This is a genomic window from uncultured Methanobrevibacter sp. (genome assembly GCF_937881195.1).
Lineage (GTDB): Archaea > Methanobacteriota > Methanobacteria > Methanobacteriales > Methanobacteriaceae > Methanobinarius.
The window spans coordinates 1-57671 of record NZ_CALGFC010000056.1; the positions used below are offsets into that span (position 1 = coordinate 1).

The 57671-nt window shown below is 25.3% G+C and carries 46 protein-coding genes, 10 tRNA genes and 1 other RNA gene (1 of these 57 running past the window's edge); 33 read left to right on the forward strand and 24 right to left on the reverse strand.

Features of this window, described 5'->3' with window-relative positions:
* Positions 1-104: 104 nt before the first annotated feature.
* Positions 105-890, reverse strand: coding sequence for a winged helix-turn-helix domain-containing protein (locus Q0087_RS07410; RefSeq protein WP_297899056.1), 786 nt, complete (start codon positions 888-890; stop codon positions 105-107).
* A gap of 410 nt (positions 891-1300) precedes the next feature.
* On the opposite strand from Q0087_RS07410, the gene Q0087_RS07415 reads away from it, so the two are divergent.
* From Q0087_RS07415 to Q0087_RS07425, 3 genes are all read left to right on the forward strand, one after another.
* A complete protein-coding gene (locus Q0087_RS07415; RefSeq protein ID WP_297899058.1) occupies positions 1301-1540 on the forward strand; it encodes an MTH865 family protein in 240 nt (79 codons plus the stop codon).
* Positions 1541-2871: 1331 nt separating this feature from the next.
* The gene (locus tag Q0087_RS07420) at positions 2872-5682 is read left to right on the forward strand and encodes an FmdE family protein (RefSeq protein ID WP_297899060.1); all 2811 of its coding nucleotides are present in this window, start codon (positions 2872-2874) and stop codon (positions 5680-5682) included.
* A gap of 276 nt (positions 5683-5958) precedes the next feature.
* On the forward strand, positions 5959-6429 hold the full coding sequence (locus tag Q0087_RS07425; RefSeq protein ID WP_297899070.1) for a hypothetical protein: 471 nt from the start codon (positions 5959-5961) through the stop codon (positions 6427-6429).
* Positions 6430-6636: 207 nt separating this feature from the next.
* Here the strand turns inward: Q0087_RS07425 and Q0087_RS07430 are convergent, their stop codons facing one another.
* Together Q0087_RS07430 and Q0087_RS07435 are read right to left on the reverse strand one after the other, a co-directional pair.
* Positions 6637-7200 (reverse strand): CDP-alcohol phosphatidyltransferase family protein, encoded by a 564-nt coding sequence (locus Q0087_RS07430; protein WP_297899072.1) that lies wholly within the window; start codon positions 7198-7200, stop codon positions 6637-6639.
* Positions 7201-7376: 176 nt separating this feature from the next.
* Positions 7377-8159 carry a DUF4013 domain-containing protein gene (locus tag Q0087_RS07435; RefSeq protein ID WP_297899074.1) on the reverse strand — a complete coding sequence of 261 codons (783 nt, stop codon included), beginning with the start codon at positions 8157-8159 and terminating at the stop codon, positions 7377-7379.
* 594 nt (positions 8160-8753) lie between these two features.
* Between Q0087_RS07435 and Q0087_RS07440 the strand changes: the two genes are divergently transcribed.
* A complete protein-coding gene (locus tag Q0087_RS07440; RefSeq protein ID WP_297899076.1) occupies positions 8754-9368 on the forward strand; it encodes a succinylglutamate desuccinylase/aspartoacylase family protein in 615 nt (204 codons plus the stop codon).
* Between the two features lie 281 nt (positions 9369-9649).
* Here Q0087_RS07440 and Q0087_RS07445 read toward each other — a convergent pair whose 3' ends face one another.
* Complete coding sequence (locus Q0087_RS07445) at positions 9650-12337, reverse strand: hypothetical protein (RefSeq protein ID WP_297899077.1); 2688 nt, start codon at positions 12335-12337, stop codon at positions 9650-9652.
* Positions 12338-12647: 310 nt separating this feature from the next.
* On the opposite strand from Q0087_RS07445, the gene Q0087_RS07450 reads away from it, so the two are divergent.
* The 3 genes from Q0087_RS07450 (at position 12648) to Q0087_RS07460 (ending at position 14600) form a co-directional block, all read left to right on the forward strand.
* Positions 12648-13265 carry a TetR/AcrR family transcriptional regulator gene (locus tag Q0087_RS07450; protein ID WP_297899079.1) on the forward strand — a complete coding sequence of 206 codons (618 nt, stop codon included), beginning with the start codon at positions 12648-12650 and terminating at the stop codon, positions 13263-13265.
* Between the two features lie 392 nt (positions 13266-13657).
* Positions 13658-13906, forward strand: a complete 249-nt coding sequence (locus Q0087_RS07455; RefSeq protein WP_297899081.1) for a hypothetical protein — start codon at positions 13658-13660, stop codon at positions 13904-13906.
* Between the two features lie 40 nt (positions 13907-13946).
* Complete coding sequence (locus tag Q0087_RS07460; RefSeq protein WP_297899082.1) at positions 13947-14600, forward strand: flavodoxin family protein; 654 nt, start codon at positions 13947-13949, stop codon at positions 14598-14600.
* 173 nt (positions 14601-14773) lie between these two features.
* Here the strand turns inward: Q0087_RS07460 and Q0087_RS07465 are convergent, their stop codons facing one another.
* Both Q0087_RS07465 and Q0087_RS07470 read right to left on the reverse strand, forming a co-directional pair.
* Positions 14774-15214, reverse strand: coding sequence for a small multi-drug export protein (locus tag Q0087_RS07465; RefSeq protein WP_297899084.1), 441 nt, complete (start codon positions 15212-15214; stop codon positions 14774-14776).
* A 133-nt stretch (positions 15215-15347) separates the two neighbouring features.
* Positions 15348-15944 carry a TMEM175 family protein gene (locus Q0087_RS07470; RefSeq protein ID WP_297899086.1) on the reverse strand — a complete coding sequence of 199 codons (597 nt, stop codon included), beginning with the start codon at positions 15942-15944 and terminating at the stop codon, positions 15348-15350.
* 506 nt (positions 15945-16450) lie between these two features.
* Here Q0087_RS07470 and Q0087_RS07475 point away from each other — a divergent pair.
* Positions 16451-16882, forward strand: coding sequence for a hypothetical protein (locus Q0087_RS07475; protein WP_297899088.1), 432 nt, complete (start codon positions 16451-16453; stop codon positions 16880-16882).
* A gap of 124 nt (positions 16883-17006) precedes the next feature.
* Here Q0087_RS07475 and Q0087_RS07480 read toward each other — a convergent pair whose 3' ends face one another.
* On the reverse strand, positions 17007-17507 hold the full coding sequence (locus Q0087_RS07480; RefSeq protein ID WP_297899090.1) for a hypothetical protein: 501 nt from the start codon (positions 17505-17507) through the stop codon (positions 17007-17009).
* A gap of 260 nt (positions 17508-17767) precedes the next feature.
* On the opposite strand from Q0087_RS07480, the gene Q0087_RS07485 reads away from it, so the two are divergent.
* Together Q0087_RS07485 and Q0087_RS07490 are read left to right on the forward strand one after the other, a co-directional pair.
* A complete protein-coding gene (locus Q0087_RS07485) occupies positions 17768-18499 on the forward strand; it encodes a hypothetical protein (protein WP_297899092.1) in 732 nt (243 codons plus the stop codon).
* Positions 18500-18586: 87 nt separating this feature from the next.
* A complete protein-coding gene (locus tag Q0087_RS07490; protein WP_297899094.1) occupies positions 18587-19702 on the forward strand; it encodes a hypothetical protein in 1116 nt (371 codons plus the stop codon).
* A gap of 103 nt (positions 19703-19805) precedes the next feature.
* Here Q0087_RS07490 and Q0087_RS07495 read toward each other — a convergent pair.
* The 5 genes from Q0087_RS07495 to Q0087_RS07515 form a co-directional block, all read right to left on the reverse strand.
* A tRNA-Arg gene (locus tag Q0087_RS07495) sits at positions 19806-19879 on the reverse strand.
* A gap of 526 nt (positions 19880-20405) precedes the next feature.
* A tRNA-Arg gene (locus tag Q0087_RS07500) sits at positions 20406-20480 on the reverse strand.
* A gap of 330 nt (positions 20481-20810) precedes the next feature.
* A complete protein-coding gene (locus Q0087_RS07505) occupies positions 20811-21524 on the reverse strand; it encodes a proteasome assembly chaperone family protein (protein ID WP_297899096.1) in 714 nt (237 codons plus the stop codon).
* 27 nt (positions 21525-21551) lie between these two features.
* Positions 21552-21752 (reverse strand): hypothetical protein, encoded by a 201-nt coding sequence (locus tag Q0087_RS07510; protein WP_297899098.1) that lies wholly within the window; start codon positions 21750-21752, stop codon positions 21552-21554.
* Between the two features lie 29 nt (positions 21753-21781).
* Positions 21782-22234 (reverse strand): endoglucanase, encoded by a 453-nt coding sequence (locus Q0087_RS07515; RefSeq protein WP_297899100.1) that lies wholly within the window; start codon positions 22232-22234, stop codon positions 21782-21784.
* Positions 22235-23119: 885 nt separating this feature from the next.
* On the opposite strand from Q0087_RS07515, the gene frhA reads away from it, so the two are divergent.
* The 4 genes from frhA (at position 23120) to frhB (ending at position 26597) form a co-directional block, all read left to right on the forward strand.
* The gene (frhA, locus tag Q0087_RS07520) at positions 23120-24337 is read left to right on the forward strand and encodes a coenzyme F420 hydrogenase subunit alpha (RefSeq protein ID WP_297899101.1); all 1218 of its coding nucleotides are present in this window, start codon (positions 23120-23122) and stop codon (positions 24335-24337) included.
* Between the two features lie 77 nt (positions 24338-24414).
* Positions 24415-24885: a coenzyme F420-reducing hydrogenase, FrhD protein gene (gene frhD, locus Q0087_RS07525; protein ID WP_297899104.1), complete on the forward strand. Its 471-nt coding sequence runs from the start codon at positions 24415-24417 to the stop codon at positions 24883-24885.
* 3 nt (positions 24886-24888) lie between these two features.
* Positions 24889-25740, forward strand: coding sequence for a coenzyme F420 hydrogenase subunit gamma (gene frhG, locus Q0087_RS07530; protein WP_297899105.1), 852 nt, complete (start codon positions 24889-24891; stop codon positions 25738-25740).
* Between the two features lie 11 nt (positions 25741-25751).
* On the forward strand, positions 25752-26597 hold the full coding sequence (gene frhB, locus Q0087_RS07535; RefSeq protein WP_297899107.1) for a coenzyme F420 hydrogenase subunit beta: 846 nt from the start codon (positions 25752-25754) through the stop codon (positions 26595-26597).
* A gap of 694 nt (positions 26598-27291) precedes the next feature.
* Here frhB and map read toward each other — a convergent pair.
* On the reverse strand, positions 27292-28212 hold the full coding sequence (gene map / locus Q0087_RS07540) for a type II methionyl aminopeptidase (protein ID WP_297899109.1): 921 nt from the start codon (positions 28210-28212) through the stop codon (positions 27292-27294).
* Positions 28213-28499: 287 nt separating this feature from the next.
* On the opposite strand from map, the gene Q0087_RS07545 reads away from it, so the two are divergent.
* From Q0087_RS07545 to rnpB, 4 genes are all read left to right on the forward strand, one after another.
* Positions 28500-28931, forward strand: coding sequence for a hypothetical protein (locus Q0087_RS07545; RefSeq protein ID WP_297899111.1), 432 nt, complete (start codon positions 28500-28502; stop codon positions 28929-28931).
* A gap of 12 nt (positions 28932-28943) precedes the next feature.
* On the forward strand, positions 28944-29438 hold the full coding sequence (locus Q0087_RS07550) for a hypothetical protein (protein ID WP_297899113.1): 495 nt from the start codon (positions 28944-28946) through the stop codon (positions 29436-29438).
* Between the two features lie 304 nt (positions 29439-29742).
* Positions 29743-29817: transfer RNA gene (locus Q0087_RS07555), tRNA-Met, on the forward strand.
* Positions 29818-30153: 336 nt separating this feature from the next.
* Positions 30154-30440: RNase P RNA component (gene rnpB, locus Q0087_RS07560), an RNA gene on the forward strand.
* Positions 30441-30823: 383 nt separating this feature from the next.
* Here rnpB and Q0087_RS07565 read toward each other — a convergent pair.
* Positions 30824-33652 (reverse strand): right-handed parallel beta-helix repeat-containing protein, encoded by a 2829-nt coding sequence (locus Q0087_RS07565; protein WP_297899115.1) that lies wholly within the window; start codon positions 33650-33652, stop codon positions 30824-30826.
* A gap of 494 nt (positions 33653-34146) precedes the next feature.
* On the opposite strand from Q0087_RS07565, the gene Q0087_RS07570 reads away from it, so the two are divergent.
* Complete coding sequence (locus Q0087_RS07570) at positions 34147-35796, forward strand: AarF/ABC1/UbiB kinase family protein (protein ID WP_297899117.1); 1650 nt, start codon at positions 34147-34149, stop codon at positions 35794-35796.
* Positions 35797-36109: 313 nt separating this feature from the next.
* On the opposite strand, the gene dnaJ is transcribed toward Q0087_RS07570, so the two are convergent.
* The 3 genes from dnaJ to Q0087_RS07585 form a co-directional block, all read right to left on the reverse strand.
* A complete protein-coding gene (dnaJ, locus tag Q0087_RS07575; RefSeq protein WP_297899118.1) occupies positions 36110-37255 on the reverse strand; it encodes a molecular chaperone DnaJ in 1146 nt (381 codons plus the stop codon).
* A gap of 398 nt (positions 37256-37653) precedes the next feature.
* Complete coding sequence (gene dnaK, locus Q0087_RS07580; protein WP_297899120.1) at positions 37654-39531, reverse strand: molecular chaperone DnaK; 1878 nt, start codon at positions 39529-39531, stop codon at positions 37654-37656.
* Positions 39532-39673: 142 nt separating this feature from the next.
* Positions 39674-40252 carry a nucleotide exchange factor GrpE gene (locus tag Q0087_RS07585; RefSeq protein ID WP_297899123.1) on the reverse strand — a complete coding sequence of 193 codons (579 nt, stop codon included), beginning with the start codon at positions 40250-40252 and terminating at the stop codon, positions 39674-39676.
* Positions 40253-40732: 480 nt separating this feature from the next.
* Between Q0087_RS07585 and Q0087_RS07590 the strand changes: the two genes are divergently transcribed.
* On the forward strand, positions 40733-41191 hold the full coding sequence (locus Q0087_RS07590; protein ID WP_297899173.1) for an ArsR family transcriptional regulator: 459 nt from the start codon (positions 40733-40735) through the stop codon (positions 41189-41191).
* 267 nt (positions 41192-41458) lie between these two features.
* On the opposite strand, the gene hypF is transcribed toward Q0087_RS07590, so the two are convergent.
* A complete protein-coding gene (gene hypF, locus Q0087_RS07595) occupies positions 41459-43807 on the reverse strand; it encodes a carbamoyltransferase HypF (RefSeq protein WP_297899125.1) in 2349 nt (782 codons plus the stop codon).
* Between the two features lie 453 nt (positions 43808-44260).
* Between hypF and larB the strand changes: the two genes are divergently transcribed.
* Both larB and Q0087_RS07605 read left to right on the forward strand, forming a co-directional pair.
* Positions 44261-45172, forward strand: coding sequence for a nickel pincer cofactor biosynthesis protein LarB (gene larB, locus Q0087_RS07600; protein WP_297899127.1), 912 nt, complete (start codon positions 44261-44263; stop codon positions 45170-45172).
* A 109-nt stretch (positions 45173-45281) separates the two neighbouring features.
* On the forward strand, positions 45282-45977 hold the full coding sequence (locus tag Q0087_RS07605; protein ID WP_297899129.1) for an N-acetyltransferase: 696 nt from the start codon (positions 45282-45284) through the stop codon (positions 45975-45977).
* A 102-nt stretch (positions 45978-46079) separates the two neighbouring features.
* Here the strand turns inward: Q0087_RS07605 and hisE are convergent, their stop codons facing one another.
* The 4 genes from hisE to Q0087_RS07625 form a co-directional block, all read right to left on the reverse strand.
* A complete protein-coding gene (gene hisE / locus Q0087_RS07610; protein WP_297899131.1) occupies positions 46080-46370 on the reverse strand; it encodes a phosphoribosyl-ATP diphosphatase in 291 nt (96 codons plus the stop codon).
* A gap of 87 nt (positions 46371-46457) precedes the next feature.
* Positions 46458-47306 carry a CBS domain-containing protein gene (locus Q0087_RS07615; RefSeq protein ID WP_297899133.1) on the reverse strand — a complete coding sequence of 283 codons (849 nt, stop codon included), beginning with the start codon at positions 47304-47306 and terminating at the stop codon, positions 46458-46460.
* A 74-nt stretch (positions 47307-47380) separates the two neighbouring features.
* Positions 47381-48733, reverse strand: coding sequence for an Asp-tRNA(Asn)/Glu-tRNA(Gln) amidotransferase subunit GatB (gatB, locus tag Q0087_RS07620; protein WP_297899175.1), 1353 nt, complete (start codon positions 48731-48733; stop codon positions 47381-47383).
* 386 nt (positions 48734-49119) lie between these two features.
* The gene (locus Q0087_RS07625; RefSeq protein WP_297899135.1) at positions 49120-50121 is read right to left on the reverse strand and encodes a radical SAM protein; all 1002 of its coding nucleotides are present in this window, start codon (positions 50119-50121) and stop codon (positions 49120-49122) included.
* A gap of 508 nt (positions 50122-50629) precedes the next feature.
* Between Q0087_RS07625 and Q0087_RS07630 the strand changes: the two genes are divergently transcribed.
* From Q0087_RS07630 to Q0087_RS07680, 11 genes are all read left to right on the forward strand, one after another.
* Positions 50630-51415: a zinc ribbon domain-containing protein gene (locus Q0087_RS07630; RefSeq protein ID WP_297899136.1), complete on the forward strand. Its 786-nt coding sequence runs from the start codon at positions 50630-50632 to the stop codon at positions 51413-51415.
* Positions 51416-51621: 206 nt separating this feature from the next.
* A tRNA-Asn gene (locus Q0087_RS07635) sits at positions 51622-51694 on the forward strand.
* A gap of 5 nt (positions 51695-51699) precedes the next feature.
* Positions 51700-51773 (forward strand) — tRNA-Ile (locus tag Q0087_RS07640).
* 249 nt (positions 51774-52022) lie between these two features.
* Positions 52023-52097: transfer RNA gene (locus Q0087_RS07645), tRNA-Glu, on the forward strand.
* Positions 52098-52229: 132 nt separating this feature from the next.
* Positions 52230-52312 (forward strand) — tRNA-Leu (locus Q0087_RS07650).
* A gap of 169 nt (positions 52313-52481) precedes the next feature.
* A tRNA-His gene (locus Q0087_RS07655) sits at positions 52482-52557 on the forward strand.
* Between the two features lie 345 nt (positions 52558-52902).
* A complete protein-coding gene (locus Q0087_RS07660; protein WP_297899138.1) occupies positions 52903-53442 on the forward strand; it encodes a hypothetical protein in 540 nt (179 codons plus the stop codon).
* 266 nt (positions 53443-53708) lie between these two features.
* Positions 53709-54116, forward strand: a complete 408-nt coding sequence (hjc, locus tag Q0087_RS07665) for a Holliday junction resolvase Hjc (RefSeq protein ID WP_297899142.1) — start codon at positions 53709-53711, stop codon at positions 54114-54116.
* Positions 54117-54443: 327 nt separating this feature from the next.
* Positions 54444-54515 (forward strand) — tRNA-Cys (locus tag Q0087_RS07670).
* 50 nt (positions 54516-54565) lie between these two features.
* A tRNA-Trp gene (locus Q0087_RS07675) sits at positions 54566-54726 on the forward strand.
* Between the two features lie 314 nt (positions 54727-55040).
* Positions 55041-55661, forward strand: coding sequence for an MBL fold metallo-hydrolase (locus Q0087_RS07680; protein ID WP_297899144.1), 621 nt, complete (start codon positions 55041-55043; stop codon positions 55659-55661).
* 265 nt (positions 55662-55926) lie between these two features.
* Here Q0087_RS07680 and Q0087_RS07685 read toward each other — a convergent pair whose 3' ends face one another.
* Complete coding sequence (locus tag Q0087_RS07685; RefSeq protein WP_297899147.1) at positions 55927-56577, reverse strand: TrkA family potassium uptake protein; 651 nt, start codon at positions 56575-56577, stop codon at positions 55927-55929.
* A gap of 335 nt (positions 56578-56912) precedes the next feature.
* Positions 56913-57671, reverse strand: the 3' portion of a protein-coding gene (locus Q0087_RS07690) for a TrkH family potassium uptake protein (protein ID WP_297899149.1). It continues 693 nt past the right edge of the window; 759 of the gene's 1452 nt are visible here — the last part of the coding sequence; its start codon lies off the right edge, out of view; it ends in the stop codon at positions 56913-56915.

The window sequence follows — 57671 nt, forward strand, 5'->3', positions numbered from 1 at the left end:
AATAATACAAGAAATAATACAAGAAATAATACAAGAAATAATACAAGAAATAATACAAGAAATAATATAAAAAACAATATGTTATAGAGTTTAATGATTTAATATTAGTTGTTCATATGTAAAACGATTTGCATTGTATTAAATCCTTTTGTTGTTAATATATATTCGCCATGGTCTTGTTTTTGGAATATTAAGTCATTTTCTATTAGTTTATTTATATGAAAAATGAGGTTACCTCCTTTTAAATTTGTTATATTAGATAATGATGAAAAACTTTGAGGTTCAAGTGCTATTGACTTTAAAATTTTTAGTCTTTTTTCATGAGATATAGGATCTAAAATACCTTTAACTATTTCTTTCTCATTAATTTCAGATATTTTCTTCTGATCTTCTTCTTTTTGATTATCATAAATTTTGAAGGACTTAATCAGATTTATTTGATTTTCAAACATAGTAGAAACTTCATTAAAGCATATACTACATTTTTCCTTTTTACTAGCATTTCTCATAGTTTCTAATTCTTTTTTACTTTTACCTATTTTTTCTTTTGTTATATTATCTGGGTTTAATTCAGTAGTATGTTTTTTTAAATATTCTTTAAAAACATTTTTGCACTGCTTTTTCATATCACAATGTTTCACCATCTTTTCATCTAATTCTGGATCTATTTTATCTAACATGTATCCATTCATGGATCCAATAAATTCATTTTTAAGGTTAGAATACATTAAATTTAAATATTCTTCATTAGATTTTTCAATCATATTTTTAAGATCTTTTTGAATATCTTTTATCATGTTTTTCATTTCAATTATTGCATTATAATCTTTTTGATTATTTATTTGATCCTGTTTTTCAATATTTTTTTCTTTTAATACATCATTTTTCATTTTACCAACTAATTTTTATCATTTTTAATATATTGATTATTATAATGTTAGAATTGAATTCATTGACATTTTTATAATATCTTTTTTATAATTGTTATTTTTATATAAATATAGTTACTTTATTATATTCAAGTACATTTTTCTGACGATTAAGTATATATATATATTTATATATAAATTATTCTGTAGAACATTTAAAATTTTTATGTAAAATTGAAGAATATTTAGTAAATTAGGTTATAAATTTTTTATCTAATATTATATGTTGTTATTTTATTTTATTTTTTTATTTTATTGAATTTTTAATTGAATTCTGACTATAAATTAAATTACATATTGTATTGGTTTAGAATCAATCATTATAAAAATTAAAATGTTTTACTAATTTTTTAAATCTAAAAGGTGAAAAAATGTCTGTAAAAGAAGATATATATGAACAAATTGTTGGAGCATTAGAAGGAGCTGATTTCCCAATTAAATCTCCTGATGAATTATTTAATGCATTACCTGATGGACCTAATACCACTTGTAAATCAGGGGATGTTTCTTTAAAAGCATCTGATGCTGGAGAAGTATTATCTGAAGAGGATTTTCCATTTGAATCTGCTGAAAATGTTGCTTCAACTATTGTAAATAAAGCAGGACTTTAAATATTTTTATAAGATACTTATTGATATATTAAGAAAATAATTTAAAAGCTTTTAATGCCTAAAAACCATATTATTAGTTTTTAATTATTTAAAATTAGTTAAATTTTGATATAATGGCAATATTTTGCTATAATATTCAACTAAATATAATAATCTAATTTTTACTCTTTTTAATTATTTCAAAGTATTTAAAATTCTTTTTTAAAATTTAATCTATTATATTATTTTTTTAAATTTCAATTTTTTGTTTTTAGCTAAATTCTTTCTATTTTTATTAGATATATTTTAATATATACTTTTTAAGGGGGTTCAATGGGCATATTTTCAATTTCTGAATTGTTCCTTGTTAAATTAATCAATACTAAATTTTTATATCAATTATTATAATTTCATCTAATTTAATATATTATTAATATTTGAACTATTTAATCAATATATTACTTAATTTCCAATTACTTAAACTATTTTGTAATAATATAGAATAATGAAATCAAGTAATAACCATTTTATTTTTTTTCTTATAGAAAATTAACTAAAAATACTTTAATTTTTAAACATAGATGTTATATTCTATTTTATATTTTATTAATAATTTTTTAATTATTTTATTTTTATTTTTTTAATATTTGCTGATAATATATTTATATTAAATAATATGTTTATTATATATGGATATTAGCTTTATTCAATCTTTATTAATCTATTTAATCTAAAAACAATTGTTATGTATATTATTACTATAGTTATATAAGTTATTACTTTTTGTAAAAAGTAATACTTCTTTCATTTGTTAAATAATCGTGTTTAATTCCTAATCTATTTCTTTTCATAAACAAGAATATTCTTTTATGAGTAATATTTACTCGATTAAAAATAATTATTTTCTTTAAAAATAATAAAAATCAATATAATTTAAGTTAAAAAGTATTACAATTACTTTTAGTTAATAATTTTATATAGAAAAATGCTGATTTTGTAATAACACAAATCTTATATATGTTATTACTATTTAGTAAATTTTAGGCATATTTTCTTTGATTAACTTTAATTGGTTAATCAATAACTGATTTTATTTGGGTTATTTAATTTTAATAAAAAATTATCTAATTTAGCTAATTTCAGGCCTAAATTTAATTAGAATTAAATAATCGATTTATAATTATTCAATAGGTCATTATAATTATTTGACAATTGTTTTATAAGTATATTGGAGTTATTAAAAATTGATTATAAAATTTAATATTTATATTGTAAATATTTATTTGATTTCTATAAATAAATTTAGGGTTGCCTTAAATATTTTTTTAAATCGTTTTAAAAAGGAGGTAAAAATGGTAAAAATTTTAGAAAATACTCGAACTAATAAAAAGTTTATAAAGTCTTTTTTTCTACTATCAATTTTTATATTCAGTCTTTTCATGATTGCTGGAGCTTCAGCAGTTGAAGATAATCAAAGTTCAATTGACAACGTTAGTGAAAATAAAACTGTTAAAATTGATATTAAAGTTAATTATGAGTATGCTGATGATGAAAAAATCAATCCAGGGATTTCAGTTAAATACAATAACCATTCTATAAATTATACAAAAAGTTATAATACTGCAACTAAGAAATATACTTTAATCTTTAATCATTCAGAAGCTGCAAAAGATGCTATATATACTATATCATTATCTGCACCAGGATATAATTCTAAATCTCAAAATTTAACTCTTAATGAAAATTTAACGGGTAATTCTACTTTCACAATGGATGCAACTGCTAGTTACAAAATTGGCCGTGAAGTTACTAAAAGAGCAAATGCTTTAAGGCCATTTGCAAATAGTGACAAAATTTTAGTTATAACTACTGCTGGAATGGTCTATGTAAATGGTAAAACATCTGAAGATGGATTAGAAGGTATTATAAATGGAGCTAATGGATATGTTGGTTTTGGATTAGGTAATTTATTGACACTATCTTCTACAAGAACAGATCCTTTAAATATAGCTTTTATCATTAAAGATAAAAATGGTAAACTTTATATGATTTTCTTCAGCAATGGTTCATCAAAAGAGATATATAATGGACTTATAGGAACTAGTTTAAATTCAACTGGATGGAAAAATCTTCAAAATTTACTTGGAAATGAAGACGCTTATTCTTATGTTAGTATTGCTAATGCATGGGATGCAGGATTGCCTGCAGATGTTTTAACTACTGCTGCATATCATGGTCATGTATGTACTGGCCTTATCAGTGGTCAAGCTATGATTCAAGCTTTATTAAAATATTATCCTCCAACAGGAGAATCTGGATTGCCACTTGAGAATACTGCATATTATGTCTTAGGTGTTCCAGGAGGTTCTGATGATGATGCATTCACATGGAATTTAGATATTACTCCGGGTAAAAGAGCTTACATTGGAATTGACACTATGGTTAATAAAACCTGTACTGGTTTTATTAGATGGAATTCAGAAACTAAAACTGGATTACTAATTATAATGTCTTATAATGAAGAAAGGATAATGGAGATCTTTAAAAATCTTACAGGATTAAATCCTAAAGCCAATGTTTCTAATGATTTAATATATCAAAAATGGCTAATTGAAACTTTAATGAATAATCCTACATCTTTAGTAGATATAATCTATGAATTTGAAGGATTAAATGAAACTCATTTGTTTTATTTAATGGGTGAAGAACCGGGTAAAGGTACTACAACTCAAACTGCTCATGGTTTAGATATGGAATATATTCTTAATCTATATGATCAAGGAGTATTAAGTAATGCTACTCGTGAAATACAAAATGAAACAGTTTCAACTCCATTAACTGATTATGAACTAGAAAAAATTGGTGAAGATGCAGCCTTAAAAGCTAAAGAATATTTCCTTAGTTTAGGTATTGATATAGAAAAAGATAATTCTTGTTTCTATGTTTTAACTTCAGCTGGATATGTAAGAATTAATGAAACATCTACTAATAAAGTATATGATGGTATATATAACATATTTGGTTCCCAACTAAGTAGAAAAACATTGTTGCCTGTTCATACTGCATTATGGAAAGATTTAGTATTTGATTTCTTTTGGGTTGATCCTAATAATAATTCTAATACATTATCTTACAGTTTAAGGTATGATCCAGGAACCGGTGAATTAATAGTTACTGGTAATAGTAGTGATAGTTCTTCTAATGCAAATTATATTATTCAACAAGTATTAATATATGATCCGCCTTATGATGCTTTAATTGCTTGGTTATTCCACAATCATGTTTGTGGGGGTAGTAGTCCAGGTTATTTAATAGCTGATTATATCTATGAGGAATATCCTCTTGGTGAAAATGAAAGTTATATATATATAACCACAAGTGATAACTGTAAAGATGATGTAATTTCAATACTTTTAGGAGTATCTCCAGGTATGGGTGATTATCTCAATTTAAGGCTTAATGATAGTATAACTAATAAATCTAATGTGGGTATTATCATAAAATGGGATAGTGTAACTAAAACTGGTACAGTTTCTATAGTTAATTGGGTTGGACCTAAGTTTGCTGCAGGAAGTAATTCCTATGAAGAATATATAAAGTTATATAAAGGTGATTATTCTTCAGTCAATCTTGTTCAGGCACCTACAGTATCTCTTCTCTATACAAAACTAATTACTGAATCTGATCTTGAAAAAATAACTTCTGGTGGAGCAAATACTCTAGAAGGAGATCCATTATCTTTCATAATTGGTTTACCTTATAGAACATTAGATGAAATCATACCGCCTGCTAATAATGATAATAGTGGCTCTGATAATAATGGTGGATCTACTAATAGTGCAACTAAAACTAATAGTTCATCTAATAACCATGTTACTAGTACTGATTCATCATCAAACAATAATGGAAAAGATTTATCAACCAGTTCAGGAAACTCTTTTGGATCTACTTCTTCTTCAGCAGGATTGAATACTGTAACTGCTTCTGCAGCTACTGAAGCTGTTTCTGCAGCTGAAAATGATGGCTCTAAAGGTAGTTCTTATGAAGTATCAAAAGCTACTACTGAAACTAACAGTCTTAACTTAATTTATGCAATAATTATAGTTTTAATTGTTGGTGGATTAGCAGGCTTTGGCTATATGAGACATGCAAGTAAAAAATAGACTTTTTTGATTTTTGTTGAATTTTCAACAAAAATCTATTTTTATTTTTTGTATCTAAATTCTACAAATATTATAAAAAAATAATTTCAATCTTTAAGTTTTTTTAAGTTATATATTATTAAGGTTACATAATTTAATTCTATAATTTTCATTTAAATTTCATAATAAACATCATATATATTTAAAATTTATTTAAATTATAGAATTAAATTATAGAATTAAAATTTGTTTTATTGGGAGGAGGATAAAATTAAGAGAGAATTTAAAGTAGTAATAATGATTACGATATTAATGTCCACATTATTTATGGGAGTTGCTTTTGCTCATCCTGGACATGGGGAGTATGAGGAAGTAACTGTAGATGATACTCAAAGTACTGGTTCTGGAAGTTCAGGGTCTTCACAAAGCTCTTCTTCAAGTTCTTCAACAAAAACTGACTCTTCTTCAAAAAGTACTGGAAGTTCTAATTCTGGTGATTCTTCTTCGAATTCGGCGGAGGGTACTTCTAACTCAAATAATCAAGGTCAAAATAATCAAGGGAGCTCTGAATCTAATAGTATGGATAGCTCAAATGGCGCAAATGATCAAAATGGAGATAATAATACCAATAGTACTAATCAAACTAACTCAATAGTGGATGATTCTAATTTTGGACTTTCACTGAATGATATTTTAATTTTAGTAGTGGTTTTTTTAGTTGGATTTGGATTAATAGTAATTTTATTTAAACAAGGAATTTTCAAATAATTTAATTTAAATAAAAATTAAATTTATAATACTTTATTATTTAAGTCATGATTATTTTCATCATTTTCCTTTTTATTTTAATATTTTTTGTTTTTATAATTTTATTTTTATTATTATTTTTATAATTTTATTTTTATTTTTATAATTTTATTTTTTTCATATATAATTTTAGAGATATATTTTATATTTTAATATAATTTTATTTCTTTATTTTAATTTAGCTATTCCATATATCCTGATTGTTGAGGAAGAAATCGCCATAATTGTTATTATTATACAAATAATTAATATTATAATTGAAAAAGTTTCATTAGGTAATAATGAAAACAGCAAAATTCCTATTAGGGGTAGAGCATAAAACATTAAAGCTACTATATGTCCAAAAGGATCATATAAAAACACATTTTTTTCCTGATTTTTCCCTGATTTATATTTCTTTTTACCTATTTTTGATGTTATAAAAAATTCTATCAATTTAAAAAAGATTACAAATATTATGAAAAAAGGCAACATATCTTTAAGATACATTGCAAGGCATGTAATAATTATAAATAAGAAATCAACTAAAACATCAAAAATCGCCCCTTTAGAACTCAATGCTTTGTAATAACGAGCTAACTTCCCATCTAAAAAATCGGTACTAATAGCTATAAAATAAACCATTAAACAAGGCAAAAGAAAATTATTTTCAAAAAAAAGTATATATGCAAAAAAAATTCCTAAAATCAATCTTAAAGATGTTAAAAAATTGACAAAAACTTTCCAAAACATGGTAATCGTGTAATCTAAAAATAGTATCCTTAACTTATAAAAAATAGCAATATTATAAAAATAAAAAAGAAAAAGGATAATTATTTTTTATCCTTAATTAAAATTTCTATGATAATTAAAAACAATAATTTCTCTTTTATTGCTATTATCATATTTTTGGTAAAATTATAATTTTTTTAGCTGTTTTTTTCATTATATATTAATCCTGTAGCTCTTGCAGTAAACATAACAAGAATTGGATTTATAATTAATAAACTGACTATTATTCCTATAACTGGTATTAAGTTAATCATTCCCATAATGAATCCAATAATGAAAAGTATTATGACTAATAAAACATACCATACTATATAATTTCCCCAACCGATTTCTTTGATTGTTTTAAATATTTCACCAAATTCAAATGCAGCACCCATATTGCCTTTTTCTGCAAATCTAGCAATACCAATAGTTGCAATCAATGTAACTATTATTAATAATATAATTCCAACAATCATTACAGTAAAGAATGAAACAAATAAGCTTGTAGCTAGTTCATTTGAGACTACTCCGCCACTTAGAGCTATTTGAGCTAGATTATTAAATGCTCCAGTTCCAATAGCTACTAATATTGTTATTATTGCAGGTATTATATAATATGCAATTGTAATAAGTAAAATTTTTATTCCATTTACAATATTATTGCCTATATCAAATTCTGGAATCGTATCAATATTATTTACTGTATTTTTAATTATACTAAAACTATATCCCATTATAATCAAATTTATTATTAAACTTATAATAGAAACTATTGTAAGTACTATTCCAGTGAAACCGATACTATTTAATGCTATACCGATTGCAGGAATAATTAAAACTATATTTGCTATTATAGTAAATACACCTAAAATTAAAACATTTTTCCAATTATTTGAGGGATATGTTAACCCATCTTTAAAAATTTCTCCGATTTTCATTTAAAAAACTCCTTTAAGTTTTAAATATAAGAATATCTTATATTAATTATTATTTTGTATATACTATATTTAATTCTTTCTTATTTTACCTAAAGTTTTTAAAATTTTATACACATTTAATATTATATATTTCCAATAGCTATAATATTAAAAAATATTTGTAAAATAGTTTAAATTTAATTTAAATAATTTAAATTTAATGTAAAATAGTTTAAATTCAATTAATAATAATAAATATTTATATAATAATCTTATTATTATATAAAATTATTAATATATTATAATATATAATAATTATATAATATTAAATTAAACAATAAATATATTTAAGGGGGTATTTAAGTTAAAAAATACTTATTTTTATTTATAATTGTTTCAATACTTTTTTTAAACATCAATATAATCTCTGCTGAATCAAATAATGCAGTATATAATCATAAATCAGAAAATTTAACATCAAAAGTTTATAATAATCAAACTATCCATAAATATAATATTTCTTATTTTGATAAAAGCGTTGGAGGAAATGTATTAAAAAATTCCAAAATTTCAAAAAATCTTCCTAAATCTTATTTGTCTCGTCAAATAGTTCAGATGTCAAAAAAAGGGTCTGTTATTCTAAAATTTGGCAATGGAAAAGGACCTAAATTATTACTTTGTGCAGGAATTCATGGAAATGAGGTTTCAGCTAATATTGCAACTCTTAAGTTCATTGAAAAAATAAAAAACAAGAAAATTAATGGGACATTATATATAATACCTTTCACAATCCCAAAAGATACTAGTATTAATAGTAGGTGGTGGTATTATTCTAAGAAAAAAGATTGGGTTGATCCGAATGAGGTTGCGCATATTACTGGGACTCCAGGCAATAAAATAGTGAAATTTGCTAAAAAGAATAATATAAAGTATATTATTGATATTCATACTGGAGGAGGAATATCTAGCTATAAAAATGGATTTATTTATGCAAATAAAAATCCAGTTCGGCAAGGAGAAGTTAAATGGCTTAATTATATTAAAAAAGCTATAAAACCTATGGTCAAATATAATAATCCTAAAAAAGGGTATACTAGATATTACAGCAAACTTAATAATATAAGTACATTAACATTTGAAGTTGAAAGAGATCAAGGTAGTGTTAGTAAATGGTCAAAAATCGAATATAAAATGTTACTATATGCATGCAAATATTTTAAATTTTTTTAATATAATTGGCTTTTAATAGATTATTATTCACTAAACACTAATTGATAATTAATAATTAATTTCTAATTATTTTAAAAATATTATTAGTCATAATGATTTATATCTATAATTAATAGTAAATACTAGATTATTTATAAAATTGAGAATATTTTAATTTAATAAAAATATTTAAAACATCAAAATTTGGTTAAATTATAATTAGATAGTTTAAAAAAAGAAAAATGTTGATTTTAAAAAAGAAAAAATCAACTATTTAAAAAAATTATTTTATTTGATATTTATTAATTTCTTCTATAGGTCACTAAACTTAGAACCACCAATATTAAGATTATAGCTATTGGAACACCTGTAGGCTTCATACTTGCATGAACATTTAAAATATCACTAGTATTATTAATGTTTCCTTCAGTATCCTCATTGATTTCAACAGAAGATAAATCTCCATCATCAGAATCATCAATATCTGTATCATTATTTGGGTTTTCAATATTAGTGTCATTAATATCTGTATTGTTATTTGGGTTTTTAATATCTGGATTGATTTTAAAAGCTTTTAAAGTCAAATTTGTATATTCTTCATCTAAAATTGCTTCTAAAAATTGTGAACCTTCTTTCAAGACTTTAAATTGGTAGAGGAAAAGATTATCTCTATTACTATCAAAAAAAACACCATTAAAAGTGCCATTAATAACGAAATAAGGTAGATTTTCAACACCTTCATTTTTCATAGTAGTATTTAACACTAATAAAGCAAAATTTAGTTTATCACCAATATAAAGATTATTTAAACTGCTAATATTAGTAAACCATAAAACATAATGATTTTTTGTAGTAAAACCAAAAATTTTACTATTAACATCATTAATACCCCACCAATTATAATCAAAATTACTACCATTATCAGTTACAGATCTATAATCTAAACCAATAGTGGAAATAATACGATTATAATTAACTTTCATTCTAACAAAGCTAGAATCATAAGTGCTTTTTTCTTCAAAAAGGATTCCTCTACTTGATGAAAAGATAGTATTACCAGTAATATTGACATTACTCAAAGCAGCACCTGAGAGTTGGAAATATACGCTAATAATAGAATTATTAAATGTATTATTTACCAAAGATAATCCACTAAATTCTTTAGAAGCATAAGCATAGAAACCATATTTGCCAATAAAATCATTCTCAAAAAATTTGAAAATAGTGTTATTACTATTGGTCCCATCCAAATAAACACTTGCTCCATTATTCCCTGTGAATTTATTGGAAATAAAGTTTATAGAATTGTTACAATTATTCACATAAAACCAAATACCATAACCAGATATTCCAGTAATATTATTTTTAGTAAAGGTTATAGTATTATTACTATCAGATACTTTCAGATTAATAGCATAATCTCCTTCTCCTTTTATGCTGTTATTTGTTAGATTAAGGTTATTACTACTATTATGTCCACTAAAGTAAACACTACTTTTATTGTTTCCTAGGAAATTATTAGAAACGAAAGTTATACTGTTTACACTTTTATCTACATACATCCACATACTGTATCCATATGTCCCTGTAACATTGTTGTTAGTGAAATTTATGATGTTCTCACTATTAATTGTATACCAGTAAATTCCAGGACCTGTTGATCCAGTAATATTATTGTTATTTAATATTCCATTGATATTATTGCTATACTGAGCTTGGAGATAAATACCTCTTGAACTTCCTTTAATGTTGTTGTTAGCTAAGTTCAGAGAGATATTATTACTATAGGGTGTCCACCAATTAATTCCATCTTCATTTAATCCTGTAAGATTGTTATTAATGAGTTCTACAGTGACATTACTTCTTTGGGAGTCTAGAGAAATGCTTGAATAGTATCCTGTAATATTATTGTTAGCTAAGTTTAAGGTAATATTATTGGAACCTCCAGCAATCCAAAGGCCATCTATAGATATTCCGATAATATTATTGTTATTGAGTGTTATATTTAAGTCAGTTTGGAATTCAGATATGGTTATGCCCCCTTCATATCCTTTGAAATTGTTGTTAGTGAAATTTATATTGTTTTTACTTCCAAGTAAAGATAAAAAAACAGCATCTAATTTTGATGTTATGTTGTTGTTAGTTAAAGTTAGATTGTTATTTCCATATAATAATTCAAAGTTAACACCATCATCACAGTTAGAAATATCCATGAAATTTCCATTGATGTTGTTTCCGTTTATATTATTATTAATAAGTCTAATATTATTTTCACTGTATTGTCCATATAAATAAATCCCTACAATTCCGGTAATATTATTGTTTTCAAAAATAAATTTATTATTACAAAGAAAAGCATAAAAATTTACTCCAATAGAATTTTTTGAACCATTAGCTGTAATATTATTATTTCTTAAAGAAATATAGACGGTTGATCCGTCTTTTGCATTTATATAGATAGCACCAGCTTCTTTATTACTAATAGAAGAAATTATAGTATTGTTTTCCAGTGATATGTCAATTAAATTAGAACCAGTAAAATGAACACTAATATCACTTGTAGAGATATTACAATCACCAACTGATATACCACCTGTATTTGACCTTATAGCTGTTTGATAGCCACTGATATTTAATTTATTAATTATGATATCCTTTGCAGTTATATTAAAAAGAATTCCCCCATTACCTTTTATATTAACTTGTCCTTTTGATGATATATTAACACTACGTGTAATATTCAAATTTTTGAGCTTATCATAATTCCCAGCATTAAGAATAATAGTATTATCTTGTTGAGTAGAATTATTGATAAAACTCTGAATATCATTTGAAGATGAATTTTCATTAAATTCTTTAGCACTAACACCAGAGATTAATGAAAAAATAATTAATCCTAATATTAGAATAATTGAACCTTTTAAAATAGATTTATTTAATTTTGATCTATCTTCTTCTAGTCTATCAGCTATTTTGATATAATTTGTCATATTTAAACGAATCCTATAATATTTTTTTTATATTGTATAAATAGTTTGAAGTTATCAAATCTTTACATACAACAAATTTACATATAAACAATATCCTATTTATATTTTATCTAAAACGAACATTCATAGATTAGAATTAACATTTAAGGATTAAAACTATAATTCTAATAATAGAACGAACATTAAATAAATAGAATAAACATTCTACAAAAAAGGTAGATATTAAACTATTAGTTTATTAATCCAACCTTACAAAATTATTCTTATTAAGACAAAATATAAATACTATACATTCAATATATTTTCTTATATGATAAACAATAAACGAAAAATAGTTGATGCGGTATTTGTATTATCATTGAAAAATGGCTTTGATAGAGTGTCTATAAAACAAATTCAAGAAGAATCAGGGCTTGCTATTGGGTCTATATATTACCATTTCAAAAATAAAGATGAAATTTTGGAATATATGGTTGAAAAATATCTTTTAGATAGTTTCAACGAACTTAAAAGGGAAGTAGAAAAATTAGATCTATCCTTTATGAAAAAAATAGATTTCATTTTCAACTATAAAATTAATTATTTTGCTACAAAAGAAATTGAATCTGAATACATTATAACTAGGCCCAAATTCAATCACAAAGACTACTTTGTACTACTTACAAGTATTTATCATCACCATCCTGAAGTTAGACACTTCTTTTATGAATTGCATGATTTATTATTTGATTTTTATTATAAATTAATTAAAGAAGCTATTGATAAAGGAGAAATAAGAGATGATATTGACATTAAAACATTAGTCATCTTTATACAAACAATTTTAAAAGGGTATATTGACTTATGGGTATATCAGCCAAATTTTTCATTTGAAGAACTAGTAGAATCTAATATTAAAATGATAGAGGAATCAATCAAAAAACAATGAATTTGAATATTTTTTCATATTGGCTAATATAAATTAATAATAATTTTTATATTAACAATTTTTTTTAATTAGAAATTTTTCTAATGTATTTTACTTATTTTTTTTGCCATAAATTTTATTAATAATTATGAAATTAATAATTAGTTATAATTTAAAATCATATTACTTTAACTAATAAAAAGTTAAAAAATATAATAAAAATGATATTTTAGGAGGAATCATAAATTATTCTACTTACAAATATTACTGAGAATATCTTAAATCATGATATTATAAAAGAAAGTTTAACTAAACTCAACACTGAACATGAAGTTAAAGAAAATGAAATAAGTGAAATATATTATCTTAATGAAAAGACAATAGAACAAAAATGGAATTTTGGGAATATAAAAGTGAATAAGTCTAAAATTGACATGGAAAAAGGTATGGAAGAAGTTTATAGTAATATTAATAAAATTATTGAAGATATATTAAATAAAAAAGATTTTTTAAATGTAATAGTCGATACTAGCTTTTTAGCATATTTAATATTAGAAGTCCTAATAAAAAATTTCGATATTACAGATGTTTTTATTTTAGATGAGGGAGAACTTAAAAAAGCCCATCCTTGTGGATGTGGTCCAGAATATATGGGTTATTAAAATTAAAAATAAAAGCCCATGTTTTTTTAAAGGAGATATTATGAAATTGATAGCTATTAATGGAAGTCCTAGAAATAATTGGAATACTGGAAAATTGTTAGATAAAGTTCTTGAAGGCGCAAAATCAGAAAATGCAGAAGTAGAATTAGTAAATCTTTATGATTTAGAATATCAAGGATGTGTTAGTTGTTTTCGCTGTAAGAGAAAGGATAAAAAACATGGAAAATGTGCTATGAAAGATGATTTAACTCCAATCCTTGAAAAATTAAAAGAAGTAGATGCTATTATTTTTGGATCTCCTATTTATTTTTCAGCTGTTAGTTCTGGCATGAGTGCATTTTTAGAGCGTTTTTTATTTTCAAACATGATTTATAGTAATGAAATACCAACAGTTTTTCCAAAAAAGATTCCTTCAGCTTTTATATATACAATGAATATAACTAAAGAACAAATGAAAGAATATGGTATGGAAGAAAAATTAAAAATATTCCAATATTATATTTATAGAATATTAGGGAAGAAATCTGAATTATTATATGCATATAACACTTATCAATTCAAAGATTATGATAAATATGAGTCTTCTATGTTTTCAAAGGAAGAAAAAATAATAAGCAAAAATGAACAGTTTCCAATTGACTGTAAAAAAGCTTTTGAAATTGGTATAAACATTGTTAAATCAGCTAATAAATAATTAAATAATAATTTTCATGTTAATTTTTTTATATTAGTAATCTTTTAGAATAATAGTTTTTTATATTAATTATTTTTTAGAATAATAGTTTTTTTATATTAATTATTTTTTAAATTATTTATTTCGAAATGTTATTTATTAAATTTATTTTATTAATTTTAATAGCTATATTTTTAGCTGAATGCTTTTTGAAAGATTATTATTCCAAAATGTCCAGCTAATGTTAGTAGAATACTCCATAATATTATTCCTATGGACATCCACTTTATTAAACTATTTTTAGGAATTCCAAGAGCTATTCCTATGGTTGCACCAATTGGAGCTCCAAAAAATAGGGGAGATAATAGTCCTAAACTCACATCACCATATTTCTCCCATATATTGTATATTCTTCCTTTTTTAATACCTCCTTTTTTAGACTTCTTTTTAATAATCCAATTTCTTATAGATTCTCCAAAGTAAGCTATTATTACGGCTGATAATATTGAGCCTAAACTAGAGGCAATAATTATTAAAACAGGATTAAGTTTGAATCCAAGTCCTATGGGTATAGAAAACCATAATTCTAATATTGAAGCTAAAAAAACAATTAAAGTTTCTATTATAATATTCATATTTTCCTAATCCCAAATTTACTTTCTTATTCTTAGTTTATTTCCCTAAATTTAACTATTTATTCACTTTATTTTATCACTATAATATATTCACTTTATTTTATCGTTATAATACATTTAATTACATTTTATCTTAATTTGATCGTCTAATTATATTTCTATCATCTAAAAAGATATTCATTATAGAAGATATTATTGGGAATGCAATAAGTAATATAATTGTTATTTTAGGGTAATATATTGCCAAGGATAGGAAAACACCTAATAATATTATCATATATATTATTGGTCCAATTTTTCTGTCTTTTTTTGTTTTATTTCTCCTTTCAGGGATTTTTTCACCATAAACTTCTCTGACTATTATAAAATAGCTTAAATTAACAACCACAAATAAAAAATCATAAAAAATAACAGGAATTAACTTTGTTGGATTTTCAAGAACCCATTTTGTAAATATGGGGAGTAATGCTAGTGAAAGCAAAAAAATCATGTTTTTCCACATAATTTTGTTTGTTATAGTTTCTACTTGATCAATTAATACATGATGTTTGTTCCAAAAGGACCCAACTATAAAAAAACTAATAATAAATATAAGAATAGAGTATAAAAAACTTAATATTCCTGAATAATCAAAATTCACTGGCAATGGGATCTCAAGAACCATAATAGTAATGATAATTGCCATAACTCCATCACTGAAAAATTCAAATCTATGTTTTGATAAACTCAAAAAATCACCTTATACTAATTTAATTCATTATATTAAATTATTAACTGATTATTATTTACATTAAGTTATTTATATTTTTTATCAGATTAATCATTAAATTATTGAAATTCTATTTTCTTAATATTTTATTTTCTTATATTATTAATAAAATTGGCTTGTTTTAAATTCACGTAATTATATCTTTAATTTATATCTTTAATTTATATTTTCACATTTCTATTTTTGAAGACTATTTTATTAAATAAGTATGATATTAAACTTTTTTAGGAATAATACAAGATTAAAGATGGAATGTTTTAAAAGAATTATTATTCAATAGAAAAATTTAAACATTCATATAACATATATACAAGTATATATTTAAACATTATAATTTAAGTTTTTTAAAAAATTTTATTTTTCATGATTTTAGAATTCTCTAAAGTTTAATGAATTTTAAAAGTTTGAATTTTAAAATTTTAATCAAATAACTAGATGAATAATTTTGTAATAAGGGGTTTGTGAGAATGAATAAAAAGAAAATAATAATATTGGGAATACTTTTTGTAGCTGTTGCTGGACTTGCATTAGGATCTGCTAGTGCAGCTACTAAAACCCATAAAACAGATAAATTATATTTTAAATCACATTCAAAAGATAAATATTCTTCATTTACTAAAAAAATAGATCGTGTAAACTCTATTGATGGAGTTTATGTTTATCCAAAGAATTATGATGCTCAAAATGCTCCAAATAGTGTGATGGTAGGAATTTCTGGAAAATCTTTGGATGATTCAGATTATAAGGCAACTAAAATAATAATTAAATTTAAAAAGAAAGTAAACGGCAAAACTTATTATTCTACAAAAACATTTAATAAATCATGGGTTTATTATAAACCAAAAAACAATTATAGGCCTTATTATAGCATAGTTTACTATAAAAAAGTAAAAAAATAATATAGTAATTTAAGTATATAATTTATAATTATTGTTTTTATATTATTATTTTTATTATTTTTTAATAAATTATTATTTTAAGTTTTTTCATTTCTTGGGCCTTAAAAAAATCATTTTTTAGTTATTATATGGCTTTGTAATATATTGTTGCTGTTACTGGTGTTAGATTCTTTGGAACTTTTATTCTTATACTCTCTCCGCTATTTTGGGTATATTTTTTGTAGATTGTTTCATTGTTGTTATTTTTAAATTTAACTACTACTTGGGTTATTTTAAAGTATGTTTTCCCTTCAAAGTGGTTAGAACTATTTAATAAATATATTAACAGTCCTCTGTGGATATCTGCTTGTCCATTGTATTCACTATTGTAAAATACATAGATTGTATCTTCTTTTCCTATTTTTTTCGTTTTTGGGAAATTAAGATCATCTTTAATTTTAATAGTTTCTTTTAAATCACTTGATTGGTTTGTTAGGTTATTTTGATTTATAGTTATATTCTTCATGATTGATTTGTTTTGGAGTCTTTTAGTTGAATCATTTGGAGTTTCTGATGTTATCATATATTTACTAATTCCAAAAATTAGTATTAATGTTATCGCTAATATTACTGTTTTATTTTTCATTTGTTTCACATCTGAATTAATTATTCATTTTTTCATGAAAGTTTCAATCAAATAATGTGTAATAATTAATATATTTAAAAGATTTAAAATATTAAGAGTTATAAATCGGATTTAATATACACATGGCTTTTATATTTATTTAAGATTATTTTAATACAACTTGATACATTATTTCATTTTTGCAATAGTTTATACCAATATATTTATATGTTGCATACTATTATATAATTATAGTGAATGTTTTCTATGGGATGAGTATAATGAAATTTAGTAAATTTTTGTTAATATTAGGTATAGTCGCTATTGTTGGTATTTTTACAGTTAATGCAAGTTTTGCAGTTAGTGAAGATTTATTAACTTATCAAGGTAGCCAATATATTAGTTATGATAAGAAAATTTCGTCTATTGATTATAAATATGTTTTTAAGGATAAAAAAGATAATGCTAATCTTAATATTAAGGTTAAAAAAGATTACCAAAATAAATATAAGATAAAATCAGTTAATACTAAGTTTTTTGTCTATGATAAAAAAGGTGTTTTTCAAAAAAGTATTTATAAAGATTATAATGGAAAAAATAAGAATAGCATTTCAATAAAAATTCCTAAGTATTCTTCAATTGCTAAATTGACTATCAATTATAAAACGAAATCTAATTTGAAAAAAGAATCAACTAATTTTTATATGAGAAGTTCTTTTAAACAAAAATTATATCTTCAATCTAATAGGTCTAAAGCAAATGTTTTAGAGAAAGGCTATAATAAAGTCAATAGTGGAAAAATTATTTATGTTCCTACATATCAAAAAATTAAAATTTATACAAAAAGTAAGAATTATAAAATAAAATTAATTAGATTTATGGGACTTAATACCACTTCTAAAATGAAACAAAATATCGATGTTGTACCTAGAGATGCGAATGAATGGGTTGCAGTATCATATGAGTTTATTGAAGATTTAAAACCTTTAGGAATTAGGTTATACTATTATTAATATTTATAATAATCTTATTTTCTCTTATTATCTGTATGATATTTAATAATATAAAATTAAAGAGAATGTTTTCTATGGGTTGATTTCATGGTTAAGAAAAAGCATTTTATAGGTTTATTATTATTTGTTTCATTTATTTTTATTATTATTAGTGTTCAGACAGTTAATGCTGATAAATCTATTCTTATTGATGAAGGTTTAGCTAATTATAAGAATTCTAATATAACTAAATTGAATTGGGAGGTGTATTCTTCAGATAAACAGTTAAAAATTTACAGTAAGCAATTAAAAAGAAATTCTCTTGGTTATAACAAAAAGATTCTGATTAAAAAAGTCAAAAATAATAAATTAAAAATTTCTATTCTTTATTCTTACAAAGGAAATGTTATAAATAAAAATTATACATTTAAGTCTAAATTAAATCATACTTCTTACTATTATAAAATTTATAAACCTAAAATGGTTAAAAATTTAATAAAAACAGAAACTTTTGAAAAAGGTAAGGAACCTTATTATAATGGACCTCATGGGGAGATAAAATGGAAAGCTCATATTTATCATGGTAAAAAGGTCATTATTAATGATAGGAGTAACAATTTATATGGTCATATCAATAAAACTACTTTAATTGAAAAACATGGAAAAAATAGATTAAAAATAACTACTAAAGTAGGAGTCGCTGCGTTTTCAAAAATATTATATTCTGATGGATATTTGAATTCATTAAATATCTCTGATTATAAAAATCGAAATCCTTTTAAAAATAAAAATGTAACTTATGTGAAAACAAAATTAAGCCCAAAAGATTATTATATTAAAACTCACAAATGGAAACTTTTTCAACATATTCCTAAAAAATACATAGTTGAAAGAGCTTATGGTTTATTAAAAAATTCAAACACTAAATTATATTGGAATGCATGGAAAGAAAGAGATAATGATTTTATTTGGAATAGAATAGTGATATATAGGGGATTTTCTTTTAAGTCTTATAATGAGGATAATAATGATATTTATGATAAAATAACCATCGAAATATCAAATATTAATGAATTAAAAATAACACATCAAATAAATAAAACAAAAGAAATTAAAAATATAAACACTGACTTATCGCCACTTGATTATTATTTAAAGGTTTATAGGGAAAAAATGATTGAAATACTTGATAAACCTATAATAAATCTTATTCTCACTGAATAGATTAAATATTAATTTTAAAAAACTTAATATTAAGGTTTATCTTAAATAATTAATTTTATTTAATTATAAAAAAGCAAGATAAAAAAATTAATAAATTAATAAACGGACTTGGAGGGATTTGAACCCTCGATCTTAAGATTAGGAGTCTTACGCCCTTCCAGACTAGGCTACAAGCCCAAATATAATAATAAATATTGTTTAGTTTTTTTAATTATTAATATTTTTTGGTTATTCTTTCTTCTTTTTAAGTAACCAATTTAATGTCATAATATTATTTTCTAAATCATAAACTTCGGCCTTTTGACTTTTAATGTAATTATCAAATAAATAACTTCTTTTTGGATATTTTTTCTTTAATTCTTCGGCTCTTTTAGTTATTAACTCTGTATTAATTTTATTAATTTTAGAAAACTCTTTATCATCAGATAATATTTTATCAACAATTTCTAAATTATTTGATTTAAATATTTCTATCTTATAATTGAATATTATTCTATAATTAGTATTTTAAATCGTTATTATGTATTATATAAATATTATTATATTATATAAAAAAATTGTATTAATAACAACTTTCTAAAACTAGCTATTTGTTTAAATTAATTAGATATATCAATCTCTATCTGTCTAGATATGATTATTTAAAGCATTTTTTAAAATATTAAACTGAAATATTATATTTTAATAAAAAAAGAATATATAACGGACCTGAGGGGATTTGAACCCCCGACCTACGGATTAGAAGTCCGTCGCCTTATCCAGACTAGGCCACAGGCCCATATGATTACTAATATGGGTTATTTTATTTTTTTTGAAGTTTTTTTCTTCTTTTTTATCCTATTTATTTTATTTATTTCTATAAATTGGATTTAATCAATTCTTATTATTTTTATATCATATTCTTATTGTAAATACTTATGATTTACAGAATGATAAGATATTGTACTTTTTAGTATATAAACATAACTCTTATATAAATATAACTCTTTTTATAAGCTGAGAATATTTTTATAAAAATTAGCTGAAAAATATATTTTGGACTTTTTAATATTTAAACTTAACATAAAAAAATTTAAAAAAAATATTTAGTAAATAGTATAATTACTATTTACATATAAATAGGTGGTTGAGGATCTTTTTTCACTTCTTCAGCCAATTTTTGAAGCCTTGATTCAATGTCTTGGGCTTCTTTTAGAAGGGGTTCATAGTCAATATCAACATCAATGAGTTTATTAAGGCCTTGAACTACTTCTGCGGCTGCTCTTGGATCAGGATATTGTGTAAGTGTTTCTGCAAGTATACATGTAGCAGGGATGTTTTTCTGTGCAGATTGAGTTAAAAGTGTTCCTGAAATTCCATTTATATTTCCCATTTGCATTATTGGAAAATCTTTTTCTTTCAATACATCTAATGCTTCTGTTGAGTTGGCTACAGCTCCAGCAGGATTTCTTTTTTCTCTAACAATAGCACTATTAAATGTTATTAATTCTTTACTATTATTTTTATCCATCCAATCAACAATTACATTTGTCATATCAAAAACAACCTCTTGTGGAACTATAAAGTCTGATAAAAATAGCACTAATCCTTCTCCTTCATATATTCTGAAAGGATGTAAAGCTACTCCTTTATATAATACTGCTAAAGGAGGGAAGTGTTTTGATTCGATGTAACCAATTTCTCTCATTTTTAGGTTATCTACCAATAACCATCCTATTATGTTCCCAATTAACCCTGCATTAGGGGAACCTTCAAGTACAATTGCATCTTCTATATCTTCTGAAACTATTTTACAACAGTCTGTTTTAGTCTCCACTATCATTTGATTCAACCCTTATTTAAATTTTTATCAACAACCAGCTCCACCAAGATTTTCACCAGTTTCGCTATTTATTTGGATTTCTCCAACAATAACATCGTTTATAAGTATAGGAACAATATAAACTATTAAATTATCCTCTATTTCTTTTAATCTTGGTATTCCTGCAGTTGCTTCATCTTCTTTAATATATCTTGAAGCAATTATTTGTGCTTCTTCTTCATTTATCATTTATATCCGCCTCTATGATTTATGAATATTTATACTCTATTTGTATGACCGTTTGTATCTACACCAATTCCATCTACTACATTTCCGTCTTGGTCATAGACTTTAACAACCCACATTTGGATAGAACTATCCCATTGTGCATTTCCTGCATAGGCTCCTGGCTCTTCAATTGCATTCTGTGCTATTTGTTTAGCTTCAGATGCAGTCATGCCTCCATAGGATTGACTATTTCCTCCAGAACTAGATCCTCCATTATTTGAGGATCCACTTGAACTATCGCTACTGCTACTACTACTTCCACCACTATTTGTCCCATTCACATCACCAACTCCATTAGAACCGGAATCACTCGAACTACTATCGGGAGTATAACCTGGAAGACTAAATATACTATTATCTGGATTAGTTACGCTATAAGCAGTTACTCCAGCAGCTATACATAAAACTATTATAACCGAAATAATTATGTTTGAATTTTTCATTTAATTACCTCTTAATATTTGTATTATCATGTTTTTACAAGCTAGTATACAAGATCTCTTTTTATTTTTTATTTTTTTATTTTTTTTATTCTTATATAATCTAACTTAACATAATTATACATGATATATTATATTCAAATTAATTAATATACCTTTCCATTATTCTATTTTATTATTTTAAATTATTATTTTTTCAATTTTACCTTATATTTATTCTCTAATCTCTATTCTAAATATTTTAAATTTATTTTTTGATTCTTTTTGTTTTATTAGATTATTGATTTTTTAATTAATTATTATTAAATAGGTTTAATTTTACATTTTTTAATTTAATTTAAGTATAAATTTCAAATTAATATAATTATAAATAAATTTATTTCCTACAAAATTTGCTTTATATTTTTAAATTAATAGTTAATATTAATATATTAAATTAATATAAAAATTAGTAAATTATTTTAAAAACTTTTAGTGCCTATAAAGTTAAACATTAAATGTCTGTAAGTTTTTTCATTTTTTATTACCATTTTTTATTATCATTTTTTATTATCATTTTTTTATTTTTATTTAATTTTTATTTAATTTTTAATTAATTTTAATTTAATTTTTCAATGTGTATTATTTTTATTTTTATTTTTCTTATTTTTCTTATTTCTCTGCAATTTTTTTCTATTTTTTCTTATAAGTCATTATTTGATTTTTATTTTCTGATTAATACTGAAGTTAAAATTTTTATTAAAAAAACTCCTTTTTTAACTTGACCTAAACTTTGGTTTATAATATATAAGTGTTTCCTTTTTTTTTAAATGGAAACTTTATTAATAAAGAGTAATGTAAAATATATTTGTTAGTTTCTAATTTTTTATAAATAAAGAGGTGACACATTTGAGCGAAAAAATAGTTATATCTCCTACATCTCGTCAGGAAGGGCATGCTGAGCTTGTCATGGAAGTCGATGATGAAGGGATAGTTACCAAAGGAAGATACTTTAGTATCACTCCTGTTAGAGGCTTAGAGAAACTTGTAGCTGGTAAAGCGGCTGAGACTGCACCAGTTATGTGTCAGAGGATTTGTGGTGTTTGCCCAATACCTCACACTTTAGCTTCCGTAGAGGCAATGGACGATTCATTAAATATTGAAGTCCCTAAAGCCGGTCAATTGTTGAGAGAATTAACATTAGCTGCACATACAGTTAACAGTCACGCTATACATCATTTTTTAATAGCTGCTGATGTTGTGCCAGAAAACTTATTTGCAGATGCTGTAAACAGTGTTTCTTCAATAAGAAAAACTGCACAATATGTTGTAGATATGGTTGCTGGAGAAGGTATCCACCCATCTGATATCAGAATTGGTGGTATGGCTAGTAACATTAGTGAATTAGCTAGGAAGAAGTTATATTCAAGATTAAAAGCATTAGTTCCTGTTGTTGATGCACACGTAGAATTAATCACTGGTTTAGTCGCTGATAAAGGATTCCCAGAAGGATTAGGTGTACATAATCAACCTATTTTTGCAAGTGACAAGATTTATGGTAAAAGAGAATTCTTTGACCTAGATAGATTCACTGAAATAATGCCTGAAAGTTGGTATGATGACCCCGAAATAGCTAAAAAAGCTTGTTCTACCATTCCTTTATATGATGGTGTTAATGTAGAAACTGGTCCAAGAGCAAGAGCAGTTAAATTTGGAGCATTTAAAGAAAGTGGAGTTGTAGCTCAACATGTAGCTAGAGCTGTTGAAATGAAAACTTATCTCTCCAGAGCTATTGCTATATTAGATGAATTAGATACTTCAGCAAATACTTTAGCTGATTTTGATCCTAGGGGAACAAATAAGCTTGGTATTGGAGCTATCGAAGGACCAAGAGGTTTAGATGTTCATATGGCACAAGTTGCTGATGGCAAAACTCAATTCTACAGTGCATTAGTACCTACTACTTGGAATATTCCAACTATGGGTCCTGCAACTGAAGGATTCCATCATGAATGGGGACCTCATGTTATACGAGCTTATGACCCTTGTTTATCCTGTGCTACTCATGTAATGGTAGTAGATGATGATGACAAGAGTGTTGTTAAAAACGAAATGGTAAGAATCTAATTAATAGGGTGTTTTAGTAAAGTTAAGAAATTAATTTTACAGCTATCACTATTTAATGGATTATTGAAGGGAAAAATATGCCATATGATGCAGAAACATTAGTTGTTGGATGCGGGAACATATTATTCAAAGATGATGGTTTCGGTCCAGAAGTTATTAATGCTTTAGAAGACTATTTTAAAGATAAAGAAATGCCAAATGACACCATGTTTATTGATGCAGGAACTGGTGCAACACACTTTATATTTACTTTGCCCCATGAAAGTTGGAAAAAGTTAATAGTAGTTGATGTTGTGGAGTTCGATGCAGAACCGGGAACTCTAAAAATTTTTAGCCCCTATGACATGCCTAGAGGAGCATATGAAAATGTTCATTCTTGGCCAGTCGAAGAACCGCTTCATGATTTAGCCGAAAATATTGAAGTAGTTATAGTAGGGTGCAAACCTAAGGAAATTTCTGCACCAGATGTTGATATGGGCTTAACAGAGCCTGTTCAAAACGCAATCCCTGAAGCCATTGAGATGATTTTAAAAGAAATAGGGGTTTAGCAAATGCTTGCAAGAATTAAAAGGTTTTTAGGACTTGGAGGTAAACCAGAAAAACAAGCTAAGCCAATTAAGCCAAAAGATGATGAATCTTCACAACAGGAGGTTGAAAAAGTGGCTGAAAAACCAAGAATAGGATATATTCATTTAAGTGGGTGTTCTGGTGATGGTATGGCATTAACAGAAAATTATGACATACTCGCCGACCTACTTACTGATATGGTAGAAATTGTATATGGACAAACTTTAGCAGATGTATGGTATGATGATGGAGTCAACCAAGGTCACAAAGATATGGTTGAGGACATGCCAGAAATGGATTTAGCATTAGTAGAAGGTTCTGTCTGTTTACAAGATGGACATAGTATGCATGAACTTAAAAAAGTAAGAGAAAAAGCAAAATTAGTATGTGCTTTTGGGTCTTGTGCTATGAATGGATGTTTCACACGTTTCTCTCGTGGTGGACAACAAGCACAACCAAAACATGAAGCATTTTTACCAATTGGTGACATAGTACAAGTAGATTGCGCAATCCCCGGTTGCCCAGTCTCTCCAGAAATTGTAGCTAAAACAGTTGTTGCACTTATAAATGGGGACATGGATTATTTACAACCTATGCTCGATATGGCAGGCTGTACTGCTAATTGTGGTTGTGACTTACAGAAAAACATTGTTAATAAATCCATCTGTACTGGATGTGGAACTTGTGCAATGTCTTGTCAGACAAGAGCTATTGAGATGAGAGAAGGTAGGCCAGATGTAAATATAGACAGATGTATTAAGTGTGGAGTATGTTACACTCACTGTCCAAGAAGCTGGTTCCCTTCAGAACAGATCAATAAGGATTTAGGACTATAGGAGGATTTAAAATGGTATTAGGTACTTATAAAGAAGCTGTATCTGCAAGAGCTACTGATAAACAAATCCAAAAAGTCTCACAAGATGGTGGAATAGTAACAGCATTATTATCCTATGCACTAGATGAAGGAATTATTGAAGGGGCTGTAGTAGCAGGACCTAGTGAAGAATTATGGAAACCAGAACCTCTGGTTGCAATGACTTCTGACGAAATTCTTTCTGCAGCAGGAACAAAATACACTTTTTCCCCAAATGTAGCAGCATTAAAGAAAGCTGTTAGACAATATGGTCTTGAAAAAGTGGGTACTGTTGGAATTCCATGTCAATTACAAGGTATCAGAAAAACACAATCTTATCCATTTGGAACAAGATTTTTAGCTGATAAATTAGCATTGATTGTTGGTATTTTCTGTATGGAAAACTTCCCATTTGCTTCACTTGAAACTTTCATCAGTGAAAAAATGAAATCTTCACCTGATGTAACTGAAAAGATGGACATTGGAAAAGGTAAATTCTGGATTAAAGCACTAGGAGAAGACATTGGTCTTCCTTTAAAAGAAACTCATGGATATGAACAAGCAGGATGTAATATATGTCCTGATTACACTGCTGAATTAGCAGATGTATCCACAGGTTCTGTAGGATCTCCAGATGGATGGTCTACTGTTCTTAAAAGAACTGATGCTGGTGCTTCTATATTTGATCAAGCTGTTGAAGCTGGAATTATTGAAACCAAACCAATGGATGGAGTAAAACCAGGTTTACCACTACTTGAAAAACTAGCACAAGGTAAAAAAGACGGCGCTAAGAAAGAAAGTGATAGTAGAAGAGAATTGGGACTTCCTGTTCCATTCTAAATCTATTTTCATTTTTATTTTTATTTTTTTTTTTAATTAATATTTATTTTCCTAAAATTAATCATATTAATTTTATCTTCCTAAAATTTAAATTCTATTTTTAGGCTTATTATTAAACTTTATTTAATTATAACTTTATTTTCTAATAATCTATTTTAATAATTTTTTTATATAGATTTCACAAATTTATTATTTAAATTTACCAATAAAAATCGTTTTTATTTTATAATAATTAATAAAAAGTATTTAATTTACTAAAATATTTTCTTAAATTAAAAGAATATTATTATATAATTATCTTATTAATTATCTTATTGAAATTTCTATTTTTATATATTTTTAATTAATTTAATCATAAATTATAGTTTTTAAATTCAATTTCATTTATTATGTTAAAAATTAAATAGGGTTTATAAATAGAATAATTGAAAACAAATAATTATCAATAAATTTTAATTTATTATTGTTATTTGATGGTAATTAGTGTAATAAAATAATTTGATGCAGTATATACTAAATATCATGCATGATAGATTAATTTATATGGAATTTGACTAAACATAAAAAAAGTTAAAAAGATTAGTATGTTTTAGATAATTAATTAAAAATAGATTCAAAAATTAATTATCTTTTTTAATGTTCATTTAAATTATTATAATTATTTTTTTTTTAATTATTTTTCATATATTATAGACTATTTAGTTGTAATTGTACATCCATCTCCTTCGACAATAACAGTATGTTCGCTTTGAGAAACCCAACAATTAGTTTTTTCTTTTAATGCAGGATAAGGATATATTGCCATTGCTTCTGAAAGTTGCCTCATGGAGCTATTTAACCTATTTGGATTAAATTTTTTTGTTAACCATCTAATAGAAAATGGCAATGAATTATAATTAGTTTTTATCTCGTTTAAAACTTTGTTTGTATGGGCCATTCTAAAAGGTTTATCTTTTAAATACCTAAATATATAAGTGCCTTGTAGGTCGGTTACCCACCCAACACCATCAGTAGCAAAAGGTTCTATAGCTATTACGTCTCCTTCTTTCAATTTTGCAGTACTTTTATCATCAATACTAGGAATAGACAATCCTGAATGTAAATTCCAATGTTCTAGACTATGTCCTGCTAAATTAGCTATTGGGTTAAAGCCATAGCTATTTATTGCTTCTTGCACAGCTTTACCTATTTTCCCAATTTCAACACCCGGTTTAACAGTACTAATGGCTGCTTCAAGTCCTGCATATGAACTTTCAATCATTTCTTTGTTTTTATTTATAATATCATCATCATATTTTTCCTCAAGATCTTTTCCAGGAACCATTATAGTTATTGCGGAATCTGCTATATAACCATCAATATGGGCTCCTAAATCTAATTTAACTAAATCTCCAGTAGATATTTTTGTTTCATCATTGTATGGGGCAGTATAATGTGCAGTTATCTCATTTACTGACACATTACAAGGAAAAGCTATACCTGCTCCTGCTTTTATAATTTCACTTTCCACAAACTCCACTAAGTCCAATATTAATAAATCATCTTTTATAAGTTTAATTGCATCTTTTCTAACTTTTGAAACAATTTTTCCAGCTTTTTCATATGATTCTATCATGTTTTCATCTTATTTTTTTATATAAATATAAAATAAATTATTTTAACTATAATATCATTATTCTAAGTATAATCTTATTATATTAGGCATGTTATATCATTTTAAACTATGTATTATAATTGTAATAACATACTAATTATATTTTGTGAATATTGATTATATGCTCATATTTTTACAAAATTTTTATATACTTTTATAAACAAATATTATTATATATTTAGTCTTTGTTAATATAAAGAAAATAGATTAATAGGTAGTAAAATTTTTTTAAAAATGAGGTAAAATTTATGGCAAATGTGGTTGTATCTGGTATAAATACGATATCAGTTAACCAGATATTCATTGTGGTTATCGCCATCATTGCTCTAATAGCTATTATAATAATAGTTATGCAGTGGAGACGTGTTAGAGAATCTCAGAATACTGTTCGAATAATGGAAACAGAAATAGAGCTTAAAAAAATCAGTATGGTCGAAAAAGACTTAGAATCAAAGCGATTAATGGAAAATCCAATTCAATTACCTAAAGAACAGCAAGAAAATCTTTCCGGCATTCGTAAATCCACATCTGATATAATGGGAGATGTTGGATATTTACACAGTGAAATTAATGAAAGGTTAGCTAGATTAGAAGCTCAAACTGAGCAAAGAAAGCTTGAACAAATGCTTAAAGAAATTGAAGTTAAGGAAAAACAACTCCTTAAAAAAGGAAAACTATAGTGAGGTGTTATTATGGATGCTTTAGAAGCTTTAGCAATTTTAATACTTGCAGGTGCAATAATTGTCTTGTTATATTACTATTTGCAAAATAATGCAGAAGCTATGGGTAAAGTTAAAGAATATATTCCTTCAAATATTCAAAATAAAAATGAAGGAGAACAAGTTCCAACTGGTGGTGTAAATATGGCTCAAAATGCAAATTCAGATTCAAATACTTCTATGGGAGAAAAATTAAAAGTTAAATTCAAAGACATTGATATGCCAAATATTAGTACAGATTCTTTTTCAAAAAAAATTGACTCTTTTTTAGATGAAAAAAGTGACGAATTAATTAAAGATTGGTCATTAGCTACTAAAGAAGATATTAATGTCCTTGAAAAAAGATATGAATTAGTATCTATGGGTGTAGATGAATTAACCAAAAGATTTAATGAATATAGGGAATTCACTAATGAAAGATTAGAATCTATAGATAAAAGATTGAATAAACTTGAAGATGAAGAATAAATATAATGGATAATACTATTATTTTTAATTTATCTTCTCCTTTTTTTATTTAATCTCTTTATTATATTTTATTTTAATTATTTTTTTATCATCATGATTCTATTCTATGTAAATTTCAATTATAAAATTTTATAGAAATCATGGTTTCATAGAAAGCTTTATATACTATTAAAACATATATTTGGATGATGACTATTTTTATTAGTAATCAAAATCATTATTAAGATTCATATTATTTTAAAGTATAATTAAAAAAGACGATTTGTTTTTTATACATTATTTATTTAATATATTATATTCATTTAGCAGGGTGGGGTAGTCTGGTGATCCCGCGGGGCTCATAACCCCGAGAGCCCTAGTTCAAATCTAGGCCCTGCTATTCTAATTTAATTATTATTTTTTGCACTATTTTTTTTAATTTAATTTATTATAATTATAAATAAGATATAAATTGATTTATATTTAAAATAGAAATTAAATAAATTATAATTTGTTTCATTTTTATATATTCGGTATCTTTTTTTTATTTATAAAGATTTGAATTAATATTAATATTTTAAAATCTATATTCAGAAATATATTTTAATTTTTCATCTTTGTATAATTAATTATTCTTTAGGTAATTACATTATCTTTATGTGATTACTTTATATAATTAAATATTTGATCTTAATTAAACTTATTAATAATAAGATACATAATTTATTTATTGATAGCAAGCTAAAGACAGTTGCTGGTTATTTTTAACTAAGGAAACTCCATCCATCACACAGAACTATAATGTTTAAAGACATATGCTGAGAAGTATGACTCTGGAGCAGAAACGACACGTCTTTTAATGAATGAATATGATAGGTATTGCTTGATTGACATTAAAAGGACCGGTGAAACGGCCATTCTATAGGGTGCAAGGACAAGTTTGCTTTTGATCCTCTGTGGTAGGCAAGGTAGTCCGCGTAGATGAATACTGTAGAAACAGAAGGTGGGTTACTCTTAGCATGCTATCAATTATCCTTCTTTTGGGGTTTTAACCGTTCTAGTTAATTTTAGATATAATTTAAGAGATTACAAGCTAAAAATTAATAAATAGGCTTGTAATAATGAAGTTTTTAGAAACTGATTTTAAAATAATATATTTAATTCAAAGGAGAACTTTCTATAAAAAAGAGTTAAATAATATCGATAATTTTTCATATAAATTATATAAAATTTTTTTCATGATGATATTTAATATTATAAAATAAATCTAAAAATAAAAATAAACCAGATTTTTTAATCTAAAAATAGAATGATTTTGAAAAGATGTATATTTTCATATTATAATATTCAAAAAATATTTTTTTAAAAAAAGAAAATTAAGGATAATTATATGTTATCCTTTATTTTTATTCAATTTTGTAGTTTTTATTGTTTTTTATTATTCTATTTGATTTATTATAGAATTTATAACTTGTGGTTAGCCCATATTTGTTTTTAGTTATGATATTTTTAGTTATGACATTAGATTTTTGTCCTTTTTTGATTTTAAGACCATATTTAAACCTATAAATAGTATTGGATTTGATTTCGTTGTTTTTACTATTTTTATAAGTGTAAATTCCGTAACCAGATTCCTTAATTTTACCTTTTATTTTATTAGATTGTATTTTATTAATATTTCCATTAATATAAAATCCATAATTACTAGTTTTAGTTATTTCATTACTGATTATTTTATTTTTATCGCCTGTTAATTTTATGCTATTTTTTGAGGAACCTATTTTATTTTTATTAATGCTGTTTGTATTTCCTTGATTATATATTCCATTAGTATTTTTATTTAAATAATTACTTGTAATTTGATTTTTGTCTCCTGTGCTTTTTATTCCATAAAATTTACTTCCTTTGATGGTATTTTTACTGATAGTGCAAAAAGATGCTTTATTAATTATACTATATTCGCTATTGGTTATTTGGTTATTAAGTATAGTTGCTTTGTTTGTATTTTCTATACCTGTAGTATAATTTTTTATTATATTATTTTTAATTACACTACTAGATCCTTTGTTAATTATTGCTTTGCTTCCATTAGATAGGAAATTATTAATTATGTTATTGTTTTTAGCGGATATGACTATGCCGTTATAATTATTGTTTAGTTTATTATTATAAATTTTTGCATTGTTTCCGTTACTTATAATGCCGTATTTAGTATTAGTTATTTGGTTGTTAGTGATATTATTGTTTTTGTTATTGTTTGTTATTCCACTTATAGAATATTTTATCATATTTTTATTGATTTTATTCTCAGAACCAGTAATAATTATTGCATTATTTCCATTAGATATATTATTATTTTGTATGAGATTTTTAACACCAGAAATAGCTAAACCGACTTGATTATTATTTAGTATTAAAACATTATTCTCTATTCTATTTTCTTTTCCTTTAACAGTAATGAGAGTATTATTTTTATTATTTTTCATATTATTTCCATTAATACGATTATTATTGCTATTCAAAATAATATGTCCATTTATATCATTATTAATGATTTTATTGTTAATTCCATTAACTTCTAAAATATAATAATCACTATTATTATGAATCTCCTTAACAGTAATATTATCGGCATTTATCATAATATTGAAAATATTATTTTTAAAACTACCATTTACATAAAAGCCATTTATCTCTAAATTACTATTATTTATTTTTGTATAAAATTCATTGTTACTAATATCACTAGAAGAATTATTAGTAGCTAAATATAACCCAATATCATCAAAACTATGCACAATATTATTTTTAAATAAAATAGGAGTATATGAGTAAATAATACTGCCATAATTTGCGGCGTTGTTTGTAAAATTACTGTTAATTATAAAGAAATTAGTAGCATTGTTATAGATGGCACCACCATTTGATGTAACTTGATTATTTGTGAATTTAGAGTTTTTTATACTTATTATATTATTGTTCCAGATTGCTCCTCCGTTTGTTGCGTTGTTGTTTGTGAAAGTGGAGTTTTCTATTGTTGTGTTTGATTTGGAGTTGTATATTGCTCCTCCTTGTGTTGCTGTGTTATTTATGAAGTTACAGTTTTGTATGTATGCTGTTGCGTTGTTGTATATTCCTATTGCTCCTGCTTCTGATCCTAGTTCTTGATTAATTGCTTTGTTGTTTGTAAAGTTACAGTTTGTGATTGTTGCGTTTGCTCCATAATCTCCATATAATACGTTTATTGCGGCAGCTCCTGGTGTTCTATTTGCGGATCCTGTTCCTGTTGCTAAGTTGTTGTTGAATATGCTGTTGTTTACGGTTACTTGTGAGTATATTGTGAGTGCTGCGTATAGTGCTGTGTTGTTGTCGAATGTACAGTTGTCTATGGTTTTGGTTCCTTGGTTTCTTTTGTAATTGTCAAAGAACATTACTGCTCCGCCGTGTCTTGCATTATTTTTTGTAAATGTGGTGTTGTATATTAAAACATTGTTAATGTTGTCTAATATGAGAATTGCTCCTCCTGAGCCACCATCTCCTCCTGGTTCTTGGTTTTTGCTTGCTGCTGTATTATTTTCGAATATTGAGTTTTGGACTGTTAGATTTCCATGGGTTAATATTGCTCCTCCTCCATAATCATTATTGGTTGCACCTTGAATTGTTGTTATTTGGTTATTTTTAAATTCAGTGTTTATTATGGTCATTGTTCCATTGTTCCAGATTGCTCCTCCTCTTTGAGTTGCAATATTATTCTCAAAATTACAATTAATAATAGTTAAATCACCATAATTTGATATGGATCCTCCATTTATATTGGAACAATTAATAATAGTTAGGTTGTATAAATAAATAATAGAACTTGTTTTTATATTAAATATGTATGAAACAGAATTTCCATCAATAAATGTTTTGTCTATTCCTTTACCGATTATATATATGCTACCTCCTTGGGTTTTGTGAGATTTATTAATTTCAATTTTTGTATTATTTTCTCCTTGAAAGATTCCCTCATCTAATCTAATATTAATATCATCCGAATCTCCTGATTGATTGATAGCTTTACCTATTGAATTGTAAGGATTATCAATTGAGCCAGTTCCCGAAGAATCATTTCCATTGTTTGAAACATATATATTATCTTCAGCTGCTGAAACAACATCTGATGCTAAAAAAATTCCCAAAGATAAACTCATAATGAGTAAAATACTCATTATTGTGTTTTTATTGATTTTCAAAGATTTTTCCCCCTTTTAATGTTTTAAATGTTAGTTAATCAATAAAACAAATAAAAAACAAAATTTTAATGTTAAATTTTTTTCCATTGTGTTTTTAAAATAATCTGGTATTATTTAATACATTAAAAGTATGATTGATTAACTAATTAATAGTATAATGGGGACAATATATAAAATTAGTTATATGATTTGGAGATTATACGGTTCTTATATTTATGTTATAGTTAATCATAATATATTTATATTTTCATAGAATATTTGCGTTTTAATAAAATATTCATATTTTCATGAAAATTAAGTATTTATTGCACATAATTATATAATTTTTGTTTAATATGTGCTTATTTTATATTTCTATTATAAGTTTCATATTTATTATTTTTCTATTTTTCAATCGTGTATATAATCATTTATTTTTTCAAATTGTGATATATTTTTTCATTTTAAATAGTTTATATATAATTATTTATAATATTAAAATATATTAATTAATTATGAATATAATTAAAAGGGGAAACAACACAAATCTGAAAAGATTAAATGAAATATTAAAAGTTTTCAGTAAATATGAATTTGATTTTGTAATTGAGAAAATTGGCTTAAAACATAAAATACCATTTTTCAAACGTTCTAAAAAATATGAATCATTACAAGAGCTTGATGATTCACTTCCTATTCGATTAAGAAAAACTTTACAAGAATTGGGTCCAGCATATATTAAATTAGGGCAAATGATAAGTACTAGACCTGATTTGGTTGGGGAATCAATTGCTTCTGAATTTTCTAAAATGCAGGCTGATAATCCAACAGTACCTTTTTCTGAAATAAAAAAAATTGTCGAAGAAGAGTTAGGGGGTCCTATTGGGGATAATTTTGATATTTTTCATGAAATTCCTTTGTCAACTGCTTCAATTGGTCAGGTACATATAGCTAAATTAAAAAATGGGCCTTATGTTGCAGTTAAAATTCAAAAACCAGATATTGAAGATTTAATAAAGAGTGATTTAGCTATAATGAAATTTTTGGCTAAACGAATTGATCAATATATTCCAAAAGCCAAACCTTATAATTTTCCTACAGTAATTAATGAATTTGAAAGATCTATTTTAAAAGAAATAGATTATAATCAAGAATTAAATAATATGGATCATTTTAAAAAGATTTTTGAAGATGATTCAACTGTTTATGTTCCCAAATCATTTTTTGAACTTTCAACTAAAAAAGTACTTACAATGGAATATATTGATGGCGAAAAAGTTTCAGATGTTATACTATCAAAAGGGGTTTATAACAAAAAGTTAATAGCTAAAAGGGGAATGAATTCTTATTTCAAACAAATTATTGATTATGGATTCTTTCATGCAGATCCTCATCCATCAAATATTTATATCTTGAAAAATAATGTCATTTGTTATATTGATTTTGGGATGATGGGTTTTCTTGATGATGAATTTCGTGAAAATTTGACTGAATTATTCATATATTTCATTGAAAAGAATGTTAAAGGTATGATTAATCAACTATCTTATATGGGTATTTTAAGTGAACGTATAGATAAAAAAGAGTTAACCTATGATTTAACTGATTTAATGAATAAATATTATGGAATTGAATTAAAAGGAGTTCATGGCGGTATGATGGATATTATATCTGTCATGCGGACTTATGATGTTATTTTGCCTAGAGAATTTGTTTTGATTTCTAAAGGACTTTCTATGCTTGAAGAAACAGGAATAGAATTAGATCCAAACTTTGATACTATTTCTACACTTGAGCCTTATGTCCGAAAAATAACACTCAGAAGATTAAGTCCATTTAGATTATTTAGTTTTCTTAAGGATAACATTTTTGAAATTGAACATATATTAAAAACACTTCCTATAAATATATCTAAAACATTATATAAATTAGAAGAAGGTAAATTGCTTATTGAACTAGAACATAAAAACCTAGAAAAGATGATTAATAGAATTTCAATTTCTATGATCTTATCCGCACTTCTTATAGGGTCTTCACTTGTTATACTATCTGATAAAGGATTCACGATTTTAGGTTTGCCTTTTTTAGGAATTATTGGATTTATTTTTAGTGCTATATTAGGTCTTTGGCTAATAATATATACAATTAAAGGTAAGAATTATTGATTAGTTGTTTTTATATTACTATTGTTCAGTTTCAAATATTATTCCAAATATTTTATTTATTAATATTTTATTTATTATTATTTCAATTATTAATATTACATAAAAAAATTTTTAATATAAATAATATATGTTAAAATACAAAAATTATTAAATATTTATTTAAAAAATATGAAAAAAAATATGAAAAATTGAAATAATGATAAATAAAAATTATTAAATATTAATTTTATATTAAATATAAATATAAATCTATTTTAAATATAAAATTTATATTGATATAAAAATTTTCAAACAATAAATTAGTTAAAGAGATTTAATGATTAATAGCTTCTTTTACCTTATCAAAAAATCCTTTTTCATAAGTTTTTATTTCCTCACCACTTATATCAGCAAATTCCTTAAGTAATTCTTTTTGTTTTTCATTTAATTTTTGAGGAACAACAACATTAGCTGTAACATAAAGGTTCCCCTTTGAATTTCTTCTCATTATTGGCATGCCTTGCCCTCTTAAACGAAATACACTTCCACTTTGAGTTCCTGGAGGTATTTTAAGTTCTACTTCTCCATCAATTGTAGGTATATCTATCAAATCACCAAGACTTGCCTGAACAAAACTAATTTGTTGTTCATAATATAGATTGGCTCCTTCTCGTTCGAATTTTTCATGAGGCTTAACATTGATTAAAACAATTAAGTCTCCATATCCTCCATTCATATCTCCAGCATTTCCTTCTCCAGGAACACGAAGCCTAGAACCAGATTCAACTCCTGCAGGAATTTTTATTGTAATTGTATTACTTTCTCTAACTTTTCCTTTTCCATTACAATTATTACAAGGATCTGTTATTATTTTCCCTTCTCCTCTACATTCTGGACAAGGTCTAACATTCATCATTTGACCTAATATGGTATTAGTGACTTGTTTTACTTGTCCGGTTCCACCACATGTTTGGCATTCTTTGGGATTACTTCCAGGTTCGGATTTACTTCCATGACATACTGGACACTCTATATCATGTACTATTGGGATATCTTTTTCTATATCTTTGGAAGCTTCTTCTAGAGTTATATCTATTTCTGCATAGATATCTGATCCCCTTTGAGGGCCTCCCCTTCTACTTCCACCACCAAATCCAAACATTTCAAAGATATTTCCCATATCGAATCCGCCACCAAATCCTTGGAATATATCTTCAAAGTTAACATTTCTGAATATATCTTCATTAGAAAATCCATCCATACCAGCATGACCAAATTGATCATAAGTCTTTCTTTTTTCTTCATCAGATAAAACAGCATAAGCTTCACTTATCTCTTTAAATTTTTCAGTAGCTTCTTCATCTTCAGAAACATCAGGATGGTATTTCATAGCTAATTTACGATAAGCTTTTTTTATCTCTTTTTTATCTGCTCCCTTTTCCACTCCGAGAACATCATAATAGTCACGCTTTTCTGGCATTTATTCACCTATAAATTATTATAATAATCTAAAAATTAAAAATTATTAAATATTAAAAATTATAATTATTAACATCATTTTGTTAAATTTAATTATATTTATTTTCTATTTTATATTTTAAAATATTTATTATATTCACAATTTAATTATTTTTATTTTTTATAATATTTTTTATAATATTCCTTATAATATAATAAATATTATAATTTTTATTTTGATTAAGGGGTTTTATTAATTAAGGTATTTTTATTATCATTAATTGATTTTTTATTAGTTTATTGTAAATATAAAAATATTATTAAAATAAAATTAGTTTATATAAAAAATTTATATAAAAAATTTATATAAAAAAAATGTAGGATATAAAATTTTTTAGATAATATATCCTATTTAATTGTTTATTTATCTTTAACTTCATAATCAGCATCAATAGTGTCATCATCAGAACCTGCATTTGGGTCTTGATCTGCACTTTGATTTGATGCACCTTGCTGTGCTTCTTGTGCTGCTTGAGCTTCTTGATAAATTTTTGCACCAATTTCTTGAACGATTTTTGTTAATTCTTCAGTTTTTTCTTTTATAGCTGCAATATCCTCACCAGCAATTAATTCACGAAGTTCTTTAACTAAATCTTCAATTTTAGATTTTTCATCATCAGATATTTTATCTTTAAGGTCTTCTACAGTCTTTTCTGCAGTATAAATCATAGAATCTGCATTATTTCTGACTTCTATTTCTTCCTGTTTCTTTTTATCTTCTTCAGCATGCATTTCTGCTTCTTTGACTTTTTGATCAATTTCATCATCAGATAATTTTGTAGAAGCAGTAATTGTTATAGCTTGTTCTTTACCAGTTCCCATATCTTTTGCAGATACATTTATAATACCATTAGCATCGATATCAAATGTAACTTCAATTTGTGGAACTCCTCTCGGTGCTGCAGGAATTCCTACTAATTGGAATCTGCCAAGAGTGGTATTATCTGTGGCCATTGGTCTCTCACCTTGAAGAACATGTATGTCTACAGAAGTTTGATTATCTGCTGCTGTTGAAAATATTTGGCTTTTTTTAGCAGGTATTGTTGTGTTACGATCTATTAATTTTGTTGCAACTGCTCCCATTGTTTCAATACCCAATGAAAGTGGTGTAACATCAAGAAGTACTAAATCTTTAATTTCACCTGCTAAAACTCCTCCTTGAATAGCTGCACCCATAGCTACACATTCCATAGGATCAATTCCTCTTTCGATTTCTTTTCCTACGTATTTTTCAACAAATTTTTGAACTACTGGCATTCTAGTAGGTCCACCAACAAGAATTATTTTATCTATATCTCCTTTTGTCATTTTTGCATCTTTTAATGCTTGTTCCATTGGACTTCCACATTTTTTAACAATAGGATCAACTAATTCTTCAAGTTTTGCTCTTGTGAGATTATTAATTAAATTTTTAGGACTTCCATCAGTTCCCATAGTAATGAATGGTAAGTTTACTTCACTAGTTAAGGTGGTTGAAAGTTCGATTTTAGCTTTCTCTGCAGCTTCCCTAAGTCTTTGAACAGCTTGATCATCATCCATAAGGTTTATACCAGTTTCTTTCTTAAATTCATCTGCTAAATAATTCATTATGGTATTATCCATGTCGGTTCCACCAAGTTGGGTATCACCACTGGTTGATTTAACTTCAAAAACACCTCCGCCAAATTCCATGACGGTTACATCAAGAGTACCTCCACCGAAATCGAATACCATAATTTCTATTTCTTCATCTTCTTGTTTATCAATTCCATAAGCTAAACTTGCTGCTGTTGGTTCGTTAACAAGACGGACAACATCTAAACCTGCAATTGTACCTGCATCTTTAGTAGCTGTTCTTTGATTATCATCAAAATAAGCAGGAACAGTAATAACTGCTTTCTTAACTTCTTCTCCAAGGAAAGATTCTGCATCTTTTTTAATTTTTTGCAATATAAAAGCAGATATCTCTTGTGGGGTATATTCTTTTCCTTGAACTTTAACCTTTCTATCTGTCCCCATGCTACGTTTAATTGCACTAATGGTATTTTCAGGATTTGTAACAGCTTGTCTTCTAGCTGGTTCTCCAACTAATCTTTGACCATCTGGAGTGAAAGCAACATAACTTGGAAATGCTTTACCATATTGACTAGCTCCTTCTGCACTTGGTATTACGGTTGGTTTTCCACCAACAAGAACTGCTGCAGCAGAGTTACTTGTTCCTAAATCAATACCGATTATTTTTTCTTTTTTATCTGCCATTAACATCACCTATATAATTTTTTTATATTTTTTAATAATTATTTATAATTTTTTATTAAAATTAATTTTATGAATATTAAATTTATTAATTTATTTAAATTATTAATTTATTTAAATTATTAATCTATTTAAATTTATTAATCTATTTTTTACAAACTCTAACTTTGGAGTATTTAATTACCTTATCTTTTAGAGTGTATCCTTTCATTAATTCATCAATAATCTCTCCATTTTCATGTTCATCACTATCTTCAGCCATTAATGCTTCATGTTTAAATGGATCAAATTTTTCGCCTTTTGCAGGTATTTCTTCAAGCCCTTCTTTTTCTAAAGTAGACTTTAACTTAGAATATATCAACTCTATTCCTTCTCTTAACTCTTTTTCAGTTTTAGATTGTTCAAGAGCTCTTTCAATGTCTTCATAGCTATCTAATATATTTATTATTAAATTTTCATTTGCAAATTTAATAATTTCCTGCTTTTGCTTCTCTGATTGTTTTTTAAAATTTTCAAAGTCAGCCTGAAGGCGTTGAATATGGGACATATATTCACTTATTTCTTTATTTTTGTCTTCAAGGTCTTTTTCCACATTAGCTAATTCATTTATCTTTGTTTTCAACTCTTTTTGAGTATCACCAAGTTCTTTTTCTTGAAGTTTCATTTTTTCTTTTATCTCTTTTATCTGTTCTTCAAGACCTATCGTTTTTTTATCATTAGCCATTAATTCACCTTTTTTAATAATAAATGATGAAAGAAAAAATTTTGTTATACTATTAATAAATTTTCCAATATATACTCTAACTATCAATTAACTAAACGAGGAATTTAAATTATTAACTTTAGATTTTTCATAACTATAAAAAATCTTAAATAATTATTTTAATATTAAAATTTTTGGTTGAGGTTAGTGTTATTTTTAATAATAAAATTAATTATCTTTGGACTTTTTTAATTAAATTTATTAAAGTAACAAAAAGTTATCTTTCTCATTATCTTATAGTAACAAAAAGTTATATAAATGTTTCGATATATAGTTAATATGATGGTTATGATGGACGATAATCTAAATAATAAAAAGAACAATAAGCAAAATATTGGTGCTGAAAATAGTCAATTTGAAGATAATAATAATTTAGCTAGTTATGCTACTCCTAATCCTTATAATATTACTAATAATAGTAATCAATTTAATAATGTTGACATGGAAGACATTCTTGATGTCATGGGATGTAGAACTAGGAGGGAAATAATTAATTTACTAAGGGAAGAGCCAAGATTTGTGAGTGAAATTTCTCAAGAGCTTGAAATTGGACAAAAAGCAATTATTGAGCATTTAAGAGCAATGGAAGAAATAGGAATACTTGAATCTTCTTTTAAGAAAATTGTTAGGGGCAGACCTCGTAAATATTATGATATGCCTAATGATTTTACTATTAGTATAACTATAACCGAAAATTCTTTTGATGTTAATATATCTGAAGATATACTTAATCTTAAACAACTCCCTTCTGGTGATGAATGGTCAAAGTTATTAGAAATTGAAAAAAGGATTGATCAGGGTCATTGGGAAGCTGTTGAAGAACTCAAAAGTCAAATTAGGCTTTATGAAAATTTAAAAAATAGGGCAGAGTATATACTTGAAAGAACTAGAATGAAATAGCTTAAATAAATTTAATGGCTCTATTTTTTATTATTCATTATTGCTTTGATTTTTAGTATTATAATTATAAGGGGTTTATAATTTATATTATTTTGAATTTTGTCTAAGATTCTTTTTAGATTTATATTATTTATAAAAATTTTATATTTTTATAAGTATAAAAATGAAGTTTTTATTATTTATTAGACTTTTTGTTTATTTATTAAATTTTTAATTATTATTTAAATAGAATTTAAAATAATTTTATAATTTAAATTATAATTTAAGTTAATTATTTAGCTTAGACGAAGATATTAATGCTTGTCCAAGTGAAATGGAACCATCACCAGCACAAGAGTTTTTGTGTTGAATAAAATTAAAACCTTCATTTTCAATATATTTTTTTGTTGCTAATGTTATTGCTTCATTATAGAAGACACCTCCAGTAGCACCAATATTATCGATTCCAAGATTTCTTCCTGCATCAACAGCTAGTTTTGCTAAACCTTCACTAACTGCTATTTGTCCGGCATAAGCTATTTCTTTTCTATTTTCGCCTTGATCTATTAAATTCATAATATCAACTAATATCTGGCTAGTATCTAGAACAGGCCTTTTATTATATTTTTTAAATTTAGGTTCTATGATTATGTCTCCATTTGCTCCAAAGGCTAGTGATTCTAATTTCATAGAGCATTCTCCTTCATAAGTCCTTTTACCACAAACATTGAGTGCCACTGAAATTGAATCTAAAATTCTTCCAGTACTAGTTGTTATTCCAACATTTAAATTAGATTTTATTTGTTTCAATAGATTTTTTATCTCTATTTCATTATGTTGGAAGTAATTTGCATATTTTAAATTTAAAATATTCTCTAGTTCTTTTTCTTCATAATATTCACTATTGAATAATATAGAAGCTAACATTCTTGCAGGGTATTTGGTAGAAATATCTCCTCCTGGCATTTTTTGAGGTTCTAGTGAAGCTAATCTTTTATAGTTAACTATATCAGTATAAATTATTTCTCCTCCCCAAGCTGTTCCATCTTCCCCATATCCTACTCCATCAGCTGCTATAAAAATCAATTCATCAACTGAATTATCAATGGCCAAGACTGCTCCATGTGCATGGTGGTGCTGAACAGGAATAACTGGGCAATTAAATTTTTCACCCATTTCATTTGCCAAACGTGTAGTAAAAAATTGTGGATGCATATCGCAAGATATTATATCAAATTCTTCTGTTTTTGTGAGATTCATCATATTTTTTATTGATTCTTGCAAAAATTCATAAGTTCTAAATTTATTAGTATTTCCAATGTGTTGTGATACATAAGATAATCCTTGCTTCTGAATAGTAAATGTAACATCTAATTCTGGACCAAGAGCTAAAACATCAACCTCTCTGTTTAGGCAATTCAAATTTTCTAAGTTATAAGGGTTAGGTACATAACCTCTTGATCTTCTTATAAATGATAATTCATTGTTTCTATATCTTATTACAGAATCATCGCAACGGTTTACAATTTTTCTATCATGTAAAAGATAGTAATCGGCTATTCCATAGAGATTAGATAAGATTTCATTGTTATTAATCATCATTGGTTCTCCAGGAATGTTTGCAGAAGTCATTATAAACGCAGGTTCTTCAGTATAATCAAAAATAAGATTGTGTAATGGGGAATATGGAAGCATAACTCCAATATTATGGAGTTCTGGAACTAAAAATCTAGAAAAATTATAATCCTTATTCTTTTTTAAAACAACTATTGGTCTTTCAATAGATAATAATGATTTCTTTTCAAGATTAGATACTTCAGCAAATTTTTCAACAGTTTTTAAATTCTTTGACATGACTGCAAATGGCTGATTACACCTATTTAATCTTTTTCTAAGTTTTTTGATAGGTTTATCATCTGTTACTTTGGCTACTAAATGTGTTCCTCCTATGCCTTTTATTGCTAATATTTTTCCCTTATTTAATAGCTTAACTCCTTCTTCAATAGGATTATTTTCTTTATTAACTATCATTTCTTTTCTATTTTTATCAAAAAGTTTTAAAGAGGGTCCACAGTTTTCACAGCAACTAGCCTCTGCATGATATCTTCGGTCATCTGGATTTTTATACTCTTCATCACATTCACTGCAAAAAGGAAATTCATCCATTGTAGTTCTACTTCTATCATATGGAATAGATTCAATTATGGTAAAACGCGGTCCACAATCAGTACAAGCAGTAAATGGATATTTATATCGTCTATTTGTTGGATCATTTATTTCTTTTAAGCAATTATCACAAATAGCTAGGTCTGGAGGGATTATAGAAGCCCCTGAAAATTCTGATGAACTTTCAATTATATTAAATTTGTCTGAAATCTCAATTTCTTTTTCTAAATCTGATTCATCAATCCAAATTGTTTTAATTGAGTTTATTTTTGCTATTGGGGGGCATTTATTTTTAAGAACTTCTATAAAATTATTTACATTTTCTTTTTTACTAAATAAAACTATTTCGACTACATTTCCAAGATTTCTAACATAACCTGCCATATTTAGAGAATTAGCTACTCTATATACTGTTGGCCTAAATCCAACTCCTTGTACTGTTCCTTCAACTAATATTCTAGCAAATTTCATTTATGGCACCCATTGAAATAGTTTTTAATTCTATGATTATGCAATAAGCATCCTATACTCAGTAAACTTAATTATGTAATACTTTAATGGACTTTTAATTAACAATTTTTAATAAGATATTTTTGTTTGATTTTTTATTGTGAGTGTTTAATATAATTTTTCAATATTATATAAAATTTGAGTATAATTGGATAATTTATTAAAATTAACTAATTCATTAAAATTAACTAATTTATTACAATTAACTAATTTATTAATTATATTTATTGGCAGAATTATTTTTTATTTAAATTTATTATTAATAATGCCTTTTTTTTGTTTGATTTTAATTTATGTTATATAAATAAAATTATATATAAATTGTTTATAATATTAAAATGTGTATATTAATTATTTAACTCTTAATTTATGATTACTAATATTTTTTTATCATTCAATTTATTATGTGATATTATGAGAAAAATCCTTAAAGAGCTTTTAGATGGAAAAATTAACATAGATACATGTGAAAAACTTCTAAAAGCAAATAATATATTAGAATTAGATGAAATAGCTAAATTTGATAATAATAGGGAGATAAGAACAGGATTTCCCGAGGCAATTCTTGCTCAAGGAAAAGAATATGATGATTTATTGACTATAATTAAAGAATATTTTAATAAAAAAAATAAAAATGATAAAATTTCTGTTTCCGATGATGAAAATGTTTTTAATATCTCCAGTAATTCAGTTATTATAACTAGATTATCTAAAGAAAAATATGATAGATTAAAAGAAGATTTAAGTTATTTAACCAATGATTTTAATTTTGAATATAATATTAAAGCTAAAATATTAAAAATATCTATTAATTCAAATTCATATTCTAAAAATATGATTTCTGAAGATATTTTAGAGGATAATGAAAATTTAGAGGGTACTGAAAATAAAGATAATATTAACAATTTTAATGAAAATACTAAAAAAATAGGTATAATAACTGCTGGAACTTCAGATATACCTGTTGGGGAAGAAGCTAGGATTGTTATTGAAGAAGGAGGATGTAAAGCCATAAATTCTTACGATGTGGGCGTAGCAGGTATTCATAGGCTCTTTCCTCAAATAGCTAAAATGGTTAAAGAGGGAGTTTGTTCAATTATTGTTTGTGCGGGTATGGAAGGAGCTCTCCCTTCTGTTGTGGCAGGATTGGTTGACATTCCTGTTATTGGTGTTCCAACTTCTGTGGGATATGGAATTGGTGGAAAAGGAAAAGCAGCATTATATTCTATGTTACAATCATGTGCTCCAGGCCTTGCTGTTGTAAATATTGATAATGGTTTTGGTGCAGGAGTTTTCGCACTTACAATAGCTAAAAATTTGAAATAATTAGTGATATTCATTGATAATTATCTTATAGTGTTTGTGGTCCATTTTTATTTTTTATAGTATTAATTTATATTTTTATATCCTATTAGATTATTTATGGGGAATTATAATGATTTTTAAAGAATTTAATCCTAATGAACATGACTGCCGTAAAATTGCCGAGCTTATTTATTCTGTAGATTATAGAACATATATTAAAGTATTTGATTCTAAAGACAACGCCGTTCTTGCTATTGAAAAGCTTCTATATGCAGAAAAAGATAGTTTTGACATGGATAAATGTTCTAGTATTGATTATAAAGACATAACTAATTTTAGTATTGGTTCTAAGGATTCTATTTATTCTAAAAATAAGTTTTATGTTATTTTTGACGATAAAAATCCTGAAAATAATTCTGATGAAATTATTGGAATATTGGATCTTGTAAAAGGTCAAAAAAATACTTTATTTAAGGATATCAAGAATGCAATTAAAAATTTGAAATTTTTGGATGGAGTTCGTTTTTCTTTTATATATATTTTAGATTATTTTGTTTTAGCTAAAACACTCTCAAATGATATTTATTTGGCTGAGATCGCTATTGATAAAAGTCAGAGAGGTAAAGGTATGGGAACAAACATATTGAAAATTATCATTGACTCTGCAAGAGAAAAAGGATATAAAAGAGTCGTTTTAGATGCTGAATTTAATAATGAGGGGGCAATGAAATTATATAAATCTTTAGGGTTTAAAATTTTTAATAAAAGAAGTATTAAGTTATTTAATAAAGAAAGGGGTATGTATAATATGGAATATATTTTATAAATTTCTAATAAGTAAAAATATTTTTAATAATTTATTTAATAGTTAAAAATTTAATAATAAAATTAATAATAATAATTATTTTCAATTGTTCATATGTCCCTATTATTCATGTCTTTTTTTAAATTCATATAATAATTCATCTAAACTTATGCCTTTATGTACTAAAAGAAGAAGTGTATGAAAGATTAAATCAGCAGATTCATGAATTAGATTTTCATTATTTTTAGATGCTATTATGACTTCAGCAGTTTCTTCACCTATTTTTTCTAAAATTTTATCTTCAGCTAATTTTTCACTATCTTGCATTATATTAGAAGTATATGAATCAATTGGATTGTTTTTTCTATCTTCTAATGTTTCATAAATATCTCTAATAATCTTTTCACTAGCCATTAGGGAACCTTCTTTTATCTAATATTTTATCATAATAAATTACTTTCATTATTTGCTATATTATTTTAAAATTATTCTTATTTTATTTTAATTATTTGGGTCATCTTCTTCTTTAGTCCAGTATTTTCCAGGTTTCATCTTTTCAGGCATTTTTTTCTTTAAACTTTCTGTAATTGCTATAAGGGGATGTTGTGCATCATCTATAATCTCAATATCATCGAAACTATGTATCCCTGCCTTATCTGCTGTTTTTTCCATTCCTAACTCTAGATCTTTATTTAAATTTATAACATAACAATCTATTTCATTGCATCCAAGTTTTCTAGCAGCAACTGCTCTATGGTGCCCATCAACAAGTATCCATCTATTTCCACTTTTCACAACAATCGCGGGTTCAGCTAAACCTCTTTTAAGTTCGTAAGTTCTACCTTCTAACTCATCAGCATAAACTTTGTCTTGAGTAGGTCTTAAATCATTAGTACTCACTTTTTCCCGTTTTAAATTTGTTTTAATTCCATATAATTGTTCTAAAGTTTTCTTAAAGTAATTTACTTTAGTTGGAGTTGACCTCTCTATGTGTGATCTAACCATATCAGTATTTGTTATTATGCCATTAAGTTTTCCGTCTCGACCTACAACAGGTAATCTTGAAATGCCTTGTCTAAACATTACTCTAGATGCATCATTGATTGACATATCTTGCTGTGCAACCACAACCTCTGTTGACATAATATCTTTTACCAATTCTTCCCATTCTTTCAATAATAAGTCAAAAGCAGTAACTATTCCTACAATATGTTTATTATCATCTATAACTGGAAATCCATCGTGTCCAGTGTTTTTCATTAATCTTATGACTTCTGAATTAGGTGTATTAGGATTAACACTAATAACATCTTTTGTCATATAATTTTTTACTAAAGATTTTCCACTCATTTTTTATACTTCCTTTGATTATTAATTTTCAAGTAGTTATTTTTCCCTTAATAACTTTTTAGATTAATAATTTTTTATTCAAGTAATTTTTTTAATATTTTTACAGTCTCTCCAGGATCTGCTTTTCCTCTAGTAAATTTCATGACCTGTCCAACTAAAAAGTTTAGTGATGCTCCTTTTCCTGTTTTATAATCTTCCACAGCAATAGGATTTTCATTTATAGCTTTTTTAGCTGCATTTACTACTTCGTCTTTGTTAATTACTCCAATCAATCCTAATTCTTCAGCTATTTCATTTGGAGATTTTGGATTTTTAGGCATTTTTTCAACTATTCTTTGCCCAGCTTTTGTTGTAATCTCTTTATTTTTAAGAAGAGTTAATAGAGCTATAATATTCTTAGGACTTATTTCACTTTCTGAAAATTCGAATTTATTATAAGTTAAAACTCTTTTGAGCTCATCTCTCATCCACATTGCAGAAAATATTGGGTCTATAGATTCAGCCACTTTTTCATATGCATTGGCTAATTCAAGCTCAGAAGTTAAAGTTTTAGCAGTTTCTTCATCTATTTCATATTGTTTCATAAATCTATTAACCTTATTGTGTGGTGCTTCTGGCATTGATTCTGCAACTTCTTCAAGTTGTTGTTTTTTAATCTTAATTGGGGGTAAATCTGGATCTGGAATAAATCTATAATCATCAGCATCTTCTTTTGTTCTCATTCCAACAGTTATCATCTGAGATTCTAAAAATGCCCTTGTTTCTTGTTTGACTTCGACTCCTCTTTTTATTAGATTCTTTTGTCTAACCATCTCAAATTTCAATGCTTTATATGCTCCTTTTATAGAATTTATGTTTTTTATTTCTGCCCGATTTCCTCCTTCGAGAGAAATATTAACATCTGCTCTCATAGTCCCTTCTCCACGAGCACATTCACTATAATTTAATACCCTAATCAACTCTTTTAAAAATTGCCGAGCTTCTTCAGGAGAATGCATATCAGGTTCTGTAACAATCTCTACAAGGGGGATTCCCGATCTATTAAAATCAACTATACCAAAGTCTGGCTTAAATTGCCCTGGATCTTCTTCCATATGTATTTCTCTTATCCTAACACCATTTAAATCTCCTTCATATCCAATAGGAACTGAAGTCCTCTGATAACCGGAAGGTAAATCGGGATAATCATAATGTTTTCGCATGAAATAAGTTATATTCTGATCTATTTTACAATTTAACATTAAAGCAATTGTTAAAGCATTTTCCAAAGCTTTTTCATTAGTTGGGTATGGTTTTGCTCCTGGCTGATTTAAACAAACTGGGCAAATATTTGTATTTGCTGAAGCATCTTTATAATTAGTAGGACAATCGCAAAATAGTTTTGAGTCAGTTTTCAGCTGTACGTGAATTTCAAGTCCACATTTCATGTCAATAGTAATTCCTCCAAGGTTAAAAATAATTGCAATAAAATCAAATACTCTATATTTGAACATATTTATGATAAATAATTTTTATTTTATTCATATTTAGTAATAGTTTTATATAATAATCAATTGTTTTAATATAATTTATTTTTCTTTAATTTTTTTTAATAATATTTTATTTAATTATTTTATATATTATAAATTTTTCCAAAGTAATAATGTTCATATTTTTAGTTTGTTATGTTATATCCGAAAATATATGTAAAATATTAAATTATATATAAATTTTTAATTTAATTATGAGAATTAATCGGATTTATAATAATAAAGAATTAACTTGATTATAAGAATAAATTTTCAATTTTAAAATATTTGTATTCTTATTAATTTTAATATTTGTCATTCAAGGATTCTTTGATATATCTTTTTATAAAAGGGTTTAAATCAGATAAATACTCACTTTCCATATTTCCAAGTTGTTTTTTGTCTGTAAATGTCCCCTTTAACTTTCTTCCAGCCCAAAAAACTTCTTCTTCAACTCTTTTTCCATACTTTGTTCCAAACATTTTGAAAAGAGGGAATTTTGTTATTCCATTTGCACCACTTAAAATTAATGGGCCAATATTAGCTAGGTTATCTGTCCAAGTACCACATATAATCTCAATATCTGGAAAAATAAGCCTTATTGTAGAAACTATCCCTGCATAATACAATGAAGCTGGCTGAGAAGACTTTTCAAATTCTGTATCTTTATGTGGATTAAGAGAATAAAATATTATTCTATCGATTTTATGGTCTTTAATATAATTAATTAAATAATTAACATCTTCAGGAGTTTCACCCAATCCTAATATAATTGTAATTGCTTTTTTAAACCCTAAATCTCCTGCTTTATCTAACATATTACCAATATCATTCAATGATTTACTAGGACATACCTTATTATGTAAAATAGGGTTAGCTGTTTCTACTGCACCCGTTATTCCAATTATTTCTTCATTATATTCTTCTAAATCATTTGTTATGCCAATATTTAGCCATACTTGATTATTTGTAATATCATATATTTTTTTAGCAATTTCTCTGATTTCAGCTGTGTTAAATGATTCATAACCTCCAGATAAAAATTCAATATTCCAACCTAATCTTTTACACAGCTCTGATTCTGCTAATATGCTTTCAATTTTCCTTTTAGCTTTTTTAGGATCTTTAATTTTATTTTTTTGTGTACTCATATAACAAAAGCTACAATCTCCTTTTTCACACCACCAAGATAAAAATATTGCCCTTTCTAAACTAATCTGGTCATAACCTTTTTTTATACTAAGTTTATTAGCTTTATTAATTAAATCTAAAATTTCAAAATTTTTTATTTTATCTATGTATTTCATTTGATTTACCATCGATTTCTAGGATATGAATATATTAAAATCTATTTTTTATTACATATGATTTTTTATTATATATATTACAATTACTCTTCAATATTATTTGTTGTTATTCTTTGTAAATAAATGGTCAAATTCTATATTTTAAGGTTATTATATAGTAATATAATGCCCATATTTTTGAATTATTTGATTAATATACAATTTTTTGTTTAAATAAGAGTTTCATAATCTATTTTAAATTTCTCATTTATTTAAACTATGTAATTAAAAGTATATATAAATCATAAAGTTAATATAATATAATTATTCAATTAATTTTTAATAATATTATAATTTTTAGCAATATTAATTTTTAATATTATTAATTTTTAGTATTGTTAATTTAAATATGTTATTTATTTTTATTTATAAATTATTTATTTTAATAATTCTTGACATATTTCAAATTATTTCTATTAAAATTGTTATGTGACACTAAAAAAATATTTAATATTTGAAAGGGATTTTGATGGTATATTGTAGATATTGTGGAACTCAAAATAAAGATGGTACTTTAAAATGTATCAATTGTGGAAAACCTTTGAGTTTAATGCCTAATGACTCTCAAAAAGATTCAATTCATAGTTCTTATAGGGATCACCATTCTATAGGAAATAATCATGGGGATAATTCCAGTACTCATAATGAATCTATTAATCCTAATATTTCTAATCATCATAGAAGTCCAATTAAAGATCGCTATATGAAAAATGACCAAGAATTAAATAATTTTGAAAATCGTTCTAATATAAATTATGAATCAAAGCAATCTATGAATCAGGGAGCTAATGGTTTTAATAACCAAAGTTATGGCCATAGAAGAGAAAATCAAAACCAAAATTATCAAAATTCTATTAACTCTCATAAAGAAACCTTAAATGATAATAATGGTAATAGAGGTTATATAAATAATTTAAGTGAAAATAATAGTCAAAATTTGGATAATAATTTAGAAAACTCTAATAATTTAAATAATAATATAAATAGTGGTTATTATTCTCAAAATTATCCTAAAGAATCTGTAAAACAAAATAAAAATTCTGTTGAATGGGATGTTATAATAGCGACTGCTTTAATGGTCATTATTTTAACAGCCATACTTCAAAGAATCTTCCCTTCAATAGCAATATTCATATCTCTATTAATTGGGTTAATTTATATTTTAATTGCAACTAAATCTAAATCAACTCTTTTTAAGGCTATACCTTTGACTATTTTGGCTATTTTGGCTATTTCGGCATATTTTAGCATTTAAAAATTTTTATATTTTTGAATAAAGGTGTAATAGTTAATTTTTTTAAAATATACTCTTTTTAGACGATTTTTTATTTTTAGCTAATTCATCGAATTATCAAAAAGTTTATATATGATGATTATCAACCTATGTAATGCTGTCTAAAGCTTAACTGATTTTGGACATAAGCTAACATCATGCCCGATTATAGGCGTGGGTTTTCATATGCCGTCGTAGCTCAGTAGGTAGAGCGTTCGGCTGTTAACCGATTGGTCACAGGTTCGAGCCCTGTCGACGGCGTTTTTGGGCCCATAGCTTAGCCAGGTAGAGCGCCCGGCTCATAACCGGGCGGTCATGGGTTCGAATCCCATTGGGCCCATTGATTAAAGCTTAATCTAATTATTTTAGATGAGTATTATTGTTTGATAAGTTGTATCTTAGATAATTTTATATATTATTAAAATAATCTTAATTATACATTAAGAAATAAAGTTTTAATTAATTAATAATTTTGTCTATAGTAAATATATAGTGAATAATATTTTAATAGTTTTAAAAGTTTTCTAATAGTAATATTTATAAACTAATACTATCAATATATTATATAGCTGACTAAATTTTTTTATTTGCTCCGGTGGTGTAGTCCGGCCAATCATTTCGGCCTTTCGAGCCGAAGACTCGGGTTCGAATCCCGGCCGGAGCATTTTTTATCATTTGTTTATTATATGCTTTAATATAGAAGTATTTTTTATTATAAAAGTTATATTCTATAATTATTATATAATATTTTATTTACTTTTGAAGGTTCATGGGAAAAACCTCCTTTTTATCTAAAGCGGGGGTGCCCGAGCGGCCAAAGGGGACAGGCTTAGGACCTGTTGACGCAGGTCTACCAGGGTTCGAATCCCTGCTCCCGCATAAATCTTTAAAATATATTTGATTTAAATTTATTTATATTATCTTAAAATTATTATTAAAATTACTATGAAAATATAATTTTTATAAAACCATTATTTTTATAGTTTTTATATAATCATTATAAATTTTTATATTTAATTTTAAGTTTTTAATTTTATTTGTTACAAATGCCGGGGTGGGGTAGGCGGTTATCCTACGGGACTGTGGATCCTGCGACTCGGGTTCGAATCTCGGCCCCGGCCCCATTTTTATCTATTTTTTTAAATATATTTAGATATTATTTTTTCTAATAATTTTATTTTTGTAGTTATAATTCAATTTAATTCGTTTTGCTAGTTTTAAAATGCTTTGTTTTAGGAAAAGATAATTTTATATACTATCTTTAACAAATAATTAATTGTTAAACCATATATTTGTAAAAATGATAATAAGATTAAGATACATTTTATTGCTATTATTTAGTTTATTAATTCCTTATTTTTTGGTATTAAGAATTATATTTTATTATCATGGATATTTTAGAAATAATATTTTTTGTTATTCAATTTTTCATGATATATAGCTATAAATGTGGTTTAAGGAGGTATTTTATGCAAAATAAATTTATTGCGTTGTTGATAGTTATTATAATAGCTGTTTGCGGAGTTTCAGCATTTTTATTGACTCAGAATAATAATACTGAGAATAATAACATTACTGATAATAACGGCTCAAATGATAATATTAACAATACTATGAAAAATAAAAATATGAATTTGGGCAATACAAATTTTAAAGGAAATACTGATGAAAATGGTATTATCGCTTCTTTAAATGGGCCTTTATATTCTTCTGAAGGAAAAACAATTAATTTAACATGGAAAATTACAAACAATGGTAATGATACTATTAATAATGTTTCAGCGGAAGATCAATCATCTTCCCATAATTTCGGAACTTTAGCTCCAGGAGAATCAAAGATATATTCCGTTTCTTTAAATATTCCTACATTGGCTCAAGTAAAAGAAGATTTTGGTCCTGATGCAACTGTTTCAAATCCATTTTCAATTGGGGGATATTCTATATCTTATTTGTTAAATGGAGAGGAATTCCAGTTTAATTCAAATTCAATTGATATTAAATTGGTATAATAAATCTTTTTTTATCAAATATTTTATTTTTTTATCTTTTTTTATTTTTTATTTATTTTTTATCTTTTTTTATTTACATTATTTTTTCTTTTAATTTTTTCAGTTTCATGATTAAATTTTATTTTAAATATAATTTTACACCCGATATATTACTGTTCATTAGCTAGGAAAAATTTAAACTATATCTTATTACATATCACTAGTTATTGATTAATGCTATAATTAATTTTTTTTGATTATTATAAATAAATTTTAATGTTGATAAAATGGCTAAAAAAGGTTCAGCAGAAGAAAGAGATTTAGTTCATAAGCTGTGGGAAAAAAATTTTGCAGCCATGAGGGCTCCTGCTTCAGGAGGAGCTACAAAAAGACCTCTTCCAGATGTTTTAGCAGGAAATGGAAAAATATATTTGGCCATTGAAGTTAAAACTACAACTAAAGATAAAATCTACATTGATTCCCCTCAAATTGATGCTTTAATTGAATTTTGTGATATTTTTGGTGCTTTTCCATTTTTAGGAATCAAATTTAAATATACTAAGTGGCTATTTTTAGCTCCTGAGAAGATAGTTAGGACTAGAAATAATAATTACAAAATAGAAAAATATGTTGCATTAGAAACTGGATTAGAGCTAGATGAAATTATTGGTATTGATAAACAAGTTAAATTTTAAAAGTTTTTTATAGTCAAAAATATAAATTAATAAATAATGTTTATTTTATCATTTTATCATTTTATTCTTAAATTATCAATTTATAATTTTTTTTTTAAAAATTTGTTTTTACCTAAAATAACTTTCTTATAATTTTTTATTTATTAGTAATCATTTTTAATTGCTATTTTTCCATTTTATTTGTTAATTAGATAAATATAATCTATTTGGTTTAATTTGCATAGTTTTTTTAAAATATATTTATAATTTTATTTTAATTTTTAGAAAGAATTCTCTCAAAATTTATCAAAACATTTAAATATTAAATCGAACTAATATTTTTATGTTGCCAAGGTAGCTTAGCGGCGAAGCGGTGGACTGCAGATCCATTACACGGGAGTTCAAATCTCTCCCTTGGCTTATATCTAATTATAAAAATCTACTACATTGCTTATTTTTGCTTTGTATTTGGGGTTATAGTGTAATCTGGCATCATCTGGGACTCCAGTTGTCTTTGAAGAAAAAACGCGTAACTGACAGTATGATGATCAACATCGTATCGTATGATGATCAATTGGAGTACTGAGACATGAGAAATCCCAGGATCGGGGTTCAAATCCCTGTGACCCCACTTATATATTTTTAAATATTTATTTTTTAATTGTTTTTTATATTATCAATATATTTTAAATAATTAACAATTTATTTTTAACAATTTTTCCCTTATTTTTTTACTTTTAATTAAAAATTAAAAAGCTTTTTATTATAATAATCAGTCTTATATAATATTTATTAATTAATGCCTAATTATTTAAATTATTAGCACTAATTATTTATTTAACTTATTATTAAATTATTTAATATTTAGATTAATAAATTTAATAATTTAATAATAAAAAATTTAATAATAAAAAATTTAATACTTATTTTTGAGGAGTTTTTTTTATGGAAAAAATAAATGATGTTTGGTGTATTGAAGGTTTTGGTTCAGATTCGAATTGTTATCTTTTTGATGATATAATAATTGATACTGGAACTGGGATGAAAAAGGATTATTTATATCAAAAAATAAAAGAAATAGGATATAATCTTGAAGATATATCTCAGATTGTAAATACTCATTGTCATTTTGATCATGTTGGAGGAAATTATTTATTTCCTAATGCTAAGGTTTCTATTCATGAAAATGATGCTGAACCAATTAGATCTGGAGATATTTCATCTACAGCAGGTTTCATATTTGGAAAATCAATTAAAAGGCATGATGTCGATATAGAATTAAATAAAGGAGATAAAATACATAATTTTGAAGTTATTCATACTCCTGGCCACACTATAGGGGGAATTTGCTTATGGGATGGTGAAATACTAATTTCTGGAGACACGGTTTTTGCAAACGGGGGTTTTGGTAGAATGGATATTGGGGGAAATTCTAGTGATATGGTCGATTCTATCAATTTATTAAGTAATTTAGATGTTAAATATCTTTTACCTGGACATGGGCCTTGGGTTAAAAATGGTAAAAGACATATAGAATTAGCAAAACAAATGATTCAAAGTTATTAAAAAATTAGGGATTCTAAAATTTAAAAAAATATCTTTCATTGCTATATTATTGCAATTATAAAAAATTAGTATAATTATTTGATATGGAATATTGGGAAATAAACTATTATAGAAACAAAAAAATAATTTTATTAATAAAATAATAAAAAAATAATTTAATTGAGTGGATAAATTTTAAAAAATAGTTGAATTGGAGGCATTTTAAATATTAAAATAAATTTAAAATTATTTAATAATCTATAATATAGTCATTCCTAAATTTTGCCTATTTCATGAATTTTTTCGCTGCTTTTTTGAAATAGCCTCTTTTTACAAGTATTGAGATTTTGTTTCCTTTATTTAAAACAGTATCTGGTTTTGGAATAGTTAATTTGCCTCCGTGATATGTGGCAATTATTATATATCCATCAGTCGGTGAAACTTCAGATACTTTCTTACCAGTAACTTTTTCATTTTCTATAATCATGTCTAAAATTTCTGCATTCCCTTTTCCAAATGCAGTTAAATCAGCAACATTTGGGCGTGTTATAATTTTTTCAAGAAAGCCTGCTGCGGTTATTTCAGGGCTTATAACATCATCGATTCCAACTTTTCTAAATGCTTCTTCATGGTCTGGATTACTTACTCTAGCTATTATTTTAGGTATTCCATAATCTTTAACTAGTATACAGGATAGAAGATTAGCTTCGTCATTCCCTGTAGCTGCTACAAAAAAATCAGCATCTTGTATATTGGCTTCTTCTAATGTTTTTGTATCAGTACCATTTCCACAAATTATCAATGCATCTAATTCTGCAGCTGCATTATTACATAGATTTTCACTATTTTCGATTAAAGTAATATCATAACCATCATTTATAAGAAGATCTGCAAGAGTGAGCCCTACGCGCCCTCCTCCCATTATAATAACATACATTCAAACACCTTAACTATTATAAATTATGAAAAATAATAAAATTGACTTTTATAACATATTATCAAAGATTGTATCTTTATATACATAATATTATCTAGTATATTTTACAATGTTTTTTAATAAATTGCCATGTTTTTAGATAATTTCAACTATTGCATTATTTTCCAATAATTGAATCTAAATTAAATTATTTTAAATTAAATTGTTTTTACATGGCTAATTTTTATAATTTAATTTTAATTATATAATTTTTATAATGTTTTTAAGTCTATGTTTATTGGTGTTAATAAGCTTTATTGTCATTTTTTTATTTTTTATTCATTATTTATTTTATTTCAAAATGTTTTTTTAGGAACTGCTCCTTTAAAAATCTCAATAAAACTTCTTAAAATTACAAGTACTGGTATTATTTCGAGTCTTCCAATCCACATATTAAATATAGTAATTATTTTTGCTCCAAAGGGCATATCTCCACTAATAATACCTGTACTAAGTCCTACATTGCCTTGGGCAGAAACTATTTCAAATAGGGAGTTTATTCCATCATAACCATAGAAAACTAGCACAGCCCAACCAATTACAATAAATAAAAGATAGAGTGAAATATAAGAACTTGCTTCTCTTACTTGTGTTTCTTTCAATTGCTTATCTGATAATTTCATATTAATTACTCTTCCTTCTGGAGAGATTATATTTATTATATTTTTATAAACTCCTCTTAGAAAAGTAATTACTCTTACAATTTTAACCGCACCTGCTGTAGATCCTGCAGCACCACCAATGAACATTAAAATTATTATTATGACTTTTATAAAGGTTCCATAATCTTTAAAATTTCCAGAAGGATTAATACTTGTCCCTGCAGTTGTTATTGCAGATACAACACTATATAACGCCTCCATAGGTATTATATTAGTAGCTAATATTAGTATAAAGCTTGTAAGAATTATTATTCCTATCATAACTTTAAATTGAATATCGCTAAATATTGATTTTCCGCGTGTTTTAACTGCTTGATAGTGAGACAGAAAACTAGTTGCCCCTATTATCATTATAATCATAGAAATTATATTAAATGTGTTATTATGATAGAA

What these genes read in the sequence shown, in the direction of transcription:
- Q0087_RS07480 (WP_297899090.1), bottom strand. Translation starts at nt 17,507, where the DNA reads ATGAAAAATAAAACAGTAATATTAGCGATAACATTAATACTAATTTTT.
- hypF (WP_297899125.1), bottom strand. Translation starts at nt 43,807, where the DNA reads ATGAAATTTGCTAGAATATTAGTTGAAGGAACAGTACAAGGAGTTGGA.
- Q0087_RS07550 (WP_297899113.1), top strand. Translation starts at nt 28,944, where the DNA reads ATGGATGCTTTAGAAGCTTTAGCAATTTTAATACTTGCAGGTGCAATA.
- Q0087_RS07570 (WP_297899117.1), top strand. Translation starts at nt 34,147, where the DNA reads ATGAATATAATTAAAAGGGGAAACAACACAAATCTGAAAAGATTAAAT.
- Q0087_RS07435 (WP_297899074.1), bottom strand. Translation starts at nt 8,159, where the DNA reads ATGAAAATCGGAGAAATTTTTAAAGATGGGTTAACATATCCCTCAAAT.
- frhB (WP_297899107.1), top strand. Translation starts at nt 25,752, where the DNA reads ATGGTATTAGGTACTTATAAAGAAGCTGTATCTGCAAGAGCTACTGAT.
- hjc (WP_297899142.1), top strand. Translation starts at nt 53,709, where the DNA reads ATGGCTAAAAAAGGTTCAGCAGAAGAAAGAGATTTAGTTCATAAGCTG.
- Q0087_RS07660 (WP_297899138.1), top strand. Translation starts at nt 52,903, where the DNA reads ATGCAAAATAAATTTATTGCGTTGTTGATAGTTATTATAATAGCTGTT.
- Q0087_RS07605 (WP_297899129.1), top strand. Translation starts at nt 45,282, where the DNA reads ATGATTTTTAAAGAATTTAATCCTAATGAACATGACTGCCGTAAAATT.
- larB (WP_297899127.1), top strand. Translation starts at nt 44,261, where the DNA reads ATGAGAAAAATCCTTAAAGAGCTTTTAGATGGAAAAATTAACATAGAT.
- map (WP_297899109.1), bottom strand. Translation starts at nt 28,212, where the DNA reads ATGATAGAATCATATGAAAAAGCTGGAAAAATTGTTTCAAAAGTTAGA.
- Q0087_RS07415 (WP_297899058.1), top strand. Translation starts at nt 1,301, where the DNA reads ATGTCTGTAAAAGAAGATATATATGAACAAATTGTTGGAGCATTAGAA.
- Q0087_RS07630 (WP_297899136.1), top strand. Translation starts at nt 50,630, where the DNA reads ATGGTATATTGTAGATATTGTGGAACTCAAAATAAAGATGGTACTTTA.
- Q0087_RS07450 (WP_297899079.1), top strand. Translation starts at nt 12,648, where the DNA reads ATGATAAACAATAAACGAAAAATAGTTGATGCGGTATTTGTATTATCA.
- Q0087_RS07420 (WP_297899060.1), top strand. Translation starts at nt 2,872, where the DNA reads ATGGTAAAAATTTTAGAAAATACTCGAACTAATAAAAAGTTTATAAAG.
- Q0087_RS07680 (WP_297899144.1), top strand. Translation starts at nt 55,041, where the DNA reads ATGGAAAAAATAAATGATGTTTGGTGTATTGAAGGTTTTGGTTCAGAT.
- Q0087_RS07585 (WP_297899123.1), bottom strand. Translation starts at nt 40,252, where the DNA reads ATGGCTAATGATAAAAAAACGATAGGTCTTGAAGAACAGATAAAAGAG.
- Q0087_RS07545 (WP_297899111.1), top strand. Translation starts at nt 28,500, where the DNA reads ATGGCAAATGTGGTTGTATCTGGTATAAATACGATATCAGTTAACCAG.
- Q0087_RS07625 (WP_297899135.1), bottom strand. Translation starts at nt 50,121, where the DNA reads ATGAAATACATAGATAAAATAAAAAATTTTGAAATTTTAGATTTAATT.
- Q0087_RS07445 (WP_297899077.1), bottom strand. Translation starts at nt 12,337, where the DNA reads ATGACAAATTATATCAAAATAGCTGATAGACTAGAAGAAGATAGATCA.
- Q0087_RS07425 (WP_297899070.1), top strand. Translation starts at nt 5,959, where the DNA reads ATGATTACGATATTAATGTCCACATTATTTATGGGAGTTGCTTTTGCT.
- Q0087_RS07440 (WP_297899076.1), top strand. Translation starts at nt 8,754, where the DNA reads ATGTCAAAAAAAGGGTCTGTTATTCTAAAATTTGGCAATGGAAAAGGA.
- frhG (WP_297899105.1), top strand. Translation starts at nt 24,889, where the DNA reads ATGCTTGCAAGAATTAAAAGGTTTTTAGGACTTGGAGGTAAACCAGAA.
- Q0087_RS07515 (WP_297899100.1), bottom strand. Translation starts at nt 22,234, where the DNA reads ATGAAAAATTCAAACATAATTATTTCGGTTATAATAGTTTTATGTATA.
- Q0087_RS07505 (WP_297899096.1), bottom strand. Translation starts at nt 21,524, where the DNA reads ATGATAGTGGAGACTAAAACAGACTGTTGTAAAATAGTTTCAGAAGAT.
- hisE (WP_297899131.1), bottom strand. Translation starts at nt 46,370, where the DNA reads ATGGCTAGTGAAAAGATTATTAGAGATATTTATGAAACATTAGAAGAT.
- Q0087_RS07410 (WP_297899056.1), bottom strand. Translation starts at nt 890, where the DNA reads ATGAAAAATGATGTATTAAAAGAAAAAAATATTGAAAAACAGGATCAA.
- frhD (WP_297899104.1), top strand. Translation starts at nt 24,415, where the DNA reads ATGCCATATGATGCAGAAACATTAGTTGTTGGATGCGGGAACATATTA.
- Q0087_RS07490 (WP_297899094.1), top strand. Translation starts at nt 18,587, where the DNA reads ATGGTTAAGAAAAAGCATTTTATAGGTTTATTATTATTTGTTTCATTT.
- Q0087_RS07590 (WP_297899173.1), top strand. Translation starts at nt 40,733, where the DNA reads ATGGAAGACATTCTTGATGTCATGGGATGTAGAACTAGGAGGGAAATA.
- Q0087_RS07460 (WP_297899082.1), top strand. Translation starts at nt 13,947, where the DNA reads ATGAAATTGATAGCTATTAATGGAAGTCCTAGAAATAATTGGAATACT.
- Q0087_RS07510 (WP_297899098.1), bottom strand. Translation starts at nt 21,752, where the DNA reads ATGATAAATGAAGAAGAAGCACAAATAATTGCTTCAAGATATATTAAA.
- Q0087_RS07465 (WP_297899084.1), bottom strand. Translation starts at nt 15,214, where the DNA reads ATGAATATTATAATAGAAACTTTAATTGTTTTTTTAGCTTCAATATTA.
- dnaK (WP_297899120.1), bottom strand. Translation starts at nt 39,531, where the DNA reads ATGGCAGATAAAAAAGAAAAAATAATCGGTATTGATTTAGGAACAAGT.
- Q0087_RS07685 (WP_297899147.1), bottom strand. Translation starts at nt 56,577, where the DNA reads ATGTATGTTATTATAATGGGAGGAGGGCGCGTAGGGCTCACTCTTGCA.
- Q0087_RS07430 (WP_297899072.1), bottom strand. Translation starts at nt 7,200, where the DNA reads ATGTTTTGGAAAGTTTTTGTCAATTTTTTAACATCTTTAAGATTGATT.
- Q0087_RS07615 (WP_297899133.1), bottom strand. Translation starts at nt 47,306, where the DNA reads ATGAGTGGAAAATCTTTAGTAAAAAATTATATGACAAAAGATGTTATT.
- Q0087_RS07485 (WP_297899092.1), top strand. Translation starts at nt 17,768, where the DNA reads ATGAAATTTAGTAAATTTTTGTTAATATTAGGTATAGTCGCTATTGTT.
- dnaJ (WP_297899118.1), bottom strand. Translation starts at nt 37,255, where the DNA reads ATGCCAGAAAAGCGTGACTATTATGATGTTCTCGGAGTGGAAAAGGGA.
- Q0087_RS07475 (WP_297899088.1), top strand. Translation starts at nt 16,451, where the DNA reads ATGAATAAAAAGAAAATAATAATATTGGGAATACTTTTTGTAGCTGTT.
- gatB (WP_297899175.1), bottom strand. Translation starts at nt 48,733, where the DNA reads ATGAAATGTGGACTTGAAATTCACGTACAGCTGAAAACTGACTCAAAA.